The organism is Micromonospora sp. DT15 (assembly GCF_049841475.1).
Classification (GTDB): domain Bacteria; phylum Actinomycetota; class Actinomycetes; order Mycobacteriales; family Micromonosporaceae; genus Micromonospora.
This window is the reverse complement of record NZ_JBNCKJ010000010.1, coordinates 128,749-185,550: the sequence shown is the minus strand read 5'-3', so window position 1 is coordinate 185,550 and position 56,802 is coordinate 128,749. Positions and strand designations below refer to the sequence as shown.

The 56,802-nt window shown below is 70.4% G+C and carries 53 protein-coding genes, 1 tRNA gene, 1 other RNA gene and 1 pseudogene (2 of these 56 cut by a window edge); 37 read left to right on the top strand and 19 right to left on the bottom strand.

Annotation, left to right across the window (positions count from 1 at the left end; all coding sequences use genetic code 11):
• Nucleotides 1–587 carry the 3' end of a preprotein translocase subunit SecA gene (gene secA, locus ACLQ3F_RS22680; RefSeq protein WP_425851251.1) on the top strand. Its footprint begins 2,341 nt before the window's first position, so the window shows 587 of its 2,928 coding nt (coding positions 2,342–2,928); its start codon lies beyond the left edge, outside the window; the stop codon is at nt 585–587.
• Between the two features lie 104 nt (nt 588–691).
• On the opposite strand, the gene ACLQ3F_RS22675 is transcribed toward secA, so the two are convergent.
• Nucleotides 692–1,282: an Rv3235 family protein gene (locus ACLQ3F_RS22675; protein WP_425851249.1), complete on the bottom strand. Its 591-nt coding sequence runs from the start codon at nt 1,280–1,282 to the stop codon at nt 692–694.
• Between the two features lie 269 nt (nt 1,283–1,551).
• Nucleotides 1,552–1,779, bottom strand: coding sequence for a helix-turn-helix domain-containing protein (locus ACLQ3F_RS22670; protein WP_425851247.1), 228 nt, complete (start codon nt 1,777–1,779; stop codon nt 1,552–1,554).
• 216 nt (nt 1,780–1,995) lie between these two features.
• Here ACLQ3F_RS22670 and ACLQ3F_RS22665 point away from each other — a divergent pair, with 216 nt between their 5' ends.
• On the top strand, nt 1,996–2,505 hold the full coding sequence (locus ACLQ3F_RS22665) for a DUF6912 family protein (RefSeq protein WP_425851245.1): 510 nt from the start codon (nt 1,996–1,998) through the stop codon (nt 2,503–2,505).
• A gap of 130 nt (nt 2,506–2,635) precedes the next feature.
• Here the strand turns inward: ACLQ3F_RS22665 and ACLQ3F_RS22660 are convergent, their stop codons facing one another.
• Nucleotides 2,636–3,790 carry a hypothetical protein gene (locus ACLQ3F_RS22660; protein ID WP_425851244.1) on the bottom strand — a complete coding sequence of 385 codons (1,155 nt, stop codon included), beginning with the start codon at nt 3,788–3,790 and terminating at the stop codon, nt 2,636–2,638.
• A 291-nt stretch (nt 3,791–4,081) separates the two neighbouring features.
• Between ACLQ3F_RS22660 and pruA the strand changes: the two genes are divergently transcribed.
• The 10 genes from pruA (at nt 4,082) to ACLQ3F_RS22610 (ending at nt 12,867) form a co-directional block, all read left to right on the top strand.
• The gene (pruA, locus tag ACLQ3F_RS22655) at nt 4,082–5,710 is read left to right on the top strand and encodes an L-glutamate gamma-semialdehyde dehydrogenase (protein ID WP_357203330.1); all 1,629 of its coding nucleotides are present in this window, start codon (nt 4,082–4,084) and stop codon (nt 5,708–5,710) included.
• 176 nt (nt 5,711–5,886) lie between these two features.
• Entirely contained in the window at nt 5,887–6,402 is a 516-nt protein-coding gene (locus ACLQ3F_RS22650) for a PadR family transcriptional regulator (RefSeq protein ID WP_238666587.1), read from the top strand.
• A 64-nt stretch (nt 6,403–6,466) separates the two neighbouring features.
• Complete coding sequence (gene prfB, locus ACLQ3F_RS22645; protein ID WP_357208119.1) at nt 6,467–7,588, top strand: peptide chain release factor 2; 1,122 nt, start codon at nt 6,467–6,469, stop codon at nt 7,586–7,588.
• A gap of 118 nt (nt 7,589–7,706) precedes the next feature.
• Nucleotides 7,707–8,387 (top strand): cell division ATP-binding protein FtsE, encoded by a 681-nt coding sequence (gene ftsE / locus ACLQ3F_RS22640; protein ID WP_030331491.1) that lies wholly within the window; start codon nt 7,707–7,709, stop codon nt 8,385–8,387.
• A gap of 67 nt (nt 8,388–8,454) precedes the next feature.
• Nucleotides 8,455–9,330, top strand: coding sequence for a permease-like cell division protein FtsX (gene ftsX, locus ACLQ3F_RS22635; protein ID WP_112582377.1), 876 nt, complete (start codon nt 8,455–8,457; stop codon nt 9,328–9,330).
• Between the two features lie 149 nt (nt 9,331–9,479).
• A complete protein-coding gene (gene smpB / locus ACLQ3F_RS22630; protein ID WP_124854050.1) occupies nt 9,480–9,959 on the top strand; it encodes an SsrA-binding protein SmpB in 480 nt (159 codons plus the stop codon).
• 104 nt (nt 9,960–10,063) lie between these two features.
• Nucleotides 10,064–10,439, top strand: a transfer-messenger RNA (tmRNA) gene (gene ssrA, locus ACLQ3F_RS22625).
• Between the two features lie 69 nt (nt 10,440–10,508).
• A complete protein-coding gene (locus ACLQ3F_RS22620; RefSeq protein WP_425851241.1) occupies nt 10,509–11,183 on the top strand; it encodes a hypothetical protein in 675 nt (224 codons plus the stop codon).
• 160 nt (nt 11,184–11,343) lie between these two features.
• Nucleotides 11,344–11,868, top strand: coding sequence for a hypothetical protein (locus ACLQ3F_RS22615; protein ID WP_355005546.1), 525 nt, complete (start codon nt 11,344–11,346; stop codon nt 11,866–11,868).
• 45 nt (nt 11,869–11,913) lie between these two features.
• On the top strand, nt 11,914–12,867 hold the full coding sequence (locus ACLQ3F_RS22610; protein WP_357208092.1) for a hypothetical protein: 954 nt from the start codon (nt 11,914–11,916) through the stop codon (nt 12,865–12,867).
• 6 nt (nt 12,868–12,873) lie between these two features.
• Here the strand turns inward: ACLQ3F_RS22610 and mdlC are convergent, their stop codons facing one another.
• Nucleotides 12,874–14,469 (bottom strand): benzoylformate decarboxylase, encoded by a 1,596-nt coding sequence (mdlC, locus tag ACLQ3F_RS22605; RefSeq protein ID WP_425851240.1) that lies wholly within the window; start codon nt 14,467–14,469, stop codon nt 12,874–12,876.
• Between the two features lie 321 nt (nt 14,470–14,790).
• Here mdlC and ACLQ3F_RS22600 point away from each other — a divergent pair, with 321 nt between their 5' ends.
• Together ACLQ3F_RS22600 and ACLQ3F_RS22595 are read left to right on the top strand one after the other, a co-directional pair.
• Nucleotides 14,791–15,381: a YqgE/AlgH family protein gene (locus ACLQ3F_RS22600; protein ID WP_425851239.1), complete on the top strand. Its 591-nt coding sequence runs from the start codon at nt 14,791–14,793 to the stop codon at nt 15,379–15,381.
• 88 nt (nt 15,382–15,469) lie between these two features.
• Nucleotides 15,470–15,542, top strand: a tRNA-Ala gene (locus ACLQ3F_RS22595).
• 75 nt (nt 15,543–15,617) lie between these two features.
• On the opposite strand, the gene ACLQ3F_RS22590 is transcribed toward ACLQ3F_RS22595, so the two are convergent.
• Both ACLQ3F_RS22590 and ACLQ3F_RS22585 read right to left on the bottom strand, forming a co-directional pair.
• On the bottom strand, nt 15,618–15,878 hold the full coding sequence (locus ACLQ3F_RS22590) for a YciI family protein (protein WP_357259129.1): 261 nt from the start codon (nt 15,876–15,878) through the stop codon (nt 15,618–15,620).
• Between the two features lie 130 nt (nt 15,879–16,008).
• Nucleotides 16,009–16,131 carry a 50S ribosomal protein L36 gene (locus ACLQ3F_RS22585; protein WP_030490864.1) on the bottom strand — a complete coding sequence of 41 codons (123 nt, stop codon included), beginning with the start codon at nt 16,129–16,131 and terminating at the stop codon, nt 16,009–16,011.
• Between ACLQ3F_RS22585 and ACLQ3F_RS22580 the strand changes: the two are divergent.
• Nucleotides 16,130–17,184, top strand: a pseudogene (locus ACLQ3F_RS22580) (lytic polysaccharide monooxygenase auxiliary activity family 9 protein). The gene ACLQ3F_RS22585 and the pseudogene ACLQ3F_RS22580 overlap by 2 nt on opposite strands.
• A gap of 27 nt (nt 17,185–17,211) precedes the next feature.
• Here ACLQ3F_RS22580 and mgrA read toward each other — a convergent pair.
• Nucleotides 17,212–18,207, bottom strand: a complete 996-nt coding sequence (gene mgrA / locus ACLQ3F_RS22575; protein WP_425851238.1) for an L-glyceraldehyde 3-phosphate reductase — start codon at nt 18,205–18,207, stop codon at nt 17,212–17,214.
• A gap of 70 nt (nt 18,208–18,277) precedes the next feature.
• Here mgrA and ACLQ3F_RS22570 point away from each other — a divergent pair, with 70 nt between their 5' ends.
• The 8 genes from ACLQ3F_RS22570 (at nt 18,278) to ACLQ3F_RS22535 (ending at nt 26,824) form a co-directional block, all read left to right on the top strand.
• Entirely contained in the window at nt 18,278–19,258 is a 981-nt protein-coding gene (locus ACLQ3F_RS22570; protein WP_425851236.1) for an aldo/keto reductase, read from the top strand.
• A gap of 5 nt (nt 19,259–19,263) precedes the next feature.
• Entirely contained in the window at nt 19,264–19,761 is a 498-nt protein-coding gene (locus tag ACLQ3F_RS22565) for a hemerythrin domain-containing protein (protein ID WP_425696605.1), read from the top strand.
• A gap of 55 nt (nt 19,762–19,816) precedes the next feature.
• Nucleotides 19,817–21,061: a sensor histidine kinase gene (locus ACLQ3F_RS22560; RefSeq protein WP_425851235.1), complete on the top strand. Its 1,245-nt coding sequence runs from the start codon at nt 19,817–19,819 to the stop codon at nt 21,059–21,061.
• Nucleotides 21,058–21,708 (top strand): response regulator transcription factor, encoded by a 651-nt coding sequence (locus tag ACLQ3F_RS22555; RefSeq protein ID WP_355005536.1) that lies wholly within the window; start codon nt 21,058–21,060, stop codon nt 21,706–21,708. The genes ACLQ3F_RS22560 and ACLQ3F_RS22555 overlap by 4 nt, the downstream gene beginning before the upstream one ends.
• Before the next feature lie 76 nt (nt 21,709–21,784).
• Nucleotides 21,785–22,861, top strand: coding sequence for a hypothetical protein (locus ACLQ3F_RS22550; RefSeq protein WP_425851234.1), 1,077 nt, complete (start codon nt 21,785–21,787; stop codon nt 22,859–22,861).
• A gap of 54 nt (nt 22,862–22,915) precedes the next feature.
• Nucleotides 22,916–24,376 carry a sigma 54-interacting transcriptional regulator gene (locus tag ACLQ3F_RS22545; protein WP_355005534.1) on the top strand — a complete coding sequence of 487 codons (1,461 nt, stop codon included), beginning with the start codon at nt 22,916–22,918 and terminating at the stop codon, nt 24,374–24,376.
• Nucleotides 24,377–24,378: 2 nt separating this feature from the next.
• On the top strand, nt 24,379–26,331 hold the full coding sequence (locus tag ACLQ3F_RS22540) for a VWA domain-containing protein (RefSeq protein ID WP_425851232.1): 1,953 nt from the start codon (nt 24,379–24,381) through the stop codon (nt 26,329–26,331).
• Nucleotides 26,332–26,359: 28 nt separating this feature from the next.
• The gene (locus tag ACLQ3F_RS22535) at nt 26,360–26,824 is read left to right on the top strand and encodes a hypothetical protein (RefSeq protein WP_355005532.1); all 465 of its coding nucleotides are present in this window, start codon (nt 26,360–26,362) and stop codon (nt 26,822–26,824) included.
• Between the two features lie 336 nt (nt 26,825–27,160).
• Here ACLQ3F_RS22535 and ACLQ3F_RS22530 read toward each other — a convergent pair whose 3' ends face one another.
• On the bottom strand, nt 27,161–28,168 hold the full coding sequence (locus ACLQ3F_RS22530; RefSeq protein WP_425851231.1) for a GlxA family transcriptional regulator: 1,008 nt from the start codon (nt 28,166–28,168) through the stop codon (nt 27,161–27,163).
• A gap of 1 nt (nt 28,169) precedes the next feature.
• On the opposite strand from ACLQ3F_RS22530, the gene ACLQ3F_RS22525 reads away from it, so the two are divergent.
• On the top strand, nt 28,170–29,525 hold the full coding sequence (locus ACLQ3F_RS22525) for an MFS transporter (RefSeq protein ID WP_425851229.1): 1,356 nt from the start codon (nt 28,170–28,172) through the stop codon (nt 29,523–29,525).
• 48 nt (nt 29,526–29,573) lie between these two features.
• On the opposite strand, the gene ACLQ3F_RS22520 is transcribed toward ACLQ3F_RS22525, so the two are convergent.
• Together ACLQ3F_RS22520 and ACLQ3F_RS22515 are read right to left on the bottom strand one after the other, a co-directional pair.
• The gene (locus ACLQ3F_RS22520; protein ID WP_425851227.1) at nt 29,574–30,287 is read right to left on the bottom strand and encodes an RICIN domain-containing protein; all 714 of its coding nucleotides are present in this window, start codon (nt 30,285–30,287) and stop codon (nt 29,574–29,576) included.
• A 64-nt stretch (nt 30,288–30,351) separates the two neighbouring features.
• Entirely contained in the window at nt 30,352–30,822 is a 471-nt protein-coding gene (locus ACLQ3F_RS22515) for an aminoacyl-tRNA deacylase (RefSeq protein WP_355005528.1), read from the bottom strand.
• A 93-nt stretch (nt 30,823–30,915) separates the two neighbouring features.
• On the opposite strand from ACLQ3F_RS22515, the gene ACLQ3F_RS22510 reads away from it, so the two are divergent.
• The 8 genes from ACLQ3F_RS22510 (at nt 30,916) to ACLQ3F_RS22475 (ending at nt 39,818) form a co-directional block, all read left to right on the top strand.
• Complete coding sequence (locus tag ACLQ3F_RS22510; RefSeq protein ID WP_357204300.1) at nt 30,916–32,313, top strand: FAD-binding oxidoreductase; 1,398 nt, start codon at nt 30,916–30,918, stop codon at nt 32,311–32,313.
• A complete protein-coding gene (locus tag ACLQ3F_RS22505) occupies nt 32,310–33,653 on the top strand; it encodes a class I SAM-dependent methyltransferase (protein WP_425851223.1) in 1,344 nt (447 codons plus the stop codon). Before ACLQ3F_RS22510 ends, ACLQ3F_RS22505 begins: the two co-directional genes overlap by 4 nt.
• Nucleotides 33,654–33,754: 101 nt before the next feature.
• A complete protein-coding gene (locus ACLQ3F_RS22500) occupies nt 33,755–34,312 on the top strand; it encodes an ArsR/SmtB family transcription factor (RefSeq protein WP_355005525.1) in 558 nt (185 codons plus the stop codon).
• A complete protein-coding gene (locus tag ACLQ3F_RS22495) occupies nt 34,305–35,174 on the top strand; it encodes an SRPBCC family protein (protein WP_425851221.1) in 870 nt (289 codons plus the stop codon). The genes ACLQ3F_RS22500 and ACLQ3F_RS22495 overlap by 8 nt, the downstream gene beginning before the upstream one ends.
• Nucleotides 35,175–35,380: 206 nt before the next feature.
• Nucleotides 35,381–35,614: a zinc-ribbon domain-containing protein gene (locus tag ACLQ3F_RS22490; RefSeq protein WP_357228558.1), complete on the top strand. Its 234-nt coding sequence runs from the start codon at nt 35,381–35,383 to the stop codon at nt 35,612–35,614.
• Nucleotides 35,615–35,929: 315 nt separating this feature from the next.
• Nucleotides 35,930–38,185, top strand: a complete 2,256-nt coding sequence (locus ACLQ3F_RS22485; RefSeq protein WP_425851219.1) for a putative bifunctional diguanylate cyclase/phosphodiesterase — start codon at nt 35,930–35,932, stop codon at nt 38,183–38,185.
• 50 nt (nt 38,186–38,235) lie between these two features.
• Nucleotides 38,236–38,994 (top strand): MerR family transcriptional regulator, encoded by a 759-nt coding sequence (locus ACLQ3F_RS22480; protein ID WP_425851217.1) that lies wholly within the window; start codon nt 38,236–38,238, stop codon nt 38,992–38,994.
• A 53-nt stretch (nt 38,995–39,047) separates the two neighbouring features.
• A complete protein-coding gene (locus ACLQ3F_RS22475; RefSeq protein ID WP_425851215.1) occupies nt 39,048–39,818 on the top strand; it encodes a hypothetical protein in 771 nt (256 codons plus the stop codon).
• Nucleotides 39,819–39,825: 7 nt separating this feature from the next.
• Here ACLQ3F_RS22475 and ACLQ3F_RS22470 read toward each other — a convergent pair whose 3' ends face one another.
• Nucleotides 39,826–41,142, bottom strand: coding sequence for a serine hydrolase (locus ACLQ3F_RS22470; RefSeq protein ID WP_425851213.1), 1,317 nt, complete (start codon nt 41,140–41,142; stop codon nt 39,826–39,828).
• A 225-nt stretch (nt 41,143–41,367) separates the two neighbouring features.
• Here ACLQ3F_RS22470 and ACLQ3F_RS22465 point away from each other — a divergent pair, with 225 nt between their 5' ends.
• A complete protein-coding gene (locus ACLQ3F_RS22465) occupies nt 41,368–41,652 on the top strand; it encodes a putative quinol monooxygenase (RefSeq protein ID WP_387354036.1) in 285 nt (94 codons plus the stop codon).
• A gap of 12 nt (nt 41,653–41,664) precedes the next feature.
• Here the strand turns inward: ACLQ3F_RS22465 and ACLQ3F_RS22460 are convergent, their stop codons facing one another.
• A complete protein-coding gene (locus ACLQ3F_RS22460; protein WP_425851211.1) occupies nt 41,665–43,242 on the bottom strand; it encodes a gluconokinase in 1,578 nt (525 codons plus the stop codon).
• 133 nt (nt 43,243–43,375) lie between these two features.
• Between ACLQ3F_RS22460 and ACLQ3F_RS22455 the strand changes: the two genes are divergently transcribed.
• The 3 genes from ACLQ3F_RS22455 to ACLQ3F_RS22445 all read left to right on the top strand — a co-directional run bounded on the left by ACLQ3F_RS22455 (nt 43,376) and on the right by ACLQ3F_RS22445 (nt 46,378).
• Entirely contained in the window at nt 43,376–44,518 is a 1,143-nt protein-coding gene (locus ACLQ3F_RS22455; RefSeq protein ID WP_425851209.1) for a hypothetical protein, read from the top strand.
• 45 nt (nt 44,519–44,563) lie between these two features.
• Nucleotides 44,564–45,097, top strand: coding sequence for a WapI family immunity protein (locus ACLQ3F_RS22450; protein ID WP_357204279.1), 534 nt, complete (start codon nt 44,564–44,566; stop codon nt 45,095–45,097).
• A 144-nt stretch (nt 45,098–45,241) separates the two neighbouring features.
• Nucleotides 45,242–46,378 carry an epoxide hydrolase family protein gene (locus tag ACLQ3F_RS22445; RefSeq protein WP_425851207.1) on the top strand — a complete coding sequence of 379 codons (1,137 nt, stop codon included), beginning with the start codon at nt 45,242–45,244 and terminating at the stop codon, nt 46,376–46,378.
• Between the two features lie 76 nt (nt 46,379–46,454).
• On the opposite strand, the gene ACLQ3F_RS22440 is transcribed toward ACLQ3F_RS22445, so the two are convergent.
• Entirely contained in the window at nt 46,455–47,147 is a 693-nt protein-coding gene (locus ACLQ3F_RS22440; RefSeq protein ID WP_425851206.1) for a hypothetical protein, read from the bottom strand.
• A 162-nt stretch (nt 47,148–47,309) separates the two neighbouring features.
• On the opposite strand from ACLQ3F_RS22440, the gene ACLQ3F_RS22435 reads away from it, so the two are divergent.
• On the top strand, nt 47,310–48,512 hold the full coding sequence (locus ACLQ3F_RS22435) for a hypothetical protein (protein ID WP_425851204.1): 1,203 nt from the start codon (nt 47,310–47,312) through the stop codon (nt 48,510–48,512).
• 24 nt (nt 48,513–48,536) lie between these two features.
• On the opposite strand, the gene ACLQ3F_RS22430 is transcribed toward ACLQ3F_RS22435, so the two are convergent.
• From ACLQ3F_RS22430 to ACLQ3F_RS22405, 6 genes are all read right to left on the bottom strand, one after another.
• Nucleotides 48,537–48,965: a VOC family protein gene (locus ACLQ3F_RS22430; RefSeq protein ID WP_425851202.1), complete on the bottom strand. Its 429-nt coding sequence runs from the start codon at nt 48,963–48,965 to the stop codon at nt 48,537–48,539.
• A 50-nt stretch (nt 48,966–49,015) separates the two neighbouring features.
• Nucleotides 49,016–49,396 (bottom strand): hypothetical protein, encoded by a 381-nt coding sequence (locus ACLQ3F_RS22425; protein WP_425851200.1) that lies wholly within the window; start codon nt 49,394–49,396, stop codon nt 49,016–49,018.
• A 68-nt stretch (nt 49,397–49,464) separates the two neighbouring features.
• Complete coding sequence (locus ACLQ3F_RS22420; RefSeq protein ID WP_425851199.1) at nt 49,465–52,548, bottom strand: DUF3427 domain-containing protein; 3,084 nt, start codon at nt 52,546–52,548, stop codon at nt 49,465–49,467.
• Between the two features lie 239 nt (nt 52,549–52,787).
• Complete coding sequence (locus tag ACLQ3F_RS22415; protein ID WP_425851197.1) at nt 52,788–54,683, bottom strand: DUF262 domain-containing protein; 1,896 nt, start codon at nt 54,681–54,683, stop codon at nt 52,788–52,790.
• 208 nt (nt 54,684–54,891) lie between these two features.
• Entirely contained in the window at nt 54,892–55,416 is a 525-nt protein-coding gene (locus ACLQ3F_RS22410; RefSeq protein WP_425851358.1) for a GNAT family N-acetyltransferase, read from the bottom strand.
• A 62-nt stretch (nt 55,417–55,478) separates the two neighbouring features.
• Nucleotides 55,479–56,802: the 3' portion of a helix-turn-helix domain-containing protein gene (locus ACLQ3F_RS22405; protein WP_425851196.1), read on the bottom strand. It continues 53 nt past the right edge of the window; the window shows 1,324 of its 1,377 coding nt (coding positions 54–1,377); the start codon falls outside the window, past its right edge; it ends in the stop codon at nt 55,479–55,481.

Genomic DNA, 56,802 nt, shown 5'->3' with positions numbered 1-56,802 from the left:
TCTACGAGATGGACTACCTCCAGGAGGGCATCAACCTCCGGGCGTACGCCCAGCGCGACCCGGTGGTGGAATACCAGCGCGAGGGCTTCGACATGTTCGCCACCATGATGGAGGGCATCAAGGAGGAGACAGTCGGTTTCCTCTACAACGTCGACGTCCAGGTGACCGAACCGGAGCCCGAGGAGGGGGCCGACGAGGTCACCCTGCTCGACAAGCCGGTGGAGATCCGGGCCAAGGGCCTCAACCAGGCACCGCGGCGGCAGGGCCTGCAATACTCCGCCCCCACCATCGACGGTGAGGCCAGCCCGGGCGCGGTCGCCGTGGAGCAGGCAGAACAGCAGGCTCCGGCGCTCGGTGTGGGCCGACCGGCTCCGGGTGCTCCGGCGGCACCGGGGCGGAGCGCGCCGTCCGCGCCGCAGCGGCCGGCATCCGGGCTGCGTGGCCCGGCTGTTCCGTCGGCTGCTGCCCGTCGGCCGGCACCGAACCAGGCGGAGGCGAGCAACGGCCCGTCCCGCAACGCACCGTGCCCGTGTGGCTCGGGCCGCAAGTACAAGCGCTGCCACGGCGCGCCCAACGGCGGCAACTGACCAACAGCAGCTGCACTGACAGCGTCTGACCGACGGGTCCCGGCCGACCAGGCCGGGACCCGTCGGTGTTCTTGTGAGCCTCGCGACCGACCGGGGCAGGCGGGTCAGAGCACGTGCAGGGCGACACAGAGCCAGCGGCCCCGGCGATGTTCGAGGCGCAGGGCCATCGCCCAACTTCGGCCGCCCGTGCCGGTGAGGACGGCTGCCGCCTCCACTGCGGTCTCCCGGGGCTCACAGACCCGCAGGCGTAGCAGCCGGACCAGTGGCCGGCCGCTACGGCGGCGGGATGTCCCGGCCCGGCCGGGTGCGCGGGCGAGCTCGGTCAGCAGGTCGCCCGCTCGGGTCGGGTCGAGTAGCGCTCGCACCTGGGCCGGCGAACGGTAGCCGTTGACCACCTCCAGGCAGGTGCCGACGAAGCGGTGCGCGGCCCGGGTGGTTTCCGGTGCGGTCGACGGCGGCAACGACGCGACCGGGTGGGTGGTGGACCGGCTGGGCACCGGGCGCAGGGCTGCTCGCCGCTCCGCCGGCCGAATCGGGCTGGGCCGGGTGGAGGCGAACAGATCGAGGGCGAGTTGACCGTCGGTTGGCCCCGGCCAGTACGACCCGTCGCTCTCGTCCACGTAGGGCGGATCGAAGGGCGGAACGGGGCGTAGCCGCACTGGTGGTCGGGAAGGACCGGATCGCGCTCCGCTCATCAGGGCCCCTTCGATCTTGCGTTTGCCTACGTTTGCCTCCGACAAGCTCGATTCTGAGTGACAGAACGGCCTCGGTCAATGGCTTCGCGGCGGCCTCGGCCCGACAAAGGGCATGATCTACTCGGGTTCCTTGATAGCGCGGTGTCCGAGCGGCCTCAATGCCACGACTTCCGCGAAACCGAGTGGATCATCCGCTCGGGCGGGCTCGGGCGGGCTCGGCGGGCTCGGCGGGCTCGGCGGGACGGATGGGCGGGTGGGCCGGGGCTCTGCTACTCGGAGTCGCGGTCGACCAGCGGGTTGCTCTGCACCCAGTCTGCCGTCTCATCGTATTTGCGCGCTATGTACTCCTCCAGCCGGGTGCGCTCTACGCGCCACTGGCCGCGCCCGCCGATCTTGATCGCCGGCAGTTCACCGCTGCGCACCATGTGGTAGACCTGCGAGTCCGACACGTTGAGCTCGGCGGCCACGTCGGAGAGCAGCAGGAACCTGGGTTCCACAGAAACTCCCGGGGTTGATGTCGTTTGGCTCAGTTTGCCACCGACAGACCTCGCCGCCCAGTGCCGCACCGGTTCAGTGGCCGACCAACCCGCGCGGGACACACCGGCGGGAAACTTCCTCCGGCCGGAGGCGGGGTGTATGACGGTCACGGCGTGCGGCATGATCTGCGCCCGTGCCGGCGGCCGCCGGTGGAGGACGACGCGGGGAGACGACCGGTGACCGACGAGCTTGTCCGGGTGTACGTGCCGGCGACCGTACCGATGCTGGCCCGGCTTCGCGAGGAGGGGCTGGCCGCCGACCAGGCGCACGCCGTGACTCCGGCGCTTCGTGAGTGGTACGCCGAGGGTGACGAGGAGGAGTTGGAGTACGTCGCCTTCACCCGCGCAGCCCAGGACGCCCTGCACCTGCTCCGGGCCGATCCGACCGCTCCCCGGCGTCGCGTCGTCGTCTCGGTCGACCTGCCGTCGGCGGCGGTCGGGCGCGGCGACGGTGAGCTGGGCTCCAGCTTTGTGGCGTTGACCGACGCCGTGCCGGTGGGTGCCGTCGCGGCCATCCACGTGGATAGCGCGGACGCGGCCGAGGAGGTCGGCGCGGCTGCCGACGTGGTGGCCGAGGCGGCGGCTGGTGACCCGGACGCCCAGTTCACCGTCGACGGCGCCGAGGACCACGAGCTGGAGTGGTACGACGTGACGGAGCTGGACCAGGTTCTCAACGCCACCGACTGACCGGGAACACCGGCCCCGACCGCCCGAGCTGCCCCCGGCTCCGATCATGGAGTTGTGGTGGTGAACATAAGCCGCACAGGCAGTTGAACCGCCCACCACAACTCCATGATCGACCGGGGAGGGGGGCGGCTCAGCGCGTTGGGTCGGCCTTTGCCGGGTCGGCTCCGGAGGTTTCAGGTGCGTCGAACGTCTCGGCCGGGTCGGCGTCGAACGCCTTGGCGTAGCCCGGCTTGTCGTCCGCCGGGTCGGCCTGGTCCGCGACGGGGTTCGGGTCGCTGGCGGGTTCGTCGTCGTCACTGTGGGCGGGGCTGAGCGTGCGGCCGAACGCGATGAGCGCGGTCAGCGCCCCCACGAAGAGCACCCAGATGCCGTTGTCGACCCGCGAGGTGCCCAGCGAGGTCTGGGCTACCGCGTCGGCCTCACTGAGCGCGCTGGCGAGGTCGAGCAGCGACCGGCCGCCAACCCTGATGATCACTTCGGCGAGCAGTAGGAGGAGCCCCGGGCCGGCGCCGGCGAGCAGGTACGCCGGCCAGCGCAGCGTCGGTGCCTCGGGATCGCGGCGGACGGCTCGACGCCGCGCCCAGGTCAGGTAGCCGAAGGCCAGTAGCCCGGCGAGCAGCCCGGCGACGAGCGATTCGGTGCGGGACACCCACTTGGCTGCGTTGATCAACGACTCCTGGCTGTCGCCGGAGCCGAAGAGGTCGAACAGCGGGTCCCGGGCGCGGCTGAACGCGACCACGAAGATCAGCGTGCCTAGGGCGGCGGTGACCACAGCACCGATCGCCGGGGCGGTCCGCGCGCCGGCCAGCGCGCCCCCGATGATCGCCGCGGCCGCCGTGGTGCCGGCGATCACGTTGGTGGTGGACGTGTCGAAGTAGGTGAGGTTGATGGCCACCGCGGCGGCGAGCCCGACCAGCATTCCGCCGCCGATCGCCCCGGCGAAGCGCAGGGTGGCCCAGTCGCCGTACCGGCGGGCCAGCAGGTTGCCGGCGGCCAGCGCGACGGCCGCCCCGGCCACCAGCGCGGCCGAGATCACGCCGGGCAGGGCGAACGCGGAGAGGCTGATCGCGGTGACCCCGGCCGCCGCCGAGGTGATGGCCTCCCGGGTGGACCAGAGCATGGCGGCCAGCCAGCCGAGCGCCAGCAGCGCGAGCACTGTGGCGCCGGGGGCGGGAAGCGGCCGACTGCCGGCGCTGGCCGCGTCGACCGCCGGCTCGTCCGACTCAGCGGCCGGGACGCGGCCGGGCTGCTTGACCGCGGGGACGCGGCTGGGCTGCTTGGTCATCGTCTCCCCTTCGAGGCGGCAGGTCACCGACCATTCAGGGTACGCGGGCCTGCTGGGCTGCCTGTCGCCCCGGGACGGCGGGACGGATCGAGGCCGGTCGGTAAGGGGAGGAGGGGTGGGGCGGTCCTTGGCGCGGGGCGGTGGCGGAAGTGGGTCGCGCGGCCCGTCGTGGGAGAATCACGGGAGGTCCCGCCGCTGCTCGGCCTCCCGTGCGGCGTCCGGTGTCCGGCCATCCGGTCGGTGCCCGCGGTTCCGGTTTCGCCACTGCTGTCGAGATCGCCAGGAGCCTTGATGGATGCCGTGTTCTCCGTTCCCGAGCCGCGCAACGAGCCGGTTCGCAACTACGAGCCGGGCAGCCCCGACCGGGACCGGCTCCAGCGGCGGCTGACCGAGCTCGCCGCCGAGCGCATCGACCTGCCGATGACCATCGGCGGTGAGCAGCGGATGGCCGGCGGTGACCCGATCAACGTGGTGCAGCCGCACAAGCACGCCCACGTGCTGGGGGTGACCGGGCACGCCACCCACGACGACGCGCGCGCCGCGACCAGGGCGGCCAAGGACGCCGCCCCGATGTGGCGGGCGCTGCCCTTCGAGGAGCGCGCCGCGATCTTCCTGCGAGCCGCCGAGCTGCTCGCCGGTCCCTGGCGGGACACGCTCAACGCCGCCACCATGCTCGGTCAGTCGAAGACCGCGATCCAGGCGGAGATCGACGCGGCGTGCGAGTTCATCGACTTCCTGCGGTTCAACGTGCACTTCGCGCGTCGCCTGCTCGAGGAGCAGCCGGCGTCCTCGCCCGGCGTCTGGAACCGCTTCGACCACCGCCCGCTGGAGGGCTTCGTCTACGCGGTCACCCCGTTCAACTTCACCGCCATCGCCGGCAACCTGCCGTCGGCGCCGGCCCTGCTGGGCAACACCGTGGTCTGGAAGCCGGGCCCGACCCAGCAGTTCGCCGCGCACTTCACGATGCGGCTGTTCGAGGCCGCCGGCCTGCCGCCCGGCGTGATCAACATGGTCACCGGTCGGGGCGAGGAGGTCTCCGATGTCGTGCTCGCCGATCCGGATCTGGCCGGCATCCACTTCACCGGTTCAACGAAGGTCTTCCAGCAGTTGTGGCGGACCGTGGGCGACAACATCTCCCGTTACCGGGGCTACCCGCGCCTGGTCGGCGAGACCGGCGGCAAGGACTTCGTCGTCGCGCACACCAGCGCCGACGTGGACGCTCTGCACACCGCGCTGATCCGTGGCGCGTACGAGTACCAGGGCCAGAAGTGCTCGGCGGCCTCGCGGGCGTACGTGCCGCGCTCGATCTGGGAGGGTGGGCTGCGGGACCGGCTGGCCGCCACCGCCGACTCGCTGACCTACGGCGACGTGACCGACTTCGGCAACTTCGGCGGTGCGGTCATCGACGACAAGGCCTTCGCCCGGCACACCGCCGCGCTGGAGCTGATCGCCGGTGACGACAGCTGCCGGGTGCTGGCCGGCGGCACCGCCGACGACTCGGTCGGCTACTTCGTGCGACCGACGCTCTTCGAGTGCGGCGACGCCGCTCACGAGACCTTCACCACCGAGTACTTCGGGCCGATCCTGGGCGTGCACGTGTTCGACGACGCCCGCTTCGACGAGGTCGTCGCGCAGGCGGAGTCGATCGCCCCGTACGCGTTGACCGGCTCGGTGTTCGCCACCGACCGCCGGGTCGTCGAGTCGGTCGGTGAGCGGATGCGGTACGCGGCCGGCAACTTCTACATCAACGACAAGCCGACCGGCGCGGTGGTCGGGCAGCAGCCCTTCGGTGGCGCCCGCGCCAGCGGCACCAACGACAAGGCAGGCTCCTGGCTGAACCTGGTCCGCTGGGTCTCCCCGCGGACGATCAAGGAGACCTTCGTGCCGCCGACCGACCACACGTACCCCCACATGGGCTGACCGGCGACGACCCGCCGGCGGCGCGTGGGCGCCGCCGGCGGGATGCCCGGAATGTGGCAATCCATCGATAGTCCTCAACGGACAGTCTGCCGCCGACAGTGCACTTAGGAAGTCCTGTCGGGTGGCAAACCGGCAAATCCTGGACGCCGGGTGCGCAAAGTGGCAGCGTAGTGGCCATGGCGGATTCCGGAGTCAACCCTACGGCGGCGGCCCTTCTCGGCCTCCTCCACGAGGGCCCGATGACAGGCGGTCAGTTGATGGCCGCCGCTGAGCGCCGTCTGGCGCCGTACTGGTCGATGACCCGCAGTCAGGTGTACCGCGAGTTGCCGGTGCTGGCTGAGCGGGGTTACGTGCGGCTCGGCAAGCCGGGCCCGCGGATGAGCCAGCCCTACGCACTCACCGCCAGCGGAAAACGGACGTTTTCCCGCTGGCTCGCGGAGAACCCGGGGCGGGACACCATCCGCAACCCGATAGCGCTCCGGATGGCGTTCGGCAACCTGCACTCCGCCAGCCAGCTGAAGGGCCTTTACGCCTCGGCCAACGAATACCACACCGAGGCCCTCGCCCAGGTGCGGGAGCAGGTGAAGAACGCCAAACGGGACGGCGAGACGTACGACGCCAGCGCGCTGGAGTTCGCCGTCGCCTACCACCGGGCGGCCCTGTCATGGTTGAAGTCCGCCCCCGTCGGGTGATGGTCGGCGGGTTCGCGCATAGGGAACGAGCTGCTCCGCTCCCGACGCAGTACGCTTGTCTGTCGTGACCGCTGCCGATTACGCCGAACAGCTCAAGGAACTCGACGCGACCCTGCGAAACATCGAGGCCGTCCTCAACCTCGACCGGCTCCACGAGGACAAGGCCCGCCTGGAGCAGGAGGCCTCCGCCCCCGATCTGTGGGACGACCAGGCCAAGGCCCAGCAGGTGACCTCGCAGCTGTCGTACGTCAACGGCGAGATCAGCAAGCTGGGCAGCCTGCGCTCCGGGCTCGACGACGCCCAGGTGCTGCTGGAGCTGGCCGAGGCCGAGGCCGACCCGGGTGTGCTGACCGAGGTCGAGTCGGAGATCACCGGGCTGACCAAGGCCATCCAGGAGATGGAGGTCCGCACCCTGCTCTCCGGCGAGTACGACTCCCGGGAGGCGCTGGTCGCCATCCGGGCCGGCGCGGGTGGCGTGGACGCCGCGGACTTCGCCGAGATGCTGCTGCGGATGTACCTGCGCTGGGCGGAGCGGCACGGCTACCCCACCGAGGTCTACGAGACGTCGTACGCCGAGGAGGCGGGCCTGAAGTCGGCCACCTTCGCGGTGAAGGTGCCGTACGCGTACGGCACGCTCAGCGTCGAGTCGGGCACGCACCGGCTGGTCCGGATCAGCCCGTTCGACAACCAGGGCCGTCGGCAGACCAGCTTCGCGGGTGTCGAGGTTCTGCCGGTCACCGAGCAGACCGACCACATCGACATCCCGGAGAACGAGGTTCGGGTCGATGTCTACCGCTCCTCCGGGCCGGGTGGGCAGAGCGTCAACACCACCGACTCGGCGGTGCGCCTGACGCACATCCCGACGGGCATCGTGGTGACCTGCCAGAACGAGAAGTCCCAGTTGCAGAACAAGGCCTCCGCGCTGCGGGTGCTCCAGGCCCGGCTCCTGGAGCGCAAGCGCCAGGAGGAGGAAGAGAAGATGGCCGGCCTCAAGAGCGGCGGCACGAGCTCGTGGGGCGACCAGATGCGCTCCTACGTCCTGCACCCGTATCAGATGGTGAAGGATCTCCGAACCGAGCAGGAGACCGGCAATCCGAGCGGGGTCTTCGACGGCGACCTCGACGATTTCATCGAGGCCGGCATCCGTTGGCGCAAGCAGCGTCAACTCGCCAACGACACTGCGTGACGGCTCGCGGGCGGAGCGCGTCATCGATCTCCAGGTAGAGGCCTGATTCGACGACGCGCGCCGGATCTGTGGGGCGTGGGGCTTGGCTCAGTTGTTACACCGCGTAGACTCACCACCCGTGATTCAGCTTGAGCAAGTGACGAAGACGTACCCGAAGGCGTCCCGGCCTTCGCTCGACAACGTGTCCGTCTCGATCGAGAAGGGCGAGTTCGTCTTCTTCATCGGTCCATCCGGCTCCGGCAAGTCCACGATCATCAAAATGCTGCTGCACGAGGTGGCCCCCAACAAGGGGCGCGTCGTCGTCAACGGCAAGGACGTCACGTCGATGCGATCCTGGAAGCGACCCCACTTCCGGCGATCGATCGGCTGCGTCTTCCAGGACTTCCGGTTGCTGCCCAACCGCACCGCCTACGAGAACGTGGCGTTCGCCCTTGAGGTGATCGGTAAGACGAAGGCGGTTGCCCGCCGGGTCGTGCCGGAGGTGCTGGAGCTGGTCGGGCTCGGTGGCAAGGAGCATCGCTACCCGCACGAGCTCTCCGGTGGTGAGCAGCAGCGGGTCGCCGTCGCCCGGGCGTTCGTGAACCGTCCACTGATCCTGCTGGCGGACGAGCCCACCGGAAACCTGGACCCGGACACCTCGATCGAGATCATGCGTCTGCTGGACCGGATCAATCGCACCGGCACGACCGTCGTGATGGTCACCCACGACTCCAACATCGTGAACCAGATGCGCCGCCGCGTCGTTGAGATTGAGAGCGGTCGCATCGTGCGTGACCAGGCCCGCGGCGTCTACGGGTGAGCCGGCGCTCCACCCCTGCGCAGCCTGACGACGAACACCTCATGCCGGAGACCCGGAGGAAATCCCGATGCGCGTGAAATACGTCCTGTCCGAGGTACTGGTCGGACTGTGGCGCAACGTGACCATGTCCATCGCGATGATCATCACGATGGCGGTCTCGCTGACCATGCTCGGCGCCAGCGGTCTGATGTACCGCCAGGTCGACGACATGAAGGACCTCTACTACAAGAACATCCAGGTCTCGATCTTCATGGAGCAGGAGGTGAGCGAGCAGCAGCGCACCGACCTGCAGACCAAGCTCGACGGCGACCCCCTGGTCAAGGAGGTCATCTACGTCGACAAGGCCCAGGCGTACGAGCGCTTCAAGTCGATGTACCAGGACGCGCCGGATCTGGTCAACGCGGTCAAGCCGGACCAGCTGCCCGAGTCTTTCCGACTCACACTGAACAATCCGGAGCAGTACAAGAACGTCTACGACCAGTACAAGGACACGGAGGGTGTCGAGGAGATCGTCGACCAGAGTCGACTGCTCGACAAGATCTTCAACATCCTCACCGCGATCCAGAACATCGCCCTGGCCGCCGCCATCGTGATGGCGGTCGCCGCCCTGCTGCTGGTCGCGAACACCATTCAGGTGGCCGCGTACAGCAAGCGGCGTGAGGTGGCGGTCATGAAGCTGGTCGGCGCGTCCAACTGGTTCATCCAGGCGCCGTTCGTGCTGGAGGCCGTGGTGGCCGGCCTGATCGGTTCACTCCTCGGTCTGGTGGCCCTGGTCGCGGCGAAGTATCTGCTCTTCGACGGGTCGCTGAGCGCGTTGCAGGGTCTGCTCTCGCCGATCACCTGGGGCGACATTCTGTTCATCTTCCCGCTGATGGCCGGCGTCGGTGGTCTTGTCAGCGCGGGCACCGCCTGGATCACCCTGCGCTTCTACCTGCGGGTCTAGGCACCGTACGGGTCGTCCCGTGGTCTCCCGAGGACCCTCCCGCAGCCGGAAATAAACGGCGCGGGAGGGTCCTTGTCGTTCGGGTAGCATGATCGGTTGTCCGGCCGGGGTGGGCCCGGCCGCGGACGCCAGGAGAGGGGGTGGCACCGATGCCACGGGAAAAGGGGCGCAAGGTGGTCGCCTCCAACAAGAAGGCGCGCCACGACTACGCCATCTTCGACACGTACGAGGCGGGCATGGCGCTGACCGGCACCGAGGTCAAGTCGCTTCGGGCCGGGCGAGCGTCACTTGTCGACGCGTTCGCGCAGGAACGTGACGGCGAGTTGTTCCTGCACGCGATGCACATCCCGGAGTACACCCAGGGCACCTGGACCAACCATGAGCCCCGGCGTACCCGCAAGCTGCTGCTCAACCGGGGCGAGATCGACAAGCTCCTCGGCAGGACCCGCGAGGGCGGTTTCACCATCGTCCCGTTGCAGGTCTACTTCTCGGACGGCTGGGCCAAGGTCGAGATCGCCCTGGCCAAGGGCAAGAAGTCGTACGACAAGCGCCAGGATCTCGCCAAGCGCGACGCGGATCGGGAGATCGCCCGGGTGTCCGGTCGACGTGGCAAGGGAATGGACGACTAGTTCATCCTGTTTGTCCGGGTCGGCGTGCCGGCCCGGGGCTCGGGATGAAAGCTGTTGCGGCAGGCGTTAGTCTTGTCAGTGCCGCCACATCGGCGGCCTGTCGAGGGGGTGACTGGTTTCGACTTCGTACGCAGCGACAGGGGAAGCGAGCCGAGGAAGCCGACGTCGTCTCGAGAATCGGTCGTCGGAAACTTATAAGCGCCAAGCAAAATCGCGCTGACTTCGCTCTCGCCGCCTGAGGCGAGTAGCTAAGTCTGTCGGCCTGGGAACGCCTTCGTCCCAGTAGCCGGCATCAGCTAGGAGGCTGGCCAATCGGACCCGGTCGCGGGGTCCGTGCGGCGAGATTAATCAGCGACTGGGCCCGTCACACCAACTTGCTCGCGTGAGCGGTGGGGCCGAGTAGAGGCACAGCGAGCTGCGCTCGGAGAAGCCCTGACAAACCGGCGAAGGACCCGGGTTCGATTCCCGGCACCTCCACCACCTCGAACGAAGCGCCCCGGCCCACCAGCCGGGGCGCTTCGTTGTTCGCGGGGTCTTACGCTGCCTCCTGTGACCAACCAGGAGCTGCGCCTGTCGGTCGGCGCGTCGCCCGGCCAGCGCGTCGTGGCGGTGGTGTTCGGCGTCCTGCTCACGGCCGTCGGCGCGGCGTTCGTGGCGCTGCCCCTCGTCGCCGATGGGCTGCTGCGCCGACTGACCGGCCGGGGTGACGCGTTCGCCTCCTATGAGGAGGCTCGCGACCTGCCACCGGGGCTGTTGCCGCCCGGGCTGCGCGACTCCGTCGACCCGAACCAGTCCGGTCCCAGCCCGTTGGTCGGCCTGTGTGGTCTGCCCTTTGTGCTGCTCGGCCTCTACCTGGTGCTGCGGGTGCTCCGTACGGCCGCCTGGCTGGACGGCAGCCGGGCTCGGGTACGCGGTGCGCTGCGCACCCGCACCGTCGACCTCGCCACCGCCCGGATCGAGTCCGGTGCGGTGTCGTACCGCGAGGCGGACGACGACCCGGCTGGCGAACCGCAGGCGCGGGCCATTCTCGCGACCGACCCGGGGAGCGCCCGGGGGGTCACCATCCCGCTGCGCGGCATGGGGCTGCCCGTCCTGCCGCCGTCCGAGCTGCGGGCGCTGGCCGAGGCGATCACGACGGGTCGACCGGGCGACGAGCCGGCGGGCGACGCGACCGCCGTGGCCGACCACCTGCGCCGGCTGGCAGAGCGCCCGTCGGCCGACTGAGGCGGTCGTACGTCCCAGGCGGCCGTGCGGAGGGCTGGAGGCCCACAGCAGCGGGGCTGGTGGGGTCACTGGGGTCAACGGGGCAGATGAGACGAGCCTGGGCCCTGGACAGGGTGGGCCGGGCAGCCTCACCATCGCGGTATGGGGTAGCAGAGTCGCCGTGCGGGAGGTGCCAATGGTCACCGGTCCGGTCCAGCAGCCGTCAGTCGTCGCCCAACCGCGCGTCGCGCATCCGGCGGGGCTCCCCGCCGATCCACATTCCCTCGGTCTTCCCGGCGTGCCGCGCCCGGCCGGCCTCGCCGGTGACGTGCACGCCCTCGGCCGGGCCGTCGCCGTCGCGAGCACCGAGCCGTGCTGGCGCGAGGAGGTGCTCCTTCGCCTGCGTCCGGTGCGCCACGGTTTCGCCGAGCACGTCCGGGTCACCGAAGGTCCCACCGGCCTCTACCGGGAGTTGCTCAGCCAGTCGCCACGACTGGACCACGGGGTGCGGCTGCTGACCCGGGAGCACGAGGCGATCGTCGCCGTGATCCTGGCGGTTCAGCAGATCGCCGAGCGGCCCGAGACGCGCCCCGATGAGCTGCGACACCGGGCCGGGCACCTGCTGCGGCGGTTGGCCCGACATCGGCGGCGCGGCGCCGACCTGCTCTGGGAGGCGTACCAGACGGATCTGGGTGGCGAGACCTGAATTCAGGTCGGGAACCAGCCGGTCGGCGGAGGCGTCGAACCGTGCATGAATCGGCTCGCCCTGCTGCTCGTACTCCCGTTGCTGCTCCTGACGGGCTGTGCCGCGACCGACGCCGGTCCGGCCGGCGGCCCGCCCAGCCGCACGGACGGGGCGGAGGCCTTCGCCCAGCGGGCCGCTCAGGTCGCCGAGGCGTGGCGGCCCGGCGTCGAGTGGCGCACGGGTTACGTGCCGTTGGAGGGGCCGACAGTGCTCACCGGTGACCCGGGCTTCACCCCCGAGACCGAGGCGGCCTTCCGGGCCGGGTGGTACCGCGAGCAGGTCGGAATACCGCCCACCCGGGTCGGCGGCGAGATCCAGTTCCCGGACGGCCGGTTGACGCTGCCGTTGGTCAGTGCCGCCGAGGCGTACCGGCAGCTCGACCAGGGTGACCCGCTGCCCTGCCCGGGGCGGCCAAAACGGCCCGGACGGCCCACCCCCGGCGGCCCCACAGTCGAACCGGGGCCCGACGGGTGGGTCACGAGCAGCACGCAGACCGCCTGCCTCCCGCTCACCGTCACCGCTGTCACGTTGGGCGCCGTGCCGGTGCGCACGAGCCGTGGCGTGGCGCAGGTCCCGGCCTGGCTGTTCACCATCAAGGAGCTGACCACGCCGGTGGTCCGGCTCGCCGTCGCGCCGACGGCGGTCACCCCCGTGCCCGAGCCGACCACGCCGGCCCGGCCGTTGCCGGACGGGTTGGTGGCGGCCCAGGACCTGGCCGCCGTCGACGGCGCCCGGTTGACAGTGCGCCTCGGCGTCGGCGCGTGCGACACCGGGATCACGCCGTTGGTGTGGGAACGGCCGGACGTCGTGGTGGTCGGTGGCGGCGTCACCCGGGCCACCGGCGAATGCATCGACCTGCTGAAGGTGGAGCCGGTCACCGTGACCCTGGCGACACCGCTGGGCAGCCGACCGGTGCTGGACGTCCTCACCGGCGCCCCGCTGTCGATCGGACCGCGCTGACCCGGTTCAGAGGATGCCGGGCACTTCGGTGCTGATCGGTACCGGCACCACAGTGGGCCGGTCGGCGCGCAGCCCGGCGGAGAGCGCCGCGCCGAGCTGGTCAGGGGTCTCCACCACCTGCGTGGCACAGCCGTAGCCGGCCGCGATCGCGACGACGTCCAACCCCGGCAGGTCCAGGCCGGGCACCCCGGGAGTGTGCTTCAGCTCGGCGAACGCCTTGAGGATCGCGTACTGCTGGTTGACCGGGACGACGACCACCACCGGCAGTGCCAGGCGCGCGGCCGTCCAGAGCGCCTGCACCGAATAGTGGAAGGAGCCGTCGCCGATCACCGCCACCACCGGGCGACCGCGCCCGGTGTCCCGTTCGGCCAGTGCGATGCCGATGGCCGCCGGCAGGCCGTAGCCGAGGCCGCCGCTGGCCATCGTGAAGTACGACGCCGGGCGGGTGATCCGCAGCTGACGACGCAGCGCGGACAGATTGGAGGGTGACTCCTGGATGAGCACGCCGTCGGGCGGCCAGTGCGCGGCCAGTGCGGCGAACAGGGCGTCGGCGCTCAGCGGGGTGCTGATCTCCGGTGGCGCGAGCGCCTCCCGTCGCCTGGGTGCCGGCCGGTCGCTCGGCGGCACCCCTTCGACCAGCGCGGCCAGGGCCAGTCCCGGATCGCTGAGCAGGCTGTCACCGACCGGGGCCCGCGCGGCCTCGTCGGGGTCGTCAGTGATGTGCAGCAGGCGGGCGCCGTCGGGCAGGTGCCCGCCCGGCACGTACGGGTAGTAGCGGAACACCTGGGCGCCGACGACCAGCACCGTGTCGTGCCCGCGCAGCGCCTCGGCGAGCGGACCGATCGCGTACGGCAGCACGCCGCGAAAGTGCGGGTGGTCCTCGGGGAACACCGACCGTTCGGTGGCGGGTGCCGACCAGACCGGCGCGGCGAGCCGCTCCGCCAGCGCGACCGCTGTCGACCAGCTTGCGGAGCGGTCCACCCCCGGCCCGTACACGAGCACCGGGTTGCGGCTGCCGGCCAGCACGCGGACGAACTCCTCCAACCGCTGGGGGTCCGGCGCGAACCGGGTGGCCACCGTTCGCGGCGCGGGCGGCGGGTCGGCCGGCTGGGCCCAGTCGTCCATCGGCAGGGAGAGGAAGACCGGCCCGGCCGGTGGCTGCACCGCCGTCGCGTACGCCCGCAGCATCGCGGCGGGGATGTCCTGCGCCCGAGCCGGCTCGTAGGCCCACTTCACGTAGGGCTGCGGAAGTTCGGTGGGTCGGCGGCTGGCCAGCCGGGGTTCCAGGAGCAGCATCTCCCGGGTCTGCTGGCCGGCGGTGACGATCAGCGGGGTCTTGTTGTGCCAGGCGGTGACCAGGTTGCCCATGCCGTTGCCGGTGCCCGGTGCGGTGTGCAGGTTGACGTGGGCGGGCATCCCGCTGGCCTGGGCGTAGCCGTCGGCCATCGCGACGGCCGTCGCCTCATGCAGCGCGTGGACGTAGTGGAAGTCGGCGGGGAAGTCCTGGAGGAACGGCTCCTCGGTGGAACCAGGGTTGCCGAAGACAGTGGTCATACCGAGGGTGCGGAGCACGTCGTACGTCGCGTCCCGGACAGTTGCCATCGCACCCGCCTCCGTCTCGCGGGCAGGGGCAACCGCGCTCGCCCTCCCGATCAGCCGAATCTATCGGGATGTGACGGACCTTTCGGGCGTTTTTCGGCCGCCGGTGGCCCCGATCGGTCGATCACCGGGAGCTCCGCCGCCGGGCGCGTCGGCCCTTCGTCTTAACTGTCCGATCACCCGCCGGTCAGACCTTAGCCAGCACCCAGCACGCAGGCTATGGTGCCAGGCATGGCGTTGACAGCGCGGCTGAACCCGATGCGGCGGGCGGATCCGGTCGATGACCGGCGCCCGGCGCGGGCTCACGGTTGACGGGTGTGTGGCATGCAGGGAGAGGGCCAGGCGATCGGCGGACGAGCGATGGAGTCGATGACCGGGCGGCTGCTGGTCGCGACTCCGGCGCTCAAGGATCCGAACTTCGACCGTACGGTGGTGATGCTTGTCGCCCACGAGCCTGGCGGCGCGCTCGGCGTGGTGCTGAACCGGGCCACCGAGGTGCCGGTGGCCGAGGTGCTCGGTGACTGGAGCGACCTGGCCCGCCACCCGGCGGTGCTCTTCGAGGGTGGCCCGGTGCAGCCCGACTCGGCCATCTGCCTCGCTCGGATGCGGCACCCGATGCGCCGGTTGAAGGGCTTCCACCAGGTTTCCGGAGCGGTCGGCACTATCGACCTCTCGGTCGACCCGGAGCGGCTGCGGGAGAGCATCGGCGGCATCCGGGTCTTCGCCGGCTACTCCGGATGGGGCAGCGGCCAGTTGGAGCAGGAGATCGCCGACGGGTCCTGGTTCGTGCTGGACGGGCTGCCCGGGGACGCCTTCGTCGACCGGCCCGACGACCTGTGGCCGATGGTGCTGCGCCGACAGGGCGGGATGATGGCCGCCGTCGCGCACTTTCCGCCGGACGTGGCGCTCAACTGACCCGGCCTGGCGGGGGACCCCGCGAGATGACCATGCGGGCCGGTCTGTGTATAGTTTCCCAGTGCCCGGGCGACCGGGAGAACAGCAAGGGGCCGTGGCGCAGCTGGTAGCGCACCACACTGGCAGTGTGGGGGTCAGGGGTTCGAGTCCCCTCGGCTCCACCCTTGAGAAACGCCCTGGTCGGGATTATCCGACCAGGGCGTTCTGCTGTTGCTGGCGGTTCTGCCGCAGCGTGGCTACCGCACGATCGGTGACCACTCCCGCTGGCTGGCGATCGTCACGCCGGGGGTCCGGTAGTAGGGATCTTCGGCGACGACAGCGGCGAACGCTTCGGCGTCCGGGACGTCGAAGATCAGCAGTGCTCCGGAGTCGTCGGCGAACGGCCCGGCCATGACCAACTGGCCCTCCTGGTGCAGGGCCTGGAGACGCTCCCGGTGCGCCGGTCGGGCGGCGAGCCGGTCGGGTTCGTCGCCGAAGGACAGCTCCAAGATGAACACCGGTTCCTCCTCGTCGGGGTGATCTTCCGAATCACCCTAGTCGATCCACCAGGCCGCCCCAGCACGCAGAACGCCCCGACCGGATGACCCGGTCAGGGCGTTGGCGACTAAATGTCCGCTAAGGGCTCAGTCAGCCCTGGCGGCTCTTCCACTGCGGGTTGGCGCGGTTCACCACGACCACCCGGCCGCGACGGCGGACCACCACCGAACCCGGCTTCTGCTTGAGCGCACGCAACGAGCTACGTACCTTCATGTCTGCCTCCTCGGTGCTAGCGGTTCCGTGTATCGAAACGCCGCACCCACCCGCCGGATTCCCGGCCGGTCAGCGTCGAACCTTTGCCGTCTGCCGGCCGTACCAGTGGGCGGAGGTCATCCTCATGCCCGTACGTCGGCTCGTCGCCACGGTGCTGGTCGCTGCCGCGACAGTGCCGCTCGCCGCCACACCCGCAGCCGCCCACGGCGCCCCGACCGACCCGATCAGTCGCGCGGCTGCCTGTGGCCCCGAGGGCCGGTACGCGGCCACCAGCGCCTGCCGGGCGGCGATCCAGGCCGGCGCGGCGGTCCGCGAATGGGACAACGTGCGCGTTTCCACGATCAACGGGCGAGATCGGGAACGGATCCCGGACGGCGAGCTGTGCGTGGAGGGCTGTCCGCGTACCGGGGACTGGACCTGCCCCGCACCGACTGGCCCAGCACCACGCTGACCACCGGCGCGAAGTTCACCTTCCGGTACCGGACCACCATCGAGCACCGGGGCACCTTCCGGCTCTACGTCACCACGCCCGACTACGACCCGAGCAAGAAGCTGACCTGGGCGGATCTGGAGTCGCGCCCGTTCCTGACACTGACCGACCCGCCGGTGCGGGCCGGGGCGTACCAGTTGGCGGGCCGGCTGCCAGCGGGCCGCAGTGGCCGACACCTGATCTACACGATCTGGCAGAACTCCAACACGCCGGACACCTACTACTCCTGCTCCGACGTGGTGTTCCGCGGCGCCAAGGCCACCGGTGCCACGGCCACCCCCACCCCGGCGAAGGCCGCCGCGACGAAGAGCGCGCCGCGTACCGCCGCGAGTGGGGCGGCCGCCACCGAGACGGCGGTGGCGGCGGCGGCCGACCCGGGCGTGCCGGTGGCGTCGGTGACCAACCTCGGCGGCCGGTGGCCGGTGCTGGCCGGTGCCACCACCGTGCTGGTCCTGGCGCTGCTGCTGATCGGTGCCGGACGACGACGCCGCAGCGCCGCCGCGCCGGTGGGCCGGCAGTGCGAGGTGCGTAACCACCGGGCCGGGCGGCGCCGGATCTGGTGAACCGACCCGCCCGGGACCCGACGGTGCTCAGCCCAGGTGGCGCTCGATTTCGGCCAACTCGTCGGCAGTGAAGTCGAGGTTGTTCAGCGCGGCGATGTTCGTCTCCAACTGCTCGACGCTGCTCGCGCCGATGATCAGGCTGGTCATCCGCGGGTCACGCAGCGCCCAGGCCAACGCGAGCTGAGCGAGGGACTGGCCGCGCCCCTCGGCGACCGCGCCGAGCCCACGGATGGTGGCCATCTTCTCGTCGCTGAGGTCGCTCTCGTTGAGGAAGACGCTGGTGCGAACCCGCGAGTCGGCCGGAATGCCGCCCAGGTAGCGGTCGGTCAGCAGACCCTGCGCCAACGGGCTGTACGCGATGCAGCCCGCACCGACCTGCTCCAGCGTGTCGAGCAGGCCGTCGGACTCGGTCCAGCGGTTGAGCATCGAGTACGACGGCTGATTGATCAGCAGCGGCGTACCCAACTCGCGCAGGATCGCGGCGGCCCGCGCGGTCTGCTCCGAGTTGTAGTTCGAGATGCCGACGTAGAGGGCCTTGCCGGAGCGGACGATGGCGTCGAGCGCCCCCATCGTCTCCTCCAGCGGGGTGTCCGGGTCGAACCGGTGCGAGTAGAAGATGTCGACGTAGTCCAGCCCCATCCGGCCCAGCGACTGGTCCAGCGACGAGATCAGGTTCTTGCGCGAGCCCCACTCGCCGTACGGGCCGGGCCACATCAGGTACCCGGCCTTGCTGGAGATGACCAACTCGTCCCGGTACGGCTTCAGGTCGGTGGCGAGCATCCGGCCGAAGTTCTCCTCCGCCGAACCGGGCGGCGGGCCGTAGTTGTTGGCCAGGTCGAAGTGGGTGACACCCAGGTCGAAGGCGCGGCGGACGATGTCGCGCTGCCGTTCGAACGGGCGGTCCGGACCGAAGTTGTGCCACAGCCCGAGGGAGACGGCAGGCAGTCGCAGGCCGCTGCGTCCGCTGCGCCGGTAGGTCATGGTGTCGTAGCGGTCATCCGCAGCGAGGTAAGTCACGATCATGAGCCTAGCTCCGGCCCGCCCTGGCGTGGATCGGGCGTGGAAACCGGGACATCGGAGTAGTTTCGACGCCATGCGTTTCATTGCGCTCGACACCCCCAAACCGCTGTCCAAGATCGGGTTGGGCACCTGGCAGTTCGGCTCCCGGGAGTGGGGGTACGGCCCGGACTTCGAGCGGCAGGCGGCGCAGATCGTCCGGCGGGCCGTCGAGCTCGGTGTGACGGTCTTCGACACCGCTGAGATCTACGGCTTCGGGCGCAGCGAACGCATCCTCGGCGCGGCCCTCGGCGACGACCGGCCGAAGGTCGTGATCGCCAGCAAGATCCTGCCGGTGCTGCCGGTGGCCGCCGTGGTGCAGCAGCGGGCGGTCGCCTCGGCGGCCCGGCTCGGCGTCACCAGCATCGACCTCTACCAGGTGCACCAGCACAACCCGCTGGTCGCCGATCACAACACGATGCGCGGCATGCGGACCCTTCAGGACGTCGGGCTGATCGGCGACGTCGGCGTGAGCAACTACGGGCTGCGCCGCTGGCAGATCGCCGAAGCCGCGCTCGGCCGGCGGGTGCTCAGCAACCAGGTCCGCTACAGCATGCTCGACCGCGCGCCCGAGCAGGACCTGCTGCCGTACGCGCGGCAGGCCGGCCGGGTGGTCATCGCGTACAGCCCGCTGGCGCAGGGCTTCCTCTCCGGCCGCTACGACGCCAGGAACCCGCCGACCGGTGCGGTCCGGCGTGCCAACCCGTACTTCCTGCCGGAGAACCTGGAGCGCGGCGCGGCCCTGATCGACACGCTGCGCCAGGTCGCCGACGCCCACGACGCCACCCCCAGCCAGATCGCGCTGGCCTACCTGCTGCGCCACCCGAACGTGCTCGCCATCCCCGGGGCGTCCGGGGTCGAGCAGATGGAACGCAACGCCGCCGCCGCCGACATCGACCTCGCCGACGACGAGTACACGGCGCTGGCTGAGGCGGCGAAACGCTTCCGCCCGATCACCGGGCTCGCCGCGATGCCGGCGATGCTGCGTGCCCGGTTCGGCAACCCAACCGGAAAGTGAGCACAGTGGACGACATCACCGCACTGATCCTGGACGACCACGCCGCCTTCCGGCGTGGCTTCGCCCGCCTCGACGACGCCCGCGACGAGCAGGAGATGCTCGCCATCTGGGACGCTCTCGCCCTGCACCTGGACATCCACGCCGAGGCGGAAGAGGCGATCCTCTACCCGCACCTGGTCAAGCACGGCGACGACGGCGAGGACGAGACCGCCGACGCGATCGGCGACCACAACAAGATCCGCGACGCCATCGCCGAGGCGAAACTGCACCCGGTCGGCTCGGACCAGTGGTGGGAGGCGGTCGGCAACGCCCGCCGGGAGAACAGCGAACACCTGGCCGAGGAAGAGGACGAGGCGCTGCCCGACTTCCGCCGGCACGCCAGCACCGAACTCCGCGCCGAGCTGGGCCAACGCTGGCTGACCTTCTACGGCGAACACAAGAATGGCCGCAACCTGCCGTTCCGCGACAAGGATCCGCAGCAGTACGTCGCCGACCACCGCTGACATCTCCCCGACGCGGGGGAGTCGGCGGAACCCGTCCGGGCAGCAGAATGACGAGGTGACCCTCCGAGCGGCGCTGGCCCCGCTGGTCGCCGGCACCACCTGGCGACGCGGCGTGTTCCTGCTGCTCGGCGGCGTGCTGGCACTGCCGTACGGGCTGCTCGCGGTGACCTTCGCCCAACTGCTCGCCGACTCGGCGATCCCCCGTCCAATGGTCTACGTCCTGCTGGTCATCGCCGCACTGATCGCCGTCGTCCCGTTGCTGCTGGACGGCAGCCGGGCCTTGGAGATCGCCGCCGTCCGGGCCCTGCTCGGCGTCGACCTGCCCGACCCCGCGCCCGGCCACCACGGCGACCGGGAGACCCGGCTGCGCAGCGCGCTCTGGATCGCCACCCACCTCATCGTCGGCGCGCTGGTGATGATCGGGTTGTTCAGCGCCCTGCCGATGGCACTCGCGTTCATCGCCCAACAGTTCGGCATCGGCACCGAGGTGATCAGCCAGGAACAGTTCGGGCCACTGGACGGACAGGACAGCGGCTGGCTGACAGTGACCGGGGTGCTCCTGCTGGTCGTCCTCGGCTACGCCGTCGCCGGTCTCGGCGCGCTCGCCGGATCCATGGCGCCGGTGCTGCTCGGCCCGGCCCAGGCGGAGCGGATCGCCGCCCTCGAAGCACGGGCCGCCCGGCTCGCCGAACGCAACCGGCTGGCCCGGGAGCTGCACGACTCCGTCGGCCACGCGCTGACAGTGGCCACCCTCCAGGCCGGGGCCGCCCGCGAGGTCCTCGACACCGACCCCGAGTTCGTCCGGCGGGCGCTCACCGCCATCGAGGACGTCGGACGGACCGCGATGGACGACCTCGACCACGTGCTCGGGCTGCTCCGGGAGAACGGACGCGACCGGCCCGTGGTGGCGCCGCAGCGTACCCTCGCCGACCTGGACCGGCTGGTCACCGACGCACGCGCGGCCGGCCTGGCTGTGCACGCGCAACGCGCCGGCGACCCGGCCCGGGTGCCCGCTGTGGTCTCCCGGGAGGGGTACCGGATCGTCCAGGAAGGACTGACCAACGCCGCCCGGCACGGCCGCGGGCCGGTGACGGTACGCCTGGACCTGCGGGGCGACGCGCTGGAGCTGGAGCTGACCAACGCGGTGCGCCACCCCGACCAGGGCTGGCCGGGGCGGGGCGGTCGAGGCCTGGACGGCATGCGGGAGCGGGTGCTGCTGCTCGGCGGCCGGCTGACCGTGGGCCCGGACGGCGACCAATGGCTGATCCGGGCCCGCCTGCCGTACGAGGAGACGACATGACCACCGGAGTGCTGATCGTCGACGACGACGAGCTGATCCGGGTGGGGCTGCGGGCCATCATCGACGCCCAACCCGACCTGCGCGTGCTCGCCGAAGCCGCCGACGGGGCCGAGGTGCCGCCGCTGGTCGCCCGGCACCGGCCCGACGTGGTGCTGATGGACGTACGGATGCCCGGCATCGACGGCATCCAGGCCACCCGGCACCTGATGGCCACCTCCGCCGACCCGCCCCGGGTCCTGGTGGTCACCACCTTCGCCAACGACGAGTACGTCTACGAGGCGCTACGGGCCGGCGCTTCGGGGTTCCTGCTCAAACGGGCCCGGCCCGCCGAGGTGGTCGAGGCGGTCCGGGTGGTCGCGGCCGGCGAGTCGCTGCTCTTCCCGGCCGCGATCCGCCAACTGGTCGGGGCGTACGGGCCGGCGGGCGGCGACCGGTTGAGCACCGCCCGGCTCACCGAACGGGAGGCCGAGGTGCTGCGGTTGATGACCACCGGCCGGTCCAACCCGGAGATCGCCGCGCACCTTGTGGTCGGGGTGGAAACGGTCAAGACGCACGTCGGCAACGTGCTGGCCAAGCTGGGGGTCCGCGACCGCACGCAGGCGGTCATCGCCGCCTACGAGTCCGGCTTCGTCACCCCGTCCGGCTGATCGGTCCCTCCATCGGGGGAGGGGGTTCACCGCCGGCCGGGAGGGAATCCGGCGGCTGTCAGTCGAGGCTGAGAGCATGACGACGATCACTGCCTCTCTGCCCCGTACCGACTCCCGCTGGCCGGATCGGCTGGCCCCACTGGCCGCCGGTTGGCTCGGCCTGTGGGGCGTGCTCGCCCTGCTCGGCACGCTCACCGGCGCCGGCTACCCGTTCGGCCCGAACGACCCCCACGGCGGCGACGTCAGCCTGCTCCGCCTGGTGCCGGTGGAGGTGGCCACCCCGCTCTTCGCCGGTGTGCTGCTCACCGCCGCGGTGGCCGCCCTGGCCATGAGCCGCCCGGCGGCGCGATCACCCGGCCCGCTGCGGGCGCTGCTCGCCGGCTACGGCTGGGCGGTCGCGTTCGTCCTTGTCCTGGTCGTGCCGGACGTCCGAGTGCTGATCGTCCTCGGCTACCTGCCGATACTCATCGTCGGGGCGCCGTTCGGCTGGCCGCCGATCGACTACTCCGATGTCTTCAACTGGGCGCTGTTCGCCCGGTTCGCGGCGCTGGCCGGCGGGCTGCTGCTGGTCGAGGCGGTACTCGCCTGGCAGCGCCGTACCGCCGGGGCCTGCGTCGGCTGCGGCCGCGCCGACACCGGCAAGGGGTGGACCACCCCGGCCGCCGCCACCCGCTGGGGCCGGTGGGCCGCCGGCATCGCCGCGGTGATCCCCCTGACGTACGCGGTGACCCGCTTCGCCTGGGCGGCCGGCATCCCGCTCGGCATCTCCCGCGAGTTCCTGACCGAGATGCAGGACACCGGGCTGGTCTGGGCCGGGCTCGGGCTGGGCGCTTTCGCCAGCGTCGGCGCGATCCTCACCCTGGGACTGGTGCAGCGCTGGGGCGAGCGTTTCCCGCGCTGGATGCTCGGCCTGGCCGGCCGTCGGGTGCCGGTGAAGCTGGCCGTGGTGCCGGCCACCCTGGTCGCCATCTCCGTGACCGCGGCCTCGCTGGGGCTGCTCAGCAATCCCGAGTTCTGGCGGCTGACCGGCGGGTTCAGCATGACCGGGGCGCCGATGCTGCTCTGGCCGCTGTGGGGCGTGGCCCTCGGCGTCGCCACGTACGCCTACCACCTGCGCCGTCGCGGTGCCTGCCGGCGTTGCGACCGGGGCTGAGGGTGGGAGCGGGGGCCCCTGATGCCCGGGGCGCCCCCGCGAATGTGAGCTAGCGTGGGTCGGGTGACTGCGCCTACCCCGGTAATCCCGGTTCCACCGGCCGACCTGCCCGGCACGCTCGGCGCGCTACGGGCGGCCGGTCACCAGTACCGCACCGTCAAGCAGGAACTCCGCGACAACCTCCTCGCCCGGATGCGCTCCGGCGAGACCCGTTTCCCCGGCATCGTCGGCTACGACGACACAGTGCTGCCCGAGGTCGAGCGGGCCCTGCTCGCCGGGCACGACATGGTGCTGCTCGGCGAGCGCGGCCAGGGCAAGACCCGGCTGATCCGCTCACTGGGCGCGTTGCTCGACGAGTGGACCCCCGTTCTGCCCGGCTCGGTGCTCAACGAGCACCCGATGCACCCGCTCACCCCGGCGTCGGTCGCCCAGGTCGCCGAGGCCGGTGACGACCTGCCGATCGGCTGGCTGCACCGTTCGATGCGGTACGGCGAGAAGTTGGCCACCCCGGACACCAGCGTCGGGGACCTGATCGGCGACGTCGACCCGATCCGCATCGCCCAGGGTCGTACCCTCGGCGACCCGGAGACCATCCACTTCGGGTTGGTGCCGCGCACCAACCGGGGCATCTTCGCCGTCAACGAGCTGCCCGACCTGGCCGAGCGGATCCAGGTGGCCCTGCTCAACGTGCTGGAGGAGCGCGACATCCAGGTTCGCGGCTACCAGCTGCGCCTGCCGCTGGACCTGCTCCTGGTGGCGAGCGCCAACCCGGAGGACTACACCAACCGGGGCCGGATCATCACTCCCCTCAAGGACCGTTTCGGCGCGGAGATCCGCACCCACTACCCGGTCGAGCTGGAGCTGGAGCTGGCGCTGATCCGCCAGGAGGCCGACCTGTTCGCCGAGGTGCCCGAACACGTGCTGGAGGTGCTGGCCCGCTTCGCCCGCGCCGTCCGGGAGTCGCCGTCGGTGGACCCGCGCTCCGGTGTCTCCGCCCGCTTCGCCATCGCCGCCGCCGAGACGGTCGCCGGTGCCGCGTTGCGTCGCGCCGGTCTGCTCGCCGCCTCCGACACCCCGGACGGACGCCCCGAGGCCGCCGTCGCCCGCGTCGGTGACGCGGTGTCGGTGACGAGCACGCTGCGCGGCAAGGTCGAGTTCGAGAGCGGCGAGGAGGGCCGGGAGACCGAGATCCTCGCGCACCTGCTGCGTACGGCGACCGCCGAGACGTTCCGGGCCCGCCTGGCCGGGCTGGACCTGTCCGGGTTCACCGCCCTGGTCGAGGACGGCGCCGCGATCGAGACCGGCGAGTTGGTCAGCGCCGCCGAGCTGCTGCGCCAGGTCGGCACCGTACCCGGACTGGCGAAGGTCATGGACCGGCTCGACCTGGGCGACGCGCCCACCTCGGAGGAGGCCGCTGCCGCCGTCGAGTTCGTGCTGGAGGGGCTGCACCTGACCCGCCGGCTCGGCAAGGACGTCACCGACTCGGGGCGCACCGTCTACGGCGGCCGGGGCTGACAGTGGCCGGCAACCGGTTCCGTTACGGGCAGTGGAACGGCGGGCCCGACCCGCTCGCACCCCCGTACGACGTGCGCGAGGCGGTGGACGCGGTCGGTGCCGAGGTGCTGGCCGGCGGCAGCCTGCGGGAGGCGCTGCGTGACCTGCTGCGCCGTGGCCCGCAGGGACGGGGTGGCCTGGACGACCTGGCGGCCCGGGCTCGGCGGCTACGCCGGGAGGCGTTGCGCAGGGGTGACCTGGACGGGGCGGTGACCCGGGCCCAGGCCCTGCTCGACCAGGCCCTCGCCGCCGAGCGGGACGAGCTGCGGGGTCGCGACGACGACGCCGCGCGGTTCGCCGAGGCGGTGCTGGACAATCTGCCGCGCTCGACGGCGCGGGCGGTGGAGGAGCTGTCCGGCTACCAGTGGGCCAGCGACGATGCCCGCCGCGCGTACCAGCAGATCCTCGACCAACTCCGCGACGACGTGCTCGGCCAGCGCTTCGCCGGGATGCGCGACGCGGTGCGCGCCTCCGCCGACCCGGCCGCCCAGCAGCGGCTCGCCGAGATGATGGGCGATCTGAACGACCTGCTCGCCCGGCACGGTCGCGCGGAGGACACCACCGACGCGTTCGCCGAGTTCATGCGCCGACATGGCGACTTCTTCCCGGAGAAGCCGGAGAACGTCGACGAGTTGATCGATGTGCTGGCCCGCCGGGCGGCGGCCGGTGAGCGGCTGATGAACTCGCTCTCCGAGCGGCAGCGCGCCGAGCTGGCTGGCCTCATGCAGCAGTCGCTCGGCGACCGCCTCGCGGGGGAGTTGTCCGCGCTCGACGCGAACCTGCGCGCGCTGCGACCCGATCTGCGCTGGGGGCGCGGCGAGCGGGTCCGTGGCGACCAGCCGCTGGACTACGCCGACGCGGCCGGCGCGCTGGGTGAGATCGGCGACCTGGACGACCTGCTGGACCAGCTCGACCAGGAACACCCGGGGGCGACCCTCGACGACGTGGACGTCGACGCGGTGGCGCGCACACTGGGCCGGGACGCGGCCGATGACGTTCGCCGTCTGCGTGACCTGGAGCGGGAGCTGCGCCGCCAGGGGTGGGTCAGCCGGGACGCGGAGGGGCTCACACTGAGCCCGAAGGCGCTGCGCCGGCTCGGCGGGACCGCGCTGCGGCAGGTCTTCGCGGAGCTGACCGCCGGGCCGCGTGGCCAGCACGACCTGCGCTCGGCCGGTGCGGCGGGCGAGGTCAGCGGCGCGTCCAGGCCCTGGCAGTACGGCGACGAGCAGCCGTTGGACGTGGTCCGCACGTTGACCCGGGCGGTCAGTCGGGCCGGGCCGACGGTCCCGGTGCAGCTCGCGGTGGACGACTTCGAGGTGGTGGAGACCGAGAGGCGCGCCTCGGCCGCTGTGGTGCTCTGCGTCGACCTGTCGTACTCGATGATCTCGCAGGGTCGTTGGGGGCCGATGAAGCAGACGGCGCTGGCGCTGGCGCACCTGATGGAGACGCGCTTCCCACAGGACGCCCTGCAGATCGTGGGCTTCGGCCGGGAGGCGATGACGCTCACCCAGCAGGAGTTGGCGGCCGTGGAGCCGGACATGGAGCAGGGCACCAACCTCCAGCACGCGCTGCGGTTGGCGGGCCGGCACCTGCGCCGGCACCCGGACGCCGAGCCGATCGTGCTGGTGGTCACCGACGGCGAGCCGACCGCGCACCTGGATCCGGACGACGGGGAGGCGCTGTTCCACTGGCCGCCGCTGCCGGAGACGATCGAGGCGACGGTCCGCGAGGTGGACCGGCTGAGCCGTTACGGTGCCACGCTCAACCTGTTCATGCTCGGTGACGACCCGGGTCTGCGACGCTTCGTCGACGCGGTGGCCCGCCGCAGCCGGGGTCGCATGTTCACGCCGGACACCGACGACCTGGGCGAGTACGTGGTCAGCGACTACCTCCGCTCCCGCCAATCCCGCCGCTAACTCTCGCCGCGGCGGGTTGACTGGGGGGATGGAGAGCGGGGGATTGCGGCGGGCTTACGGTGCCCTGTTCGCGGAGGTCGACGCTGGCGGGTTCGGTCCGGCTCCGGAGGGGCAGCTCAGTGCCGAGCAGATCGTCGCGCATCTGGTCGCCAACGACGAGCTGATGATCCACGCCACCGAGGCGTTGCTGGCCGGTTCGCCGTTCGCCTACTACGAGTTGGAGGAGGACGTGCACCGCCCGCAGCTCGACGCGCTCGCCGCCGAGCAGGGTGGCCTGCGTGGCCTGACCGCGCTGCTGCACGGCACCAGCGACCGGCTGTGCGGGCTGGTCGACCAGCTCGGCCTGGCAGCGGAGACCCCGGTCGAGACGCACCTCCGCGAGGGCTTCGACCTCGTCGTCGACGAGCCACTGCCCTGGTCCCGCACCCTGGACCTGCACACCCGGGTGCACCTGCCGAAGCACCAGTCCCAACTGCACCTGCTCCGGTCCTGAGCGGCGGCGGTACGGGCGGCGGCTGTTCAGTGTGACCCGGCACGGGTGCCGTGGTCCATTGAGCGTGATGTCTGTGAGTCATCTTGATGACCCACAGTCATCACGCCCGCAAGTAGTGCTGCACGGACCCGGAACGAAAGATCGAACGAGCCCTGCCCCGCGCCCATGCTCTCCGCGATCTTGCACTTCCTGCCCCCGCAATTATGGGCAAACCATGCATACGGGCGACCAAAAGTGCAAGATCGCGGGGTGCCGAGGGCGCGCGGGGGTGCGGCCCGGGGGTGCGGCCCGGGGGTGCGGCCCGGGGGTGCAGCGCGGGGGTGTGCGGGGTTGCGGTCAGGTCTTGATTAGTTCGGGGCGGGGGTGGAAGGTGCGGCGGTAGGTGGACGGGGCCACGCCGATGCGTTGGTGCAGTTGCTGGCGTAGGGCGGCGGTGGTGCCGAAACCGCAGCGGTGGGCGATCTGGTCGACGGTGAGGTCGGTCGTCTCCAGCAGCAGTCTCGCGTGGTCGGTGCGCTGGTGCAGCAGCCACTGCGCCGGGCTGAGGCCGGTCTCCGAACGGAAGCGTCGGGTGAAGGTGCGCACGCTCATCCGCGCCTGCTCGGCCAGGTCGCGCAGCGCGATCGGTTCGTGCAACCGCTGCCGCGCCCACTCCCGGGCTCCCGCCGTGCTGGTGTCGGTCGCCTTCGGCACCGGCTGCTCGATGTACTGCGCCTGACCGCCGTCGCGCCACGGCGGCATCACGCAGCGGCGGGCCGCCCGGTTGGCCACCTCGCTGCCGTGGTCGAGGCGGATGACGTGCAGGCAGAGGTCGATGCCGGCGGCGACTCCGGCCGAGGTGAGCACCCGGTCGTCGCCGACGAAGAGCACGCCCGGGTCGAGGTCCACCCGGTCGTGCAGGCGGCGGAACTGCTCGGCGTACGCCCAGTGGGTGGTCGCCCGCCGCCCGTCGAGGAGCCCGGCGGCGGCGAGCACGAACGCTCCGGTGCAGATCGACATGATCCGGGCACCCCGCTCGTACGCCGCGCGCAGCGCCTCGGTCACGTCCGGCTCGACGATGCCCGAGGACAGGACGGTGCCGTCGTGGATGCCGGGGACGATCACCGTGTCGGCGGTGTCGAGCAACGCCAGCCCGTGGTCGGGTAGCACCTGGAAGCCCGCGGTGCTGCGTACGGGCTGCCCACCCGGGGTGCACACCCGGACGTCGTAGAAGGGTGTCCCGTCAGTGGCCCGGGCCGTGCCGAAGACCTGGGACGGGGTGCCGAGGTCGAGGCCGACCACCTGATGCAGGGCGAGTACGGCGATCCGGTGCGGGCGATCGGTCATGGCCCGATTATTGCGCATGATGGCTTTCCGGCCACTCGTCGCCGTCAACGGCCCCGCTCAGACTTGTCGCGTGACCAAGAACCGCCGTCTGCATCCCGCCTGGTTGGTCGCCGCCGTTGCCTTCGTGGCGCTGGTCGGCGCGGCCGGGTTCCGCGCCACCCCGTCGGTGCTGCTGCACCCGCTGCACGAGGAGTTCGGCTGGCCGCTGGCCACGATCTCCGCGGCCGTCTCGGTCAACCTGCTGCTCTACGGGCTCACCGCGCCGTTCGCGGCCGCCCTGATGGACCGGTTCGGCATCCGCCGGGTGGTCTCGGTGGCGTTGCTGCTGGTCGCCGCGGGCAGCGGTCTGACGGTCTTCATGACCGCCAGTTGGCAGCTCCTGCTCTGCTGGGGTGTGCTGGTGGGGCTGGGCACCGGCTCGATGGCGCTGGCGTTCGTGGCCACCGTCACCGGCCGTTGGTTCGTGCACCGGCGGGGCCTGGTCACCGGAGTGCTGACCGCCGGCGGGGCGGCCGGGCAACTGGTGTTCCTGCCACTGATCGCCATCCTGGTACGCGATCACGGCTGGCGTACCGCCGCACTCGTGGTGGCCGCGGCGGCGCTGGCGGTCGTACCTCTGGTGGTGTGGCTGCTGCGCGAGCACCCGGCGGATCTCGGCCTGCCCGCCTACGGGGCGACCGAGGTCGTCGCGGCGCCGCCGGCGACCGGCGGCGCGGCGGCCCGGGCGATCGGCGCGCTGGCCACCGCGGCCCGGACCCGGCCGTTCTGGCTGCTGGCCGGAGGCTTCGCGATCTGCGGGGCGACCACGAACGGCCTGGTCGGTACCCACTTCGTGCCGGCCGCGCACGACCACGGCATGGCCCAGACCACGGCGGCCGGGTTGCTCGCCCTGGTGGGGCTCTTCGACATTGTCGGCACCATCGCCTCCGGCTGGCTCACCGACCGGGTGGACAGCCGGTTGCTGCTCGGCTTGTACTACGCGCTGCGCGGGTTGTCCCTGCTGGTGCTGCCGAGCCTCTTCTCCGGCACCGCCGAGCCGAGCATGCTGGTGTTCATCGTCTTCTACGGCCTGGACTGGGTGGCCACGGTGCCGCCGACGGTGGCGCTGTGCCGGGAGTACTTCGGTGGCGCCGGAGCTGTGGTGTTCGGCTGGGTGTTCGCCGCGCACCAACTGGGCGCGGCGGTCGCCGCCACCGGCGCGGGGCTGGTCCGGGACCGGCTGGGCGACTACGCGATGGCCTGGTATGTGGCGGGTGCGCTGTCGATCGGCGCCGCCGGGCTGTCGTTGCTGCTGCGCCGCCGACCGGGCCGAGCGGTGCCGGAGGCCGTGCTGGTCGCCGCGACCGCGCCCAGGGCGTGGAGGTTCCGGGGTTGAACCGCGCTGGACCTGACGGCCGCACGGGACGTGCGACGCGTCGGCCGGTCAGCTCACTGTCCACTGCTGGGCCGGCCGGCCGTCGCACTGTCGCTGCCGGATGTCATCGCCCGCCTCGACGGCGTCGTCGTCGGCCTGGGCGCACCTGTTGCTGTGCGCGGCGATGAGCAGGACCGCGCTGGTGTCGGTCCCGCCGAACCGCCACTGCTGGTTGGCCCCACCGTGGCAGGGGAACTGCAGCAACCGCGCTCCGTCGTCCTGACTGCCACCCTCGACGTCGAGGCACTGCCCGTACGCGGCGTTCGTCAACGACAGCACGCCCGCGCCGGCCGGGCTGAGCACCCACTGCTGCTCCGGGGCGCCGGTGCACACGGCCAACTCGGCCCCGGCCTCCTTGCCGGCACCGTCGAGCCCCAGGCAGAGGCCCGAGGTGGCGCGCAGCACCCGGGGCCCGGTGGGCGGGGCGGCCGGCGTGCTGGCTGACGGAGTCGGCGACGGCTCGGCCGGTGCGGTCGGGCTCGGCTCGCCGGTCGGCGCGCTGGGCTGCGCCGCGCTGGACGGTGAAGCGACCGACGCCGGCACCGACGGCTCGCCGTCACCGTCGAGCAGCCCGGTGGCGAAGACGACCCCCAGGAGTACGCCGACGGCCCCGACCGCCACCGCGACCCGCAGCATCGGATCGGCCAGCGGGCCGGAGCGCGGTGCCCGGTGACCGCCGTAGACGGTGCCGGCGGGATCGGGGCGTTCCTCGGGCGCTGACATACGCGCCATCCTCACCCACGACGTCGCGCCGGAGCCAGCCCGGCGGTGCGGGGGTCGGCGAGGCTCAGCGGGTGGGCTGCTCGTCGGTGACGTCGGCCACCGTGGCGTCGAGGGCGGCGATCGCGGCGTCGGCGTCGATCGCGATGGCGAGACCCCGCTCGCCGGCGCCAAGGGTGATTTCCCGGCCGCGCAGCCGCTCGTCGGCGACCACCGGCCAGGCAGTGCTCGCGCCGAACGGGGTGATGGTGCCGCGTTCGTAGCCGGTGGCGGCCAGTGCGCCCGCCGCGTCCGGCATGGAGAGCCGGTGCACCCCGAGCAGGGCGCGCAGCTTGGGCCAGGAGATGACCCGGTCGCCGGGGGTGAGCACGAACAGGTGATCGTCTTCGCCGCGCCGGACCACGATTGTCTTGACCACGTCGGGGACGGTCACGCCCCGGGCGGCGGCGGCCTCCGCGAGGCTGCCGACGGCACCGTGGCTGACCAGCCGATACGGCAGTTGGGCGGCGTCCAGGGCGGTGATCGCTGGCGATGGCATGCCCGCCACGGTAGCCGTCGGGCCTGCCAGCGGACGGGAAACTGCCACGGCCGACATCCCACGGTTTCCAGAAGGCGAGCGTAAGGTGATCACATGCGCGCTGAGCGTGTGGATCACCCAATTGACCATGATCAAGCGGTGGACACGCTGCGGCGGTCGTACGCCGCGGTGCCCACTGGCGAGCCTGTCCGGCTGGCCAAACGCACCTCCAACCTGTTCCGCCCCCGGTCCGCTCCCCGGACTCCGGGGCTCGACGTGAGTGGCCTGAACGGCGTGCTGTCGGTCGACCCGGCCGGCCGCACCGCCGACGTGCAGGGCATGTGCACCTACGAGGACCTGGTCGACGCGACGCTGCCGCACGGCCTGATGCCGCTCGTGGTGCCGCAGTTGCGCACCATCACGCTGGGCGGCGCGGTGACCGGCCTCGGGATCGAGTCGACCTCGTTCCGCAACGGACTGCCGCACGAGTCCGTCCAGGAGTTGGACGTGCTCACCGGCTCCGGCGAGATCATCACCGCCCGACCCGACGGCGAGCACGCCGACCTGTTCACCGCGTTCCCCAACTCGCTGGGCAGCCTCGGGTACGCCACCCGGCTGCGCATCGAGCTGCAACCGGTCGGCCGGTACGTGGCGTTGCGCAACGTCCGGTTCACCCAACTGGAGGCGCTGACCGACGCGATCGCGGAGGTGACCGCCACCCGGTCCTGGGCCGGCGAACCGGTGGACGCGATGGACGGGGTGATGTTCAGCCCTGGCGAGGCGTACCTGGTCTTCGCCACGTTCACCGACGGGGCCGACCCGCCCAGCGACTACACCGGTCAGTCGATCTACTACCGGTCGCTGCGCCAGCGCACCCGCGACGTGCTCACCGCGTACGACTATCTGTGGCGCTGGGACACCGACTGGTTCTGGTGCTCGTCGGCGTTCGGCGCGCAGCACCCGGTCGTGCGCAGGCTCTGGCCGGCGCGTTACCGGCGCAGCGACTTCTACCACCGACTGGTCCGGTTGGAGCACCGCCACCAGGTGGCGGCCCGGATCGACCGGCTGCGCGGGCAGCCGGCCCGGGAGCGGGTCGTGCAGGACGTGGAGATCCCGCTGGACCGTACGGCCGACTTCCTGCGCTGGTTCGCCGGCGCGGTGGGAATGAACCCGGTGTGGCTGTGTCCGTTGCGACTGCGTGAGCCGGCGGGGCCCGGTTCGGCGCGGTCCTGGCCGCTGTATCCGCTGCGGCCCGGGCAGGACTACGTCAACATCGGGTTCTGGGGGAGCGTGCCGATCGCGCCGGGCGCCGCCGACGGCGACGTCAACCGCACGATCGAACGCAGGGTGTCGGAGTCGGGCGGGCACAAGTCGCTCTACTCCGATGCGTACTACGACCGGGACGCCTTCGATCGCCTCTACGGCGGCGACACGTGGCGCGCGGTGAAAGACCGCTACGACCCGGACCACCGGCTGACGGGACTGTACGAAAAGGCGGTAGCACGAGCATGAGCCTGACCGACAGAGATCAGGGGGCGGCGAGCGTCCCCGCCACCCCGCCGGCGGGGGGCCGGCAGACGGGTCCGACCGTCGCGGATGTCATCCGCGCGGTCACCACGGGGCCGTTGCCGGTGCGGATCACCGGGTACGACGGCAGCGCCGTCGGCCCGTCCGACGCCGGCATCACCCTGGCGATCCAATCCGAGCGTGGGCTTTCGTACCTGCTCACGGCGCCCGGCGACCTGGGCATGGCCCGTGCGTACGTCAGTGGTGACCTGGCGTTGCAGGGCGTGCACCCGGGTGACCCGTACGAGGCGTTGCGGGTGCTCAAGGACGAGCTGCGGTTACGCCCACCGTCGCTGGCCGAGGGGTTGGCGCTGGTCCGTGGGCTGGGCTGGGAGCGGCTGATGCCGCCGCCGGCACCGCCGCAGGAGGCGCAGCCCCGCTGGAAGCGGGTGATGAACGGGATGCGGCACTCGCGGGTGCGGGACAGCACAGCCATCTCGCACCACTACGACGTGTCGAACGCCTTCTACGAGAAGGTGCTGGGCCCGTCGATGACGTACACCTGCGCGGTGTTCCGGTCCCCGGACGACACGCTGGAGCAGGCCCAGGCGGCGAAGTACGACCTGGTCGCGGGCAAGCTGGCGCTGAAGAAGGGGATGCGGCTGCTGGATGTCGGGTGCGGCTGGGGTGGCATGGTGCGTCATGCGGCCCGCGAGTACGGCGTCAAGGCGCTCGGGGTGACCCTGTCGAAGGCGCAGGCGCAGTGGGCGCAGGCCGCGATCGAGCGGGAGGGGTTGACCGAGCTGGCGGAGGTGCGATACCTCGACTACCGGGACGCGCCGGCCGAGCAGTTCGACGCCATCTCCTCGATCGGGTTGACCGAGCACATCGGGGTGCGTAACTACCCGGCGTACTTCGGGGCGCTGCGCGGCCGGCTGCGGCAGGGTGGGCGGCTGCTCAACCACTGCATCACCCGTGCTGACAACCGCGCGCCGCACCGCTCGGGAGCGTTCATCGACCGGTACGTCTTCCCGGACGGTGAGCTGGCCGGTCCGGGTCGACTGGTCAGTGAGGTGCACGACGCCGGGTTCGAGGTGCACCACGAGGAGAACCTGCGCCAGCACTACGCGCTGACGCTGGCCGCCTGGTGTCGCAACCTGGTTGAGCACTGGGACTTCTGCGTCTCGGAGGTGGGCGCGGGCACCGCCCGGGTGTGGGGGCTCTACATGGCCGGGTCGCGGATGGCGTTCGAACGCAACGGCATCCAGCTGCACCAGGTGTTGGCCACCCACAACGGCCCGAACGGTGTGAGTGGCTACCCGCTGCGACCGGACTGGTTGCCCTGATCACCTGCTGACCGTCGCCTGAAGCCGCGTCGAAAGAAGTCGGCGCGGCTTCTCGCGAAGCGATTGACAAAGAAGTTTTGTACGTACAAACTGATTTTGCCATGAGAGACGTCCTGTACCTGGAGCAGATCGAGCAGGCCGAAGTCCTGCTCAAGCCGCATCGCGTCGAGGTGCTGCGGCAACTTGCCGAGCCGCGCACCTGCACCGAGGTCGCGGCCCGACTCGACCAGACGCCACAGCGCGTCTACTACCACGTCAAGCAGCTCGTCGCGGCTGGCCTCGTCGAGCTGGTCAACGAACGCAAGGTCCGCGGCATCACCGAAGGCATCTACCAGGCCGCCGCCCGCTCCTACTGGCTCTCCCCGCGACTCGTCGGCCGGATCGGCCTGCGACGGGCCCGCGACGAACTGAGCCTGGGCTACCTGCTCGACCTGATGGAGGAGGTCCAGGCCGACATCGCCGGCCTGGACCGGGCGGCACCCGAGCTGCCCTCGATCGGGGTCTCCGGCGAGATCCGGGTGCCGGCCGAGCAGCGTCAGCAGTTCCTGCACGACCTGCAAACCGCGCTTCAAGACCTGTTCACCCGCTACGGCGGCAGCGAAGGAGATGCCTTCAAGCTGGCCGTCGCCTGCTATCCGAAAGGGAACGACAATGAGTGAGCCGATGAAGGTCAAGGCCCGTCTCTCCGCGCCCGTCGGGCGCGTCCGCCAGGCCCTGACCGACCCGGCCGAGCTGCGTCTCTGGCTGGCCGAGCACGCCGAGGTCGAGCTGCCCCGGCGGTACGAGTTCTGGGGCCGTTACACGCCCGAGGGCGACGCCCCGCACCAGCGGCTGCTGCACGCCGACGACGACACGCTGCGCTTCGGCTGGCTGCTCGACGGCGTGGAGACCACCACCGAGTTCCAGTTGACCGCCGAGGGCGCCGACAGCACGGTGCTCACGCTCACCCAGAGCCACTTCGACTTCGCCGAGGCGATGAGCGGCTCCACCATCCGGGGCGTGCTCCAGACGTACTGGGCGCTGTCCATCGCCAACCTGGCCGCCCACCTGGAGGGCAAGCCACTGCTGCCCCGCACCGACTTCACTTCCGCCGACCTGCGGGGCGAGCTGGTCATCGCCGCCCCCGCCGACAAGGTGTGGGAGTCGCTGACCGACTCCGAGCAGGCCAGTGCCTGGTTCGGCTACCCGATCGGCATCGAGCCCTGGGTCGGCGGTCGGTACGCCATGGGCGGCTTCGAGACCGGTTACGCGGCGAAGGTCGTCGACCTGGAGCCCGGCCGCCGGATGTCCGTCGACTGGGGGCCGACCGGCGTGACGAGCTGGGAGCTGGCCGAGTCCGGTGGCCGGACCACGCTGACCTTCGTGCAGAGCGGCTTCGACGAGGCCAACCCGCCGTACGCGGCCTGGAGCGGGTCGGTTGCCGGGCTGTTCGAGCTGCGCCGCTTCCACGAGATGCGGAACTGGCAGCCGATCTGGCTCTCCGAGGAGATCCCCGGCCTGGAGCCCGCGCCGGCAGGCTGACAGCCGCACGGTGGTCGCGTCACCGTGATCGTCATGCGTTGATCGCCCGCCTTGATCGTGCTCGATCAGGGATGTAGTGGCCTCGTTCGCCCCGGAGGCCACTACATCCAGGATCGAGCACGATCTTGTACGTCCGTCGCCCGGCTTTCCCTGATCTGCTGCCGGGATCTGGTGACTTTTCGCGGTTGGGTGGGTACTGGCTGGCGATGTTCTTCATCTTTGGTCTGCGTACCAAGGTCGACCGGTCCGGTGTCGTGCAGCAGGTCTGCCGCCACTGCGGCAACCAGGCCGCGCAGGTGATCACCCGCCGCTCGACGAAATTCACCCTCTTCTTCATTCCCCTCATCCCGATCCGCACCCGGTACGCGCAGCAGTGCACGTTCTGCGGGGCGGAGTACGAGGTTGCCAGGTCCGACGCCGAGCGCCTCCCGGTCGGCTGATCCGACGATGGAACGCTTCCTCTGCTGGCTGATCGGTCGACAGACGTCCTCGGTCGACGTGGCTGTGCACACCGTTGCCCGCCCGCCCTGCACCCCCGGCCGGCGTAGACGCCGCCGCGCACGCCGTCCGTTGGCCGGCACCGCCTTGCCCCGTTCACCCTGGAACCGATCTGCTGGCCGCTGACCGGAAGCCGGAGCCGCAGCGGGGTGAACGTTCGGCTCTGGCGGCCTTTCTGGGCGCTGGTTAGGCTTTCGGGGTTTGCCGTGGACCGGCGCCGCCGAGGGTGCACGCACGACGAAAGAGCCGGAGCGACCGTGTCCCGACAGGACGGAAAGCAGGCTGCGGGGACGCTGAACCCCGCCGGTGCTTTCGTCGCGGCTGCCGTCATCCTGCTGGAGGCGGGCTGGCTGTTTGCCGCGTTGCCCGGTGCCGCGCTGGTCAGTGACCTCGGTGGGATGCTGGTGGCCGGCTGGGCGACACTCGCGTGCGTCGGGGTGGCCCGTCGGCATCCTGCGCCGCTGCGCCGGTTCTGGACGCTGCTCGCTCTCACCATGGGGCTGGCCGCGATCGGTCGGGCGATCTGGACGGCGCAGCGGCTCGTCGGCGGTGACCTGCCGCACACGCCGGTGGTCGGGGTGGTCTTCACCGCGGGCATCCTCACCGGCACTGCCGCGCTGCTCAGCTCGCCGTCCGCACCGAGGACCGCGGTGGGGCGGGCCCGTACGTTGCTGGACGGGGTGATCGTCGCCCTGGCCCTGGTGCCGATCGGTTGGGTGCTGGTCTTCCGTGGGGTCGCCGCCGCCGAGCTGGCCGACCCGGCGCGCACGCTGGGGCTGCTCTACCCGATGTTCGACCTGATGCAGCTCACCATCCTGGTCGCGGTCTCCGGGCCGGCCCGGCCGATGTGGCGGCCGATGACGATCCTCGCGGCGAGCCTCACCCTGCGGGTCGTCGCCGACGTCGTCTACGTGTCGCTGGTCGCCCGCGCCGACTACACCGCCGGTCACCCGATCGACCTGTGCTGGCCGTTGAGCTACCTGCTGATCGGCCTGGCCACCCGGAACCCGCCGCCACCGGACTGCGACGGCACCGACGACACCGCCGAGTCGCCGCTGCCGCCCTGGTGGCGGGTCGCGCTGCCGTACCTGCCGGTGGGTGGGGCGATCTTCGCGGTGGTGCTGGCCCGTCGGCCCACCGGGCAGACCCCGCAGCTGGTGTTCGTGACCATGATGGTGTTGCTGGCCGCCCTCGCCGTCCGGCAGGGGCTGGCGGCCAACGAGAACCTGCGGTTGGTGGCCCGGCTGCGCCGGCTCGCGTACGGCGACCAGCTCACCGGGCTGCCCAACCGGCTGTTGTTCAACCGGCGGCTGCGCCTGGCCCTGCGCGACGGGCGACCGGTGGCGGTGCTGCTGCTCGACCTGGACGGGTTCAAGCAGGTCAACGACCGGTTCGGGCATGCCACCGGTGACACCCTGCTGACCGGGCTGGCGGCCCGGATGCACACTGCCGTGAACGGCGACGGCACCATCGCCCGGCTCGGCGGTGACGAGTTCGCCGTGCTTGTCGACGGCGACCGGCCGGTGTCACCCGAACGGCTCGCCGAGCGGCTGTTGGACGCGTTGCGGCCGTCCGACGACGAGGAGGACGTCGGGGTGCACCCGTCGGCGAGCATCGGTATCGCCGAGTACGGCCCGCAGCACGCCTCCCACAGTGACCTGCTGCGCGACGCCGACATCGCCATGTACGCGGCCAAGGCGGCCGGGAAGTCCGCGTACCGCACGTGCACGGCGGCGTTGCGCGAGTCGGCCGTCTCCCGCGCCGAGTTGATCGCCGACCTGCGCCGCGCTGTCGACGAGGACCAGTTGCACCTGGAGTTCCAACCCATCGTCGACCTGACCACCGGTGCGGTGCGCAGCGCCGAGGCGCTGGTGCGCTGGCGGCATCCCCGGCTGGGGATGTTGTCGCCGTCGAGGTTCCTGCCGCTGGCCGAGGAGACCGGGCTGATCCTGCCGATCGACCGTTGGGTGATCCACGAGGCGTGCCGGGCAGCCGCCACCTGGCGGGGCCGGATGCCGGAGGCGACGGTAGCGGTGAACATCGCCGCCGCGCACCTGCGTCGGCCGGATCTGATCGCCACGGTCACCGCGGCGACCAGCGCCGCCGGGTTGGCACCACGGGCGTTGACACTGGAGTTGACCGAGTCGGCGTTGATCGAGGGCACCGAGGCGGTGCTGGAGCGGCTGCACCAACTGCGGGAGTTGGGCATCCGGATCGCCATCGACGACTTCGGCACCGGCTATTCGTCGTTGAGCTACCTGCACCGCATTCCGGCCACCGAGCTGAAGATCGACAGGTCGTTCGTGGCCCGACTGGGCACCGACGACCGGGCGTACGCGACGGTGGAGATGGTCACCCGCCTGGCCGGCGCGTTCGACCTGGCGGTGGTCGCCGAGGGGGTGGAGACCGAGCGTCAGCACGAGGCGGTCACCGCGATCGGCTGCCCACGGGGCCAGGGCTATCTGTACGGGCGGCCGGACGGCCCCGCCATGGTGGGCCAGAATCAGAGTTGACTCTCACGTAGCGGCAGGCAGGAGCCTGGTTCCCGGAAGGGAGGGGGACCATGGCGTACACGGTGGGTCAGGTGGCGAAGGTGGCCGGCGTGACGGTGCGGACGCTGCACCACTACGACGAGATCGGGTTGCTCTCGCCCAGCGGGCGCACCTCGGCGGGTTACCGCCGCTACGACGACGCGGACCTGCAACGGCTGCAGCTCGTCCTGTACTACCGGGAGCTTGGTTTCCCGCTTGAGGAGATCACCGCGATCATCGACGACCCGGCGGCCGATCCGGCCGCGCACCTGCGCCGGCAGCACGAACTGCTGACGGTACGGCTCAAGCGGTTGCAGGAGATGGTCACGGCGATCGAGTTCGCGATGGAGGCGAGCAAGATGAACATCCAACTCACGCCGGAGGAGCGGTTCGAGGTCTTCGGCGACGTCGACCCGGAGCAGCACGAGGCCGAGGCCGAGCGGCGCTGGGGTGACACCGACGCGTACCGGGAGTCGAACCGTCGGGCCTCCCGCTACGGCAAGGACGACTGGCTGCGGATCAAGGCGGAGAACGAGGACTGGGGTCGGCGGATCGTCGCGCTGATGGCCTCGGGCGTGCCGGCGGACAGTCCGGAGGTGATGGACCTGGCCGAGGAGCACCGGCAGCTCATCAGCCGCTGGTTCTACGAGTGCTCGTACGAGATGCAGACCGGGTTGGCCGACATGTACCTGGCCGACGAGCGGTTCACCGCGTACTACGAGAACATCGCCGCGGGCCTGGCCGCGTATCTGCACGAGGCGATCCACGCCAACGCGATCAGCCGGGCGTGACGACGGGCGGTCCGGCTAGTCTGGCCGGACCGCACCGCCCGGGGGAGATGACAGTGCCGAAACCGAAGCTGATCGCCGTTGTCGCCGTGCTCGTGGTGGCGGTCGGTGCCGGGGCGTGGGCGCTGGTCGCCGCCGGCGACGACGACCCGGGCCCGGGTCGTCCGGCGGCGTCGGCGAGCGCCGACCCGGTCGGTGTGTTGAAGGCCGCCGCCGCGAAGGCCGACGAGCAGCCGTACAAGCTGACGGTCGGCACCGGCGGCACGGACGGGGACGCGACTGTGCTGCTCTGGGACCCGAAGGCGAAGCGTGGTCTGGAGACCACCTCGCTGAAGGTGCCCACCGGTGTGGTGAAGATCGAGCGGTTGACCACCGGGCCGGACGTGTACGTGCGGGTCACCGCCCCGGACCGCCGCGTCCCGGTCTGGGACGGCAAGACCTGGTGGCACGTCGGCAAGGCGGGTGCCCCGGCGGCCAAGCAGGGCCTGGACAACACCCGGCTGGCCAGCACGCTGGGCGCGCCGACGGGGGTCCGGCTGACCGCCGAGCGGGAGTACGCGGGCACGCTGGACCTGCGTCAGAGCGGCGCGGTGCTGGGCAGCGGCGTTGGCAACGTGCTGGGTGACCGGGCGGGGGCGGTCCCGTTCACCGCCGCCGTGGACGAGCAGGGTCGGCTGGTCCGCTACCGCATCGAGTTGGCCAGTGAGCAGTCGCAGACCGCCCAGCTCGACCTGACGTACTCGGATTTCGGGCTGCCGGTGTCGGCGGACCCGCCGGCGGCCGACCTGGTGGGCGAGGACCCGCCGGCGAACATTCCCGGCGCCTGAGGGCGGCTCATTCCTCGACCGCCCCCTCGGTGGGGGTGACCAGGAAGTCGTAGACGGTGCGGGCCATCCGCCGGACCGTCTCGTCGCCGGTGGCCATGGGGCCGGCGGTGAGGAACGCGACGGCGGTTTCGGTGCCGGGGATCAGGTAGTAGCCGACGTCGTGTGAGGCGTCCGGCAGGTCACCGGTCTTGTGGGCCACCGGCACGCCGGGCGGCAACGCCGCCGGGATCTTCGTGTTCAGGGTCTGCTCCCGCATGAAGCCGATCATCAGGTCGCGGGAGGCGGGGGTGAGGATCTCGCCGTCCCAGACCGCGCCGAGCAGTGACACCACGTCGTCCGGGCTGGTGTAGTTCTCCTCGCCGCGTTGCGCCGCCGCGCTGTCGAGCATCCGCCGGGCCAGGATGGTGGACCGCTGGTTCATCGAGTCGATCAGCGCGTTGACCGGGGCGAACCCACCCAGGTAGGTGATCAGCACGTTCGCGGCCACGTTGTCGCTGTACTTGATCAGGTACTGGGCGAGCCGGTGCACTGTGACCACCTGCGGGAACGTCTCGAACTGCAGTTGGCCGGTGCCGCCGACCACGTCCTCCGGGGAGACCAGCACACCCTCGTCGAGGAATACCTGTCCACAGTCGACCCGACGTAGCAGCTCGACGAGGATCCACAGCTTGATGACGCTTGCCGCCTTGGGGCGCAGCGAGCCGTTGACGGCGATCTGCTGGTCGCCGTAGCGGCCGGACAGGTCGCGCACCGTGACCCCGGCCGGGTTGAGGCTCGCGTCGGCGACGACCCGGGCGAGCTGGCCGCTGAGCGGGAACAGCCGGGCCCCGGCGACCGGGTCGGTGGGTGGCTGCGGGCTGGTCACCACCACTCCGGTCAGCGTCGTCGGCGGGCGGTGCCGCTGGATCACCTCCAGCGTGCCCTCGCTGCGCCCGACCAGCGGCACCCGGTAGCGGTAGGCGGTACCGCCGACGACGACAGCGCCGCTGGCCACCCCGGCGGCGACCCGCATGCCCGGGTCGGCGACCCGACCGGTGTCGCCGTCGCAGGCGCGGTAGCGCACCGTGTGCCCGAGCGAGTCCACTGCGAACACCCCGCCGGGAAACGACAGCCAGGACACCTCACTGGTCGGCGGGCGCTCCGGCGTCGGGTCCACCCCGGGTTCGTGGCTCTCCGCGACGGGCGCGCGGCCCGGGCCGTCCGCGGTGGCCGGCCCGGTCGTCGCGAGCACCGCGAGCGCGACCGCCGCCGTCAACACCTTCAGGGGTACGCGGGCAGAGTTCCCCAGCAGGGAAGATGAGCGCTTCTTGTCGCTTTTTCTCACGTTTGCACGATATGAAGCGCCGGGGGCGGGTGGGACCGGCGGGACCGGAGTCACCCGTCCGGGCGGCAATGTCCCCCTCCGCGGTGGCCCGCAGGTATAACTGTGACCCACAGGTAATCACCGCTTTGCTCTGCACCCGCCGATGCGCCGGTTACGGACCGTGCCTGGCGCACGGGCGGGTGAAGAGCAAAGGTCAGCCACTCAGGCACTCACCCCGGAGGACCCGTGCTGATCATCGCCGGCAGCCTGACTGTCGAACCGGCCACCCGCGAGGCGTACCTGTCCGACTGCGAACAGGTCATCGCACGGGCGCGCGCCACCGCCGGCTGCCTCGACTTCCTGCTGGCGGCCGACCCGTTGGAGCCCGGCCGGATCCATGTCTACGAACGCTGGGAGTCACCAGAGCAGTTGGCCGCGTTCCGGGGCTCCGGGCCGGACGACGCGCAGGAGGTCGCCATCCTCGACGCCGACGTGCGGCGCTACCTGATCTCCGGGGTCGAGGCGCCCTGACCCGGCACCCGGTTACGCCGACGGTTCGGGGCCGGTGGGCAGGCCGGGTGCCATCCGGCGGATCGAGGTGAAGGTCGGCGTGAGGGCCTCGTACAGCTCGGCGAAGAGCGGCAGCAGCGCCGCGTAGGTGGCCGCGGCGGCCGGGTCGGGGCGGACCGTCTCCTCGATCCGCACCAGGTCGGCGGCGAGGTCGATGCTGGGGATCAGCCCGAGCGCCTCCATGCCGAGCAGCGCCGCCCCGAAGCTCGACCCCTCGTGCGCGGCCGGGAAGCTCACCGGCAGGCCGAGGGCGTCGGCCAGCATCTGCCGCCACAGGCCGCTGCGGGCGAAGCCGCCACCGGCCCGGACCTCCCGGACCTCGTTGCCGGCCGCGCGTACCGAGCTGAGCACCAGCGCGAGCTGTTGGCAGACGCCCTCCAACGCGGCCCGCACCAGGTGCTCGCGGCGGTGGGCGTGGGTCAGCCCCACGTACGCTCCGCGCGGGAGGGCGCTCCAGTGTGGTGCCCGTTCGCTGTGCAGGTACGGCAGCATGATGAGCCCACCTGAGCCGACCGGCGCGCGGGCCGCCAGGGCGACCAGGTCCTCCTCGGAGTGCTCGCCCAGGTCCGGGGCGAGCGCCGCGCCGGCCCACTTGAGCACGATGCCGCCGTTGTTGATCGCGCCACCGACCGCCCAGCGATGCTCGGTCAGCGCGTAGCAGAACACCCCGCCGAGCGGGTCCACGCCGGGCCGCTCGACCATCACCCGCATCGCGCCGCTGGTGCCGATCGAACAGGCCACCATGCCCGGGTGCACGGCTCCCAGACCCAGGTTCGCCAGTGGCCCGTCGCCAGCGCCGACCACCACCGGGGTGCGCTGCGGCAGGCCGGTCTCGGCCGCGGCCTGCGGGGTGAGGTTCGGGAGCACGGCGGTGGTGGCGACGAGCTGCGGGAGCTGTTCCTGGGTGATGCCGGCGATGGTCAGCGCCTCGTGGTCCCACTTCAGCTCGTGGATGTCGAGCAGGCCGGTGGCCGAGGCGATCGAGTGGTCGATGACCAGTACGCCGCAGAGCCGCAGCAGCACCCACTCCTTGATGCCCACCCAGTGCGCCACCCGCTCGAAGAGTTTCGGCTCCTGCTCGGCGAACCAGAGCAGCTTGGGCAGCGGCGACATCGGATGCATCGGTGTGCCGGTGCGCCGGTGCAGGGCCAACCCCGACGGCACCGCCCGCAACCGTTCGGCCTGCCGCGTGGACCGCGAGTCGGCCCAGGTCACCGACGGGGTGAGCGGATTGCCGTCCCGGTCCAACCCGATCAGGCTGTGCATCGCGGAGCCGAACGACAGCCCGGCCACCGGCTGGACCAGCTCCGCCACGACCATGCTGATCGACTTGAGCACCGCGTCGAGGATGAGCTGTGGGTCCTGCTCGGCGTAGCCGGGTTGCGGGTTGTTCAGCGGGTAGCCGACCAGGTGACTGCCGAGCTGCCGCCCGTCGGTGTCGTACGCGACGGCCTTCGTGCTGGTGGTGCCGATGTCGACCCCGATCACGACCCCGAGCAGCGTGACTGCCGGCACGACCGTCACCCCCTCGGAGAACATGAACGTCGGCATCAGTATCCCCCTATCGTGCTGGTTGCTCCGCCGATCGGGTAGTTCGCCCGTTTCGGCGTTTCCAGGTGCCGCGCCGCGCCTGTTAAACCGTGTGACACCCCAGATTGGTGGCCTGCGCGGCGAAGGAGTCGGCGTGGCAAAGACTGATTCGACGGGTTCCACGTGGCGGTACCAGTGGGCGCACCGGCAGAACGTGCGGCGGGTCAGCACGTACCGCGGCGCTGAGACTGCGTGGCGGCGACGCGACGACGAGTTACGGCGGCTACGCGCCCTGGCCGCCGACTTCCAGGGCTCGGCCGCCGCCGGCGCCGGGCTGGCATTGGAGTTGGCCGCCGACGAGGTGGTGCTCTGGGTGCTACCCGCGGCGCAACTGGTCGAGGTACGGCACACCGCTGTGCTGCCCGCGCCGGACCTCACCGTCGCCCCGGGAACCGGGCCGCTGCGCCCGCGCCGCCCGGACGGCGTACGCGTCACCGACGCCGGCATGGCCGTGATCACCAGCCGTCGACTCGTGCTGCTCGGCGGGCGGGGCCGGCGCGACTGGGCGTACGGCCGAATAACCGGCCTGTCCCACGACCCGGCGGCCCCGGTCACCCTGATCCAGGTGCTGGACCGGCGGCGTATCTCCGGGTTGTTGCTGCCCACCGACGCCGCGCCGGACTTCCGGTTCAAGCTCACCCTGGCTTTCGCCGACGCGATCGAACAGCGCGCGGCGGTGATCGCCCAACTCGACGAGCTGATTGCCGAGCACGCCCAGCTCAAGCCGTTCCGGCCGGCCGCGGCCACCCCCGGGCAGGCGCGACTGTCGTCGTTCGTGCCCGGTGGCCGCAGGAGCATCGCTGTGGCGGCGGCCATCGCGCTGCTGGTGCCGGCGGCACTCATCGAGTCGAACCCGTCCGACCCGAGGGGTGGCGCGGAGGTCGCCGCCGCAGCCACCCCGGCACCCACCGTCAGCGCCGCACCCGCGCGGATCGGCCCGGCGCTCGCCCTGAAATCCCCGCCGCCGAAGCCGACGAAGTCACCACGCCCGTCGCCCAGCGCTACCCAGGGCCCGCGCTGCGGGGCACCGGAGAACCCGCTGGGGTACGACTTCTGTGGCGGCACGCGGATTCGCAAGCCGGCCGTCGAGGTGTGCGACTGGTTCGACTGCGTACCGCAGTTCTGGGCCGGACGCGGTTACCTCGTGCAGTGCCGCGACGGTTCGGTGAGCCTGGCCGGCGGCCGGTCCACCGCCTGCGCCGGGCACCAGGGCGTACGGCGGACCATCACGAAGTGACCGATTCGGGGCCTGAAGTCCGCTTCGCTCGGCCAGAATGATCGAGTGGAGATCCGGTCTGACGATGGCGCTCGGGTGCGGGTACGCCCCGTGGGCTACCAGCCCGGCATCGACCCGCCCGACGACCTGGATGGGGCCACGCCCGGCTGGCACGACTGGCTGCTCATTGAGGTGGACGCCCGCACCGCCGACGGCCAGACCTGGTCGCACCACTACCCGAGCCTCATGGTCGAGGAGGCCCGCGCTCTCGGCGGCTGGCTGCACGGGCAGGCCACCGCCGCCCTCGCGCTCAGCGCGCCACCGGCGACGGTCCGGTTCACCGAACCCAACCTGGCCCTGCGCAGCCGGGTGCTGCGCCGCCGCCGGCTGGAGCTGACAGTGGAGTTCTCCGCCGAGTCACTGCCACCGTGGATGCGCCGCCCGTCCAGCGCCATCTACCCGCTGATCCTCACCGTCTCCGCTGACGCCCTGGCCACCGCCGCCGAACACTGGGTCGAGCACTGTGAGGCGTACCCACCGCGTACCCAGTCGCGGTTCCCGACCCACGGCCCGCAGCCGTACCGCCGACGAGCCGGCTGATCACCGTCCGGTACGGTGATCGTCGTCAGCCACGAGAGGAGGTGAGCCCGGTGACCATCCACCGTCATTCCTGGGCGCTCCTCTCCGCCGTCCCCCTCAGCTGACCTCTCGCGTCGGGGAGCGCCCTCCTTTTCCGGAGGACCAATGTCTGTCTCTTCGTTCCGCATCGACGTCTCCGATGCGGTTCTCGACGACCTGCGGGCTCGACTGGCCCGTACCCGCTTCACCGACCGCAGCGGCACCCAACCGTGGCAGGGCGGCGTCGATCCCGACTACCTGCGGGACCTGGTGTCCTACTGGCACGACGGCTTCGACTGGCGGGCTCGTGAAGCCGGGCTCAACGCGTACCCCCAGCACCTGGCCCTCGTCGGCGGCCGGAAGCTGCACTTCCTGCACGTCCGGGCCGCGCGCCCGGCCGGCGCGCCCGCGCCGTTGCCGTTGATCCTCAGCCACGGCTGGCCCAGCAGCTTCGTCGAGATGCTGCCGCTGGTCGACCGACTGACCGACCCTGACCGGCCCGGCGGCGCGTTCGACGTGGTGGTGCCCTCACTGCCCGGCTTCGGTTTCTCGGAGGCGCCGAACGAGCCGGTGACCCGGGCGCTGCTGGCTCGGACCCTGCACGAGCTGATGACCGACGTGCTCGGCTACCAGCGCTACGGTGCCTTCGGCGGCGACGTCGGTGGAGTGGTCACCGGCTGGCTCGGTGCCCTGTACCCGAAGCAGGTGGCCGGCATCCACATGATCCATCCACCGTTCCCGGCCAGCTTCGACGCCCGTCCGTTGTCGCCGGCCGAGCAGGCGTTCCTGGACGCCGAAGCCGCGTACGACGAGACCGACGGCGGCTACAGCGCCATCATGGGCACCCGCCCGGACACCCTGGCGGCGGCGCTGGCCGACTCGCCCGCCGGGCTGGCCGCGTGGATCGTCGACAAGTACCGGGACTGGAGCGACAACCACGGCGACCTGGCGAACAGCATCGACCGGGACACCCTGCTCACCATCATCACGCTCTACTGGGTGTCGGGCACCATCGGCTCGTCGTTCCGGCAGTACGCCGACTTCGACCACAACACACCACGACCCGACATCACCGTGCCCGCCGCGTTCACTGTGAGCACCGAGCCCTCGCAGGCAGACTTCCCCCGGGAAATCGCCGAGCGGGCCTGCACCGACATCCGGCACTGGAGCGAACCGGGCCGGGGCGGGCACTTCATGCCGTTGGAGGAGCCGGACCTGCTCGCCGGTGAGCTGAGGGAGTTCTTCACCTCGCTGCGCCCGTAGTCATCGCCCCGGCCTCGTAGCGTCCGGCCTGGCCGGCGGCTGTTCGGGTTCCCACCCGGACAGCCGTCGGCACGGACTACGCGCCGATCGACGCCTTGGCGGCGTCGATGGCGTCGGACAACTCCTCGGTGTACGTGAAGCCGTCCTCGACGATGGCCATGTCGACCCCGCACTCGCGCTGCCGCGCCCGCAGCAGCGTCTCCTCCAGCGGGGCCACCGGGAAGGCCAGCGGGTCGAGGTCGGGAGCGGAGTCCAGGTCGCGGACCAGGAGCCACTTGCTCTGCTCGTCGTAGACGACCACCCCGGCGGCGATTCCCCTGGTCCATTGGTCGAAGAGGGCGGCCAGGCTGGTGGCGGCGCGAACCGAGTCCCAGGCGTCGGGTGAGATCTCGTAGCGCCAGATCTCACCCTCGTGGTCGCCGGCCAGCACGAACGTATAGAGAACGACATCGAAGAAGAACAGGGGCAGTTGGTGCCGCCAGGGGAACGGCGTGCCGATCGACAACCCCAGGTACTGGAGCGCGTCACCGTCCTCCGGCCATGGCATCCGCCACCCCACGTCGGGCAGCACCTGCCGGTCGGGCCAGCGCTGCGCGTGCAACCAGGTCAACTGCTCCGCGATGTGATCCACGCCGAAGATCCGCGTGACCTGCGCCGGTGGCTGCCCGGCGGGCGACTCGCCGTAGTCCGGCCAGTCGAGGCCGGCAGCCGTCGCCGCCAGGCGATAGTCGCGTACCGCCGCCCGCAGCACCCGCATGTCGTCGAGCACCAGGAAACTCCTCCGCTGTAGGGATCACGCGCAGGCTAGCCCCGCAACGAGGGCTTCGGTGCCCGTCAAATCTCTTCTTTCGGGCGCAACGGGATACATCGATCCCGGTCGCGTTGCCTGTCACGTACGTGAGCGGTTGTACCGCGTGTGACCGTGACCTCTGTGGCCTGTGCCCCCTGGCGAATCGCCTGGGCCGAGCGCGAGAACGAGCGCCGGCAGCGCGCGTACCGCGACGCCACCGACGCCTGGCGGCACCGCGGCGACCACCTGGCGCGGCTCCGCATCGAAGCCGCCAGCTTCCTCGGGTGTACGCAGCCCCGCACCGGCCTACCGGTGGAGCTCGACGACGACGAACTCGTCTTCCGCGTCCTCCCCGTCGCCACGCTGGTCGAGGCGGAGGCGCGGCACGTCCCCGGCCTGCCCAGGCCGGGCGGCTCCTGTTCCCTCGCTGAGCCCTCTTCGGAGGACCTGCCGCCGGGCCTACGGATCGTCGACACGGGCATGGCCGTGGTGACCAGTCGACGCGTCGCCTTCGGCGGACGGGAGCACCGGCGAGAGTGGCGGTACGCCGATGTGATCGGCCCCGCCCACCACCCCGATGTGCCGGTCACCCTGCTGCCCGACCGCTGTCGACTTGACGGGCTGCTGGTCCCGGCCGGTGCCGTGGTGAACTTCCGCTTCTATCTCGCCCTCGCGGCTACCGACGATCGCGCTGCCGTCATCGCGCAGATGGACGCGCTGCTGGCCGCACACCGGGCCGCCCCGCCCGCGTCTCCTCTGCTGGTGGACCCCGACGACGCGCCGCTGACGGCGGTACGCCCCGACCGCCGGGCGCTCGGGGCTGCCGCCGTCGCCGCCGTGGTGGTCGTGACGCTCGGCCCGGGTGCCCTGGGGCCCAATGCTCTGGGGCCTGGCGCATGGGGTCCTCGCGGGCCGGTGCCCTTGGCGGAGATCGTCGCCTTGGACGTGCCGACGGCTGGGGCGGTTCTTGTTCCGACCGGTCCGGCGGCACCCAGGTCGCGGGTCGGTTCCGCCGACAGCGCCGTATGGAACCCGCCGTCCGTCCCGGTTGCCAGGCCGTCCGCCTCGGCAGACGTCTCCACAGTGCCGTCCCCGGTGGTGGCGGTGGCCCTGCCGCCGGCCGCTACGCCGTCCGTCGTGCCGACCCCGTCGGCCACTTCGGTGCCGACGACAGCCCCGCCCGTTTCGGCTCCTCCTACGCCGCCCGTCGCGTCGGCCTCGCCGGTGCCGACTGCGACCGCAACGCCTACGCCCTCGCCGGATCCGGGATTGCTGGCTATCTGCCTCGACCCTGTTCAGCTGCCGGTGCTGGACCCGCTGCTCTGCCCGTCTCCGGCGCCCTGATCGGCGTCGCTGCTTGCCGTTTGGTCAGTTCATGGCGCTGAAGTCGGGGACGGTTAGGGAGCCGTCCTTCGCGAGGGTGAAGCCGGGGTTCCAGGCGATCTCCCAGAGGTGGCCGTCCGGGTCGGCGAAGTAGCCGGCGTAGCCGCCGTAAAAGGTCTCCCGGGCCGGCTTGGTCACCGTCGCGCCGGCCTTGGTCGCCGTGGCGATCACCTCGTCGACCTCTGCTTGGGAGCGGACGTTCTGGGCGAGGGTCATCGCGCCGGTGCCCGGACCTTCGATGCCCGCGTCCTCGGCGAGCTTGTCGCGGCCCCAGAGGACGAGGGCCAGGCCGCCGGCCTGGAAGAAGACCGTCTCCTCGACCTCCTGGCCTCGCCAGCCGAGCTGCTCGTAGAAGGCTTTCGCGCGGGCCACGTCCGCGACTCCCAGGGTGATCAGGCTGATCCGCTGCTCCATGGTCTTCAACCTAACGCTAAGAGCCAGTCCGGCCGCGCCACCGGCATGACTCAGTCCGCGGTGGCCCGCTTCGAGGCAGGCGGGACCGTGCTGGTCGCCGGCCCAGAACCCGGTTTCGCTGCCATCGCGGCACGGCTGCGCTCCACCTCTTCGGCGACGTGCTCCATGAACCAACGCATCACCGGGTACGGCACGACCTGCTCGCCGCCGCCGAAGGCAACGGTGGGTACTCGCACCGGATCCTCGTCCGGCACGACCGCCAGGAGAATCGACGGCCCGGGCAGATGATCAACGGCGCCGGGCAGATCGGCCCAGGCTGGCGGGGCCGGTTCTGTCTCACTGAGCTCTAAATACCAGGCTTCGTCGGGTACCGAGTACATGGCCTGAACCCTGTATTGGACGTCCGCGTGCAGCAGAACCGGCGCTGGCATTTCTCCAGGCTGTCATGACGCCCACGTCGTGGTCCCAACGCCTCCGAGGTCCTCTGACTGCTGGAGGCTTAGGCGGCGATGGTTCGGGCGGTGGCGTAGACGTCGGCGGGTAGGGCGTGGTGGAGCTGCCACAGGACGCGCATGGGTCGGTCACCGGTGTGCGAGTCGTACGTCATGGTGCCGGCGTACAGGTAGGGCGGTGCGCCCAGGTCGCGGTCGGCGATGCGGGTCTCCCGAATGAAGAGGTGCACTGTCGACCCACCTGATGTGTAGCGCTGCCCGGTCGCCGACGCCGACGAGGTGGTGCTCTGCGACTCCCACTGGAACAGGGTGTCGGTGATGGCCCGGTCGGCGTACATGGTGGTGGGGGAGTAGTGGGCTTCCGACTTGACCAGGGTGACGAAGAACAGGTCGGCCTGGGCGTCAGGCAGCCACTTCACCCCCTCACGTAGCGATCCCGGGTTGGTCATTCCGAAGGCGGCGCATGCCTCGTTGCGGCTGTACCGGGCGTGCACCCGCAGCGGAACCGCCCCGGCCACAAGCGTGGGCGTGACCCGGTGGATGCGGTCCCGCAACACCTCGGCGACCTGCCGCAACTCGGCGCAGCGGGCCGGCTCCTTCCACAGCCGCGCCAGCCGTTCGTCGCGTGTCGCAAGCGGGGCGTTCGGCCCCCAGAGGCTGAAGTGCAGCATGTCGAGCAGTCGGCTGTTGCCCGCGTACACCGGTTGACCTGGCGCGGGCGGTCCGGCCGCAACCTTCGTCAGCAGCTCTAGCCGGTCCATGTCGTCGGTGTGCAGCATTCGACCGATGGCCCGGCCCAACTCCCGGTCGTCCGGGCCGGGCGCGGCCGTCTCGACGCCGGCGAGCCGCCGCAGCCCGGTCCAGCCGCCGATGCTGGCTGATCGGTACACGTCCTCGATCTCCAGGCCGGTCTCATGCAAGAACGTCGCCAGGGTGACGTCGCCGAGTTGCCGCAGCTCAGAGACCAGGCCAGCCTTCGAGGTGGGCAATGCGCTCTTCAAATTGGCGAGGACTAGGTCCTTTGCCACCCGGTCCAGCTCGACGTGGCAGCCGCTGGGCAGGCTCGGGAAGTCCTCGCGGACCGCCTCGGTGATCGCGCGCCGGCTGACCCCGGTCAGGGCACGCCACCGCAGGTCGAAGCGGAAGTTGGCGTTCTGCCCGCCGATGAAGTCGAGGACCGTGAGGCAGGGCTTGTCGTCGTCGAGGCGCAGACCACGGCCGAGCTGTTGCAGGAAGATCGTGGCGCTCTCGGTGGGGCGCAGCATCAGGATGGTGTCGACCATCGGCAGGTCGACGCCCTCGTTGAACAGGTCCACTGTGAAGAGCACCCGCAGCGTGCCTGCCTTGAAGTCCCGCAACAGCCCGGCGCGATCGGTGCCGGCGCGCGAGGTCACCGCCGCAGACGGCACGCCGTGGTCGTTGAACCACTTGGCCATGAACTCGGCGTGCCCGATGCTCACGCAGAACCCGAGCGCCCGCATCCGCCCGACGTCCACCTTGTCGCTGACCGCGCGCAACACGGACCGCGCCCGTGCGTGGTTGCCGGTGTAGACGACGTCCAGCTCCGCCGGGTCGTAGCCCTGGCCGCGTTTCCAGGCGAGGTGCGACAGGTCCACGTCGTCGTGCAGCCCGAAGTACTGGAAGGGCGACAACAACTGCCGCTCCAACGCGTCCCACAGGTGCAGCTCAACTGCCGCGCGTCCGTCGAACCACCGGCGCACGTCGCCGCCGTCGGCCCGGTCGGGGGTCGCGGTCAGTCCGAGGAGTACGCGGGGACGCAGGCGCTCCAACAAGCGTGTGTACGTCGGTGCTTCGGCATGGTGAAACTCGTCGACGATCACCATGTCGTACGCCTCGGGGTCGACCTCGCGGCGGTGCAGCGACTGGATGGAGGCGAAGACGTGCTTCCAACCGTTCGGTTTCTCGCCCGCGACAAGCGTCTCGCCGAAGCTACCGTCGCCCATGACCTGTCGGAACGTAGACAGGCTCTGCCGCAGGATCTGCTCCTGATGAGCGACGAAGAGCAGCGAATCTGCTCGTTTCGCCTTGTGCAGCCGGCGATAGTCCAGGGCAGCGACGACGGTCTTGCCGGTGCCTGTCGCCATCACCACCAGGTTGCGCCAGCGCCCGTGCACCAGGCGCTCAGCGTCCAGGTCGGCAAGGATCTCCGCCTGGTACGGGTACGGGCGCACGTCAAGGTTCGAGATCGCAGTCGGTGCGTCGTCGCGGCGTTCCCCACTCAACGCATGCCGTAGCCGGTCGGCGTCCCTGGTCGCGTCGTACGCCTCGAACGCCGGATCGTTCCAGTAGTCCTCGAACGTCGCCGTGAACGTGTCGATGACGTGCGGCTGCTCGATGTTCGAGATGCGGACGTTCCACTCCACGCCGTCCACCAGCGCGGTCTTCGACAGGTTTGACGAGCCGACGTAAGCGGTGGTGGTGCCGTTGGCACGGCGGAAGAGCCAGGCCTTGGCGTGCAGCCGTGTGGTCCGCGTCTCGTACGACACCTTGACCTCTGCGCCCAGCTCCTTGAGCCGGTCTAGCGCTCGCTGATCCGTTGCGCCGAGGTAGGTGGTGGTGATGACACGAACCTTGCCGCCTCGGTCGATCAGGTCTCGGATGGCGTGCTCGACGATGCGCAAGCCGTACCACTTGATGAACGCGCAGAGCAGATCGACGCTCTCGGCCGACGCCATCTCGTGGTTGACCTCGTGGCCGATGCGGGGCTGGTGGCGGCCGTTGACCAGCAGCGCTCCGGTGGAGAGGGGGGTAGTGGGGCGCTGCGGGAAGGCTGGCAGCGCCGGTGGGGTCGGCGGGGCGGCGATGGCGTGCAGCAGGTGCTTGGCGTCGGTGACCTGGTCCAGATCGGTCGCTGCCTTGGGGCTCAGGGTGGCGATGGCTTCCGCGATCTGGTTCGCCATTGCGATCTGGTGGTGGAGCTTGTCGTCGCCGTTAGGGACGGACTGAAGGGCTCGGGCGGCCAAGGTGGCGATGTGCCGTGCGAGGGTGGTGTGCGCGTCGGCCGGGTCGAGGTTGTGGTGCTGGACCAGGGCGGGGTCGACGTGCTGGAGGCGGTCAGCCAGCTCACGGGTGATCAGGTGCTCGTACACACCCCGCTCAAGATCGGTCATCCAGGCAAGGTATCCGGCGCCAGGCCGTAGCGCGTCCCTGGACAGGCCTCGCCTTATGTCCGAACGGTGACACATACTTAGGGGATCTTGGCGGAACTACTCACGTGGAACACAATTTCCGCTCACCGCGAAACTAGCGTTGCTGCCTCCTCACCGGCGAGGCCCTGGCTGAGCAGAATTCTTAGCGTTGATTAGCGAATTCTGGCTTCGCGGTCCCGCACCCCGGCCTTTAGTGCTAATTACTCACTCATGAGGAGGTCCGCCGGCTTAGGGCCTCCAATCTCGCCACCCACCTCCTCCTCGTCCTCCATTTGATTGCTTGGATCGAAGTCGGAAAAGTCGATTGCCCATCGTTCGAGTGCCCAATCTGCAAGACGCTCTTGTCGTCCTAGTACTTGCTCTGGCGTCCAGTCGGCAAGCCGGGCCAATTCCTGCTCTTGTGCGAGGGGCGCTTGGGCGTAGCAAGTCTTTGCCGCAACGCCTGGGCCAGATGATCCGCGTTTGTCGGGAAAGTCTTTATTTGAGTAGGCGCTATTATCTCTAGTTAGAACGAGATTCCCCAGAGCGTGTGTCAGTTGTCGTCGCTCGTTCCCGTCGAACCGTTTCAGCCAATACGGGGAACTTGCGGTTTGTGGCAAGATGTGCTCGATCGTCTTCTCGCGCTTACTCTTCTCGAAGAAGGCGTAGCTGATGTCTGTCGTCGCTCCGCCCAAGAGGTGGAGCTCATACTCGTAGAGGAAGAATTTCAATGCTCCCCATCGATACCAGTTGAACTCCGTATCCAAAAGTGACTGTCGCACGTACGTGTCGTTCGCGTAATCCATCGCGAGTGCGCGTACTGCCGTTTCGACAGACGAAGGAGTGCGCTTTCCGGTATACACCTCGTGCGCCAACCGGTACAGCCGTGTTTGCGCAGCATCGGCACGGTACCCCCCAATGAGATACGTGCGGACGGCGAAACGCTCACATAAATCGAGAACCCTAAGGTATGCATCGCCATCTTTCGGAGCCCGTTCGCGGAGTGCAATCATCAACGGTTGAAAGACTGCGACGGTGCCTGCTCGGGACAACCGCTCATGGGCGCTACGTGCCTTCGTGGCATCGGTTTCGAATTCTGAGAATGCCTGCAAATCAGGTCGAAGTGAGTCGGCATACGCTCGGGCTGCTCTGGCTAGTGAATCGACGTACCCACCGACTTCCTGAATCAATAAGTCGGGTTTGCCGAAATATTGCTGACGCGGAAAATGCGACTTAAGTGACTTGATGCCCTTCCATTTCGTCGGGACCGGGTCAACTGCGGCGAGCCAATGGGCGCGGAGGAACTGGTCCTCGCCCGCTGGTGAAACCATTGCTACCTCTAGCAGGAGTCGGTAAATCGTCGACCAGGCCGCGTTGATGCGGTCGGCCAAAGCCTCTTGCTGACCGCTCGGGATCCTGGCGGCGAGGAAAAGTAGATAATTCTTAACCTTCTCGAGCTCTGTCAGCGGCTTACCGCGGTCATTCAGCGTCTCGAAGATGACGCCCACCTCAGCCTGCTGGTGCAAGGTATACAGTGTGAAGTGCAACCCGGTTACTACGAGGTTCCGGAGGGAGAACAGCGCCTCCACCGGGTCGTCTAGCTCGGAAGCGATCTGTTCCACATGTCGTCGTATCTGCAGTGCTGCGGCTTGGAGCCTTCTTGCCGACAGCGTCTCTGGTGGAGCTGCATGCGTGTCATTAAGTAGCGCAGTCCATACCGCTGCAGAATCGGGTCCCACTTGGAGCTTATTTCTAGGCGCACCCTTCTCGGAGATGAGAAGGAATTGACGTCTTAGGCCCAGAGCCGCTTCTTCGCGGCCAGCCGTGTGTAGGGCGCGGCGCAGCTCGTTTAGTAGGAGACATAGCGTTGTCAGTCGCTGTTGGCCGTCTACAACATCCGCTCGTACAAGGGCATTCGACTCATCATCGACTAGCGGCTCCCCGCCGCCAAGCAAGACAATCGTGCCCGTGTAATGAGTCTTGCCCGGTTCTAGGAGGCTGAGGTCGTCGAGGAAGTCCTGGACTTGGTCCTGCTCCCAGGCGTAGCCGCGCTGGTAGTCCGGAATGGTTAGCAGGCGAGGCCGAAGAACTTCAGTTGCTGACACCGTCAGGCTCATGTGGACACTCTAGAGGGCTGATCGGTCGTGGGCCATCCTTCCGAAGACGGCTCTTGATCCTCGATTTGGCCGGAGTTGAACCATCTGGATGGACCCATCTGGACGGGGCGGTCCTTCGGGGTGCGCCAAAGCCGGGTCCGACACGGGTGAGGAAGGGCTGCCCACGCCAGCGACGCCGCTTGGGTTGCGTGCCTGAGTGACGAGACCGTTATCGTGTATGTCTTGGGCTATTGGTGCGCCCCTCAGTTAATCTTGCCGGGGCTCCGATAGGGCGCAGGAGGACATCGAACATTGGAGCCGCTTCCCAGGTCGGCTGCAGCCTGGTGACCTTTGTCCAGCCCCAAGACCGGTACGCTGATTGGGCGGCAGCGTTGGCGGGCCGAACCAGCAGCGTCGCTCGCGCCTCGGTCCGGTTGGCTAGCAACTCATCGTGCAGCACGGCTGCGATGCCTCGACGTCGCCAAGCGGGGTGTACTAGCAGTTCGCTGAGCGCGAACGTGCGCTTCCCGTCCTCGTCGGTAAACCCGGGCGGCACCGGCTCATGGATGCCTTCCCACCATCGCGTCTGTGAAGGTAGCGGAAAGCCGTAGATGTAGCCGGCCAAGGCCCCGCCGACAGTTGCGGTGACCAACTCCCACCCAGCTCGCTGCATGTGGAGGTCGAGCTGGCGCCGGTAGCGGTCCTCGCTGTAGAACTCGCCGCCACCCGCGTAGACCTCCAAGTAGAGGTCCACGAGCTGATCGAGGATCTCTCTAGCCTCCTCAGCGCTGTAATGGCGAAGCTGCAAGCCCTCGATCACAGGCTCACCGCCTGGTCGTAGGCGTCGACGAACTGACGGGTTGTCGTGGTCGCTTGCCGTGGTGCCGCCAAGCTTCCGCGCACCTGCGCAAGATGCTGACTCACCCGCTTCGAGTTGATCTGGCGCACGGCAGGTAGGACGTTCAGAGCGATCCGAGCCGCCTCGTTGACGTCGCCCTGCTGGTACGTCGCCTCTGAGAGCCGCACCATGTAGTAGACCTGGTTCCGCCGATGGCTAGGCGAGGGGTTGGCAGTGATCGCGCGCAACGACTGAACAGCGCGCTCGGGTCTGCCGAGGGCGAGGTAAGAGAGCCCTTCGATCCCGTTCAGTTCCTGGGCGTTCACGAAGTGCACGAAACCCTGGTCATCCTCGTGAGGGCCGCGGTCCAACTCACGGCGGGCCTTGGTCATCTCGCGGCTGAATCCACTGGCATCTCCGAGGACGGCGTTTGCATGTGCCCTGCGTAGGTGCAGCAACGTGGTGAGTCGTGGTGTGGCCCACCCGGCGGAGATCCGCAGGGCTGCTTCGGCGCAGTGCAGTGACTCGCCGGGCTGACTCTCGCGGATCAGCAGGGACAGGTGTGTGAGGGCGCGAACTTCCGCCTGTGGGTCGTCCGCGATTCGGGCACGGGTAATCGCCTCATGCAGGTACGGCCGCGCCTCAGACCGGCGATCCGCGTCGATAGCGAGCCAGGCAGCCTCGATGGACAGATCAGCCAAGGCGCTTTGAAGCGCGTCACCGACCTCACGGCTGTAGCTTGCCCGCGCTGCCCAGGCCGACAGTCTGGTGTGCGCTTGCATAGCGACGTCGCAAAGCAGGTCGGCCCCGACGGCCGCATCAACCCGTCGGAGATCGTCAACCAGGGAACTGGCGAGCCGTACCTGCTCCATGCCGATGCTTCCCGGCACCTCGGCAGACGGTCCGGGGAGCAGGTACGTGTGACCGCCTGCGGCGAGTCCCGCGAGTGCGGCCAGGACGTTGAAGCGTCGGCGGTCCGTAACGCCACCCCCTTGGCTCGATGCCTGTTCCACATTAACCGTCACGGCTGCCGGGTCGCCTCGTTCGACCACCTGGTCGTCGCCATGTGCGCCAATTGCTTCGCTACCCATAGGGCTTGCATTGGCCCAGCAATCCTGGCCAGGAAGGCGGAACCAGAGGCTGCCCGCAGGCACCCGAAGGAGCTGCGCCCAGTGCGCCAACCGATCCAGGTGCACCAGCGGCGGGCCGTTCTCCACCCGACTCAACTGTGCCTGCGTGATCCCCAACCACCCCGCCACCACGGACTGCGGCAAGGCGACTCGCCCGTGATACGGATGGCAC

Coding starts and splice junctions, on each gene's coding strand:
- ACLQ3F_RS22430 (WP_425851202.1), bottom strand. CDS start 48,965: ATGGAGCAGCGGATCAGCCTGATCACCCTGGGAGTCGCGGACGTGGCC.
- mdlC (WP_425851240.1), bottom strand. CDS start 14,469: ATGGCAACTGTCCGGGACGCGACGTACGACGTGCTCCGCACCCTCGGT.
- pruA (WP_357203330.1), top strand. CDS start 4,082: ATGGATGCCGTGTTCTCCGTTCCCGAGCCGCGCAACGAGCCGGTTCGC.
- ACLQ3F_RS22515 (WP_355005528.1), bottom strand. CDS start 30,822: ATGCCATCGCCAGCGATCACCGCCCTGGACGCCGCCCAACTGCCGTAT.
- ftsX (WP_112582377.1), top strand. CDS start 8,455: ATGCGCGTGAAATACGTCCTGTCCGAGGTACTGGTCGGACTGTGGCGC.
- ACLQ3F_RS22500 (WP_355005525.1), top strand. CDS start 33,755: ATGAGAGACGTCCTGTACCTGGAGCAGATCGAGCAGGCCGAAGTCCTG.
- ACLQ3F_RS22530 (WP_425851231.1), bottom strand. CDS start 28,168: ATGCGCAATAATCGGGCCATGACCGATCGCCCGCACCGGATCGCCGTA.
- ACLQ3F_RS22610 (WP_357208092.1), top strand. CDS start 11,914: ATGAATCGGCTCGCCCTGCTGCTCGTACTCCCGTTGCTGCTCCTGACG.
- ACLQ3F_RS22675 (WP_425851249.1), bottom strand. CDS start 1,282: ATGAGCGGAGCGCGATCCGGTCCTTCCCGACCACCAGTGCGGCTACGC.
- mgrA (WP_425851238.1), bottom strand. CDS start 18,207: ATGATCGTGACTTACCTCGCTGCGGATGACCGCTACGACACCATGACC.
- ACLQ3F_RS22495 (WP_425851221.1), top strand. CDS start 34,305: ATGAGTGAGCCGATGAAGGTCAAGGCCCGTCTCTCCGCGCCCGTCGGG.
- ACLQ3F_RS22520 (WP_425851227.1), bottom strand. CDS start 30,287: ATGTCAGCGCCCGAGGAACGCCCCGATCCCGCCGGCACCGTCTACGGC.
- ACLQ3F_RS22505 (WP_425851223.1), top strand. CDS start 32,310: ATGAGCCTGACCGACAGAGATCAGGGGGCGGCGAGCGTCCCCGCCACC.
- smpB (WP_124854050.1), top strand. CDS start 9,480: ATGCCACGGGAAAAGGGGCGCAAGGTGGTCGCCTCCAACAAGAAGGCG.
- ACLQ3F_RS22480 (WP_425851217.1), top strand. CDS start 38,236: ATGGCGTACACGGTGGGTCAGGTGGCGAAGGTGGCCGGCGTGACGGTG.
- ACLQ3F_RS22555 (WP_355005536.1), top strand. CDS start 21,058: ATGACCACCGGAGTGCTGATCGTCGACGACGACGAGCTGATCCGGGTG.
- ACLQ3F_RS22425 (WP_425851200.1), bottom strand. CDS start 49,396: ATGCCAGCGCCGGTTCTGCTGCACGCGGACGTCCAATACAGGGTTCAG.
- ACLQ3F_RS22535 (WP_355005532.1), top strand. CDS start 26,360: ATGGAGAGCGGGGGATTGCGGCGGGCTTACGGTGCCCTGTTCGCGGAG.
- ACLQ3F_RS22600 (WP_425851239.1), top strand. CDS start 14,791: ATGCAGGGAGAGGGCCAGGCGATCGGCGGACGAGCGATGGAGTCGATG.
- ACLQ3F_RS22420 (WP_425851199.1), bottom strand. CDS start 52,548: ATGACCGATCTTGAGCGGGGTGTGTACGAGCACCTGATCACCCGTGAG.
- ACLQ3F_RS22525 (WP_425851229.1), top strand. CDS start 28,170: ATGGCTTTCCGGCCACTCGTCGCCGTCAACGGCCCCGCTCAGACTTGT.
- ACLQ3F_RS22650 (WP_238666587.1), top strand. CDS start 5,887: ATGGCGGATTCCGGAGTCAACCCTACGGCGGCGGCCCTTCTCGGCCTC.
- ACLQ3F_RS22460 (WP_425851211.1), bottom strand. CDS start 43,242: ATGCCGACGTTCATGTTCTCCGAGGGGGTGACGGTCGTGCCGGCAGTC.
- ACLQ3F_RS22570 (WP_425851236.1), top strand. CDS start 18,278: ATGCGTTTCATTGCGCTCGACACCCCCAAACCGCTGTCCAAGATCGGG.
- ACLQ3F_RS22490 (WP_357228558.1), top strand. CDS start 35,381: ATGTTCTTCATCTTTGGTCTGCGTACCAAGGTCGACCGGTCCGGTGTC.
- ACLQ3F_RS22445 (WP_425851207.1), top strand. CDS start 45,242: ATGTCTGTCTCTTCGTTCCGCATCGACGTCTCCGATGCGGTTCTCGAC.
- ACLQ3F_RS22550 (WP_425851234.1), top strand. CDS start 21,785: ATGACGACGATCACTGCCTCTCTGCCCCGTACCGACTCCCGCTGGCCG.
- ACLQ3F_RS22660 (WP_425851244.1), bottom strand. CDS start 3,790: ATGACCAAGCAGCCCAGCCGCGTCCCCGCGGTCAAGCAGCCCGGCCGC.
- ACLQ3F_RS22585 (WP_030490864.1), bottom strand. CDS start 16,131: ATGAAGGTACGTAGCTCGTTGCGTGCGCTCAAGCAGAAGCCGGGTTCG.
- ACLQ3F_RS22510 (WP_357204300.1), top strand. CDS start 30,916: ATGCGCGCTGAGCGTGTGGATCACCCAATTGACCATGATCAAGCGGTG.
- ACLQ3F_RS22415 (WP_425851197.1), bottom strand. CDS start 54,683: ATGAGCCTGACGGTGTCAGCAACTGAAGTTCTTCGGCCTCGCCTGCTA.